This is a genomic window from Microbacterium sp. NPDC079356, from assembly GCF_049545465.1.
Lineage (GTDB): Bacteria > Actinomycetota > Actinomycetes > Actinomycetales > Microbacteriaceae > Microbacterium > Microbacterium gawkjiense.
The window spans coordinates 164,852-218,517 of record NZ_JBMWDN010000004.1 but is presented as its reverse complement, the minus strand read 5'-3'; the positions used below and the strand labels follow the sequence as shown (position 1 = coordinate 218,517).

58 protein-coding genes and 2 pseudogenes (1 of these 60 cut by a window edge) are annotated in these 53,666 nt (G+C 71.3%); 36 read left to right on the top strand and 24 right to left on the bottom strand.

Translation table 11 applies throughout. From position 1 onward, the window contains the following. Window positions 1–101 precede the first annotated feature (101 nt). The 5 genes and pseudogenes from ACPEH0_RS11580 to ACPEH0_RS11560 all read right to left on the bottom strand — a co-directional run bounded on the left by ACPEH0_RS11580 (window position 102) and on the right by ACPEH0_RS11560 (window position 4,236). Window positions 102–581 (bottom strand): GNAT family N-acetyltransferase, encoded by a 480-nt coding sequence (locus ACPEH0_RS11580; protein WP_366214623.1) that lies wholly within the window; start codon window positions 579–581, stop codon window positions 102–104. Window positions 582–744: 163 nt separating this feature from the next. Next, window positions 745–2,259 carry a phytoene desaturase family protein gene (locus ACPEH0_RS11575; protein WP_423719467.1) on the bottom strand — a complete coding sequence of 505 codons (1,515 nt, stop codon included), beginning with the start codon at window positions 2,257–2,259 and terminating at the stop codon, window positions 745–747. Further along, a pseudogene (locus ACPEH0_RS11570) lies at window positions 2,166–3,209 on the bottom strand (UbiA family prenyltransferase); the annotation flags it as partial. The gene ACPEH0_RS11575 and the pseudogene ACPEH0_RS11570, both read right to left, overlap by 94 nt. Further along, entirely contained in the window at window positions 3,110–3,685 is a 576-nt protein-coding gene (locus tag ACPEH0_RS11565) for a class I SAM-dependent methyltransferase (protein WP_366214622.1), read from the bottom strand. The pseudogene ACPEH0_RS11570 and the gene ACPEH0_RS11565, both read right to left, overlap by 100 nt. A 38-nt stretch (window positions 3,686–3,723) precedes the next feature. After that, the gene (locus ACPEH0_RS11560) at window positions 3,724–4,236 is read right to left on the bottom strand and encodes a gluconokinase (protein WP_366214621.1); all 513 of its coding nucleotides are present in this window, start codon (window positions 4,234–4,236) and stop codon (window positions 3,724–3,726) included. Window positions 4,237–4,466: 230 nt separating this feature from the next. Between ACPEH0_RS11560 and ACPEH0_RS11555 the strand changes: the two genes are divergently transcribed. The 7 genes and pseudogenes from ACPEH0_RS11555 (at window position 4,467) to ACPEH0_RS11525 (ending at window position 9,608) form a co-directional block, all read left to right on the top strand. Beyond that, entirely contained in the window at window positions 4,467–4,748 is a 282-nt protein-coding gene (locus ACPEH0_RS11555; RefSeq protein ID WP_064002763.1) for a metal-sensitive transcriptional regulator, read from the top strand. A 28-nt stretch (window positions 4,749–4,776) separates the two neighbouring features. Beyond that, a complete protein-coding gene (locus ACPEH0_RS11550) occupies window positions 4,777–5,064 on the top strand; it encodes a heavy-metal-associated domain-containing protein (protein ID WP_366214620.1) in 288 nt (95 codons plus the stop codon). Beyond that, window positions 5,061–7,245: pseudogene (locus ACPEH0_RS11545) on the top strand (heavy metal translocating P-type ATPase). The gene ACPEH0_RS11550 and the pseudogene ACPEH0_RS11545 overlap by 4 nt, the downstream one beginning before the upstream one ends. Window positions 7,246–7,469: 224 nt before the next feature. Beyond that, window positions 7,470–8,069: a hypothetical protein gene (locus ACPEH0_RS11540; protein WP_366214619.1), complete on the top strand. Its 600-nt coding sequence runs from the start codon at window positions 7,470–7,472 to the stop codon at window positions 8,067–8,069. Beyond that, window positions 8,066–8,608, top strand: coding sequence for an RNA polymerase sigma factor (locus tag ACPEH0_RS11535; RefSeq protein WP_366214618.1), 543 nt, complete (start codon window positions 8,066–8,068; stop codon window positions 8,606–8,608). The genes ACPEH0_RS11540 and ACPEH0_RS11535 overlap by 4 nt, the downstream gene beginning before the upstream one ends. Before the next feature lie 4 nt (window positions 8,609–8,612). Further along, window positions 8,613–9,041 (top strand): SRPBCC family protein, encoded by a 429-nt coding sequence (locus tag ACPEH0_RS11530; protein ID WP_366214617.1) that lies wholly within the window; start codon window positions 8,613–8,615, stop codon window positions 9,039–9,041. Between the two features lie 81 nt (window positions 9,042–9,122). After that, window positions 9,123–9,608 (top strand): hypothetical protein, encoded by a 486-nt coding sequence (locus tag ACPEH0_RS11525; protein WP_366214616.1) that lies wholly within the window; start codon window positions 9,123–9,125, stop codon window positions 9,606–9,608. Here the strand turns inward: ACPEH0_RS11525 and ACPEH0_RS11520 are convergent. Both ACPEH0_RS11520 and ACPEH0_RS11515 read right to left on the bottom strand, forming a co-directional pair. After that, entirely contained in the window at window positions 9,554–10,306 is a 753-nt protein-coding gene (locus ACPEH0_RS11520; RefSeq protein WP_366214615.1) for an SDR family NAD(P)-dependent oxidoreductase, read from the bottom strand. The genes ACPEH0_RS11525 and ACPEH0_RS11520 overlap by 55 nt on opposite strands. Window positions 10,307–10,329: 23 nt before the next feature. Beyond that, the gene (locus ACPEH0_RS11515; protein WP_366214614.1) at window positions 10,330–11,883 is read right to left on the bottom strand and encodes a cryptochrome/photolyase family protein; all 1,554 of its coding nucleotides are present in this window, start codon (window positions 11,881–11,883) and stop codon (window positions 10,330–10,332) included. A 94-nt stretch (window positions 11,884–11,977) separates the two neighbouring features. On the opposite strand from ACPEH0_RS11515, the gene ACPEH0_RS11510 reads away from it, so the two are divergent. Then, window positions 11,978–12,970 carry an alpha/beta fold hydrolase gene (locus ACPEH0_RS11510; protein WP_366214612.1) on the top strand — a complete coding sequence of 331 codons (993 nt, stop codon included), beginning with the start codon at window positions 11,978–11,980 and terminating at the stop codon, window positions 12,968–12,970. A 22-nt stretch (window positions 12,971–12,992) separates the two neighbouring features. Here the strand turns inward: ACPEH0_RS11510 and ACPEH0_RS11505 are convergent, their stop codons facing one another. Then, window positions 12,993–14,186 carry an ROK family protein gene (locus ACPEH0_RS11505; RefSeq protein WP_366214611.1) on the bottom strand — a complete coding sequence of 398 codons (1,194 nt, stop codon included), beginning with the start codon at window positions 14,184–14,186 and terminating at the stop codon, window positions 12,993–12,995. Window positions 14,187–14,313: 127 nt separating this feature from the next. Between ACPEH0_RS11505 and ACPEH0_RS11500 the strand changes: the two genes are divergently transcribed. The 7 genes from ACPEH0_RS11500 to ACPEH0_RS11470 all read left to right on the top strand — a co-directional run bounded on the left by ACPEH0_RS11500 (window position 14,314) and on the right by ACPEH0_RS11470 (window position 21,034). Then, window positions 14,314–15,618, top strand: a complete 1,305-nt coding sequence (locus tag ACPEH0_RS11500) for an ABC transporter substrate-binding protein (RefSeq protein WP_359918509.1) — start codon at window positions 14,314–14,316, stop codon at window positions 15,616–15,618. Further along, window positions 15,615–16,538, top strand: coding sequence for a carbohydrate ABC transporter permease (locus tag ACPEH0_RS11495; protein ID WP_366214610.1), 924 nt, complete (start codon window positions 15,615–15,617; stop codon window positions 16,536–16,538). Before ACPEH0_RS11500 ends, ACPEH0_RS11495 begins: the two co-directional genes overlap by 4 nt. After that, a complete protein-coding gene (locus ACPEH0_RS11490; RefSeq protein WP_253034655.1) occupies window positions 16,538–17,458 on the top strand; it encodes a carbohydrate ABC transporter permease in 921 nt (306 codons plus the stop codon). The genes ACPEH0_RS11495 and ACPEH0_RS11490 overlap by 1 nt, the downstream gene beginning before the upstream one ends. A gap of 29 nt (window positions 17,459–17,487) precedes the next feature. After that, window positions 17,488–19,182: a glycoside hydrolase family 13 protein gene (locus tag ACPEH0_RS11485; protein ID WP_423719466.1), complete on the top strand. Its 1,695-nt coding sequence runs from the start codon at window positions 17,488–17,490 to the stop codon at window positions 19,180–19,182. A gap of 170 nt (window positions 19,183–19,352) precedes the next feature. Next, complete coding sequence (locus ACPEH0_RS11480) at window positions 19,353–20,150, top strand: DNA-formamidopyrimidine glycosylase family protein (RefSeq protein ID WP_366214609.1); 798 nt, start codon at window positions 19,353–19,355, stop codon at window positions 20,148–20,150. Window positions 20,151–20,205: 55 nt separating this feature from the next. Continuing rightward, a complete protein-coding gene (locus ACPEH0_RS11475) occupies window positions 20,206–20,580 on the top strand; it encodes a DUF2256 and DUF3253 domain-containing protein (RefSeq protein WP_366214608.1) in 375 nt (124 codons plus the stop codon). 1 nt (window position 20,581) lies between these two features. Beyond that, the gene (locus ACPEH0_RS11470; RefSeq protein ID WP_366214607.1) at window positions 20,582–21,034 is read left to right on the top strand and encodes an MSMEG_6728 family protein; all 453 of its coding nucleotides are present in this window, start codon (window positions 20,582–20,584) and stop codon (window positions 21,032–21,034) included. Window position 21,035: 1 nt separating this feature from the next. On the opposite strand, the gene ACPEH0_RS11465 is transcribed toward ACPEH0_RS11470, so the two are convergent. Beyond that, entirely contained in the window at window positions 21,036–21,203 is a 168-nt protein-coding gene (locus ACPEH0_RS11465) for a hypothetical protein (RefSeq protein ID WP_366214606.1), read from the bottom strand. Window positions 21,204–21,307: 104 nt separating this feature from the next. Between ACPEH0_RS11465 and ACPEH0_RS11460 the strand changes: the two genes are divergently transcribed. The 4 genes from ACPEH0_RS11460 (at window position 21,308) to ACPEH0_RS11445 (ending at window position 23,651) form a co-directional block, all read left to right on the top strand. Next, the gene (locus ACPEH0_RS11460; protein ID WP_366214605.1) at window positions 21,308–21,760 is read left to right on the top strand and encodes a DUF805 domain-containing protein; all 453 of its coding nucleotides are present in this window, start codon (window positions 21,308–21,310) and stop codon (window positions 21,758–21,760) included. Window positions 21,761–21,804: 44 nt separating this feature from the next. Next, on the top strand, window positions 21,805–21,966 hold the full coding sequence (locus tag ACPEH0_RS11455; RefSeq protein WP_217528769.1) for a hypothetical protein: 162 nt from the start codon (window positions 21,805–21,807) through the stop codon (window positions 21,964–21,966). Window positions 21,967–22,029: 63 nt separating this feature from the next. Continuing rightward, a complete protein-coding gene (nhaA, locus tag ACPEH0_RS11450; RefSeq protein WP_366214604.1) occupies window positions 22,030–23,316 on the top strand; it encodes a Na+/H+ antiporter NhaA in 1,287 nt (428 codons plus the stop codon). Then, window positions 23,313–23,651 (top strand): DUF6804 family protein, encoded by a 339-nt coding sequence (locus tag ACPEH0_RS11445; RefSeq protein WP_217528765.1) that lies wholly within the window; start codon window positions 23,313–23,315, stop codon window positions 23,649–23,651. The genes nhaA and ACPEH0_RS11445 overlap by 4 nt, the downstream gene beginning before the upstream one ends. A gap of 1 nt (window position 23,652) precedes the next feature. Here the strand turns inward: ACPEH0_RS11445 and ACPEH0_RS11440 are convergent, their stop codons facing one another. The 6 genes from ACPEH0_RS11440 to ACPEH0_RS11415 all read right to left on the bottom strand — a co-directional run bounded on the left by ACPEH0_RS11440 (window position 23,653) and on the right by ACPEH0_RS11415 (window position 28,041). Next, window positions 23,653–24,042, bottom strand: a complete 390-nt coding sequence (locus tag ACPEH0_RS11440) for a barstar family protein (RefSeq protein WP_366214603.1) — start codon at window positions 24,040–24,042, stop codon at window positions 23,653–23,655. 5 nt (window positions 24,043–24,047) lie between these two features. Further along, window positions 24,048–24,983 carry an aldo/keto reductase gene (locus ACPEH0_RS11435; protein WP_366214601.1) on the bottom strand — a complete coding sequence of 312 codons (936 nt, stop codon included), beginning with the start codon at window positions 24,981–24,983 and terminating at the stop codon, window positions 24,048–24,050. Between the two features lie 79 nt (window positions 24,984–25,062). After that, a complete protein-coding gene (locus tag ACPEH0_RS11430; protein ID WP_366214600.1) occupies window positions 25,063–25,761 on the bottom strand; it encodes a GOLPH3/VPS74 family protein in 699 nt (232 codons plus the stop codon). 33 nt (window positions 25,762–25,794) lie between these two features. Further along, window positions 25,795–26,565, bottom strand: coding sequence for a MerR family transcriptional regulator (locus ACPEH0_RS11425; protein ID WP_366214599.1), 771 nt, complete (start codon window positions 26,563–26,565; stop codon window positions 25,795–25,797). Between the two features lie 45 nt (window positions 26,566–26,610). After that, the gene (locus tag ACPEH0_RS11420; RefSeq protein WP_366214598.1) at window positions 26,611–27,192 is read right to left on the bottom strand and encodes a small multidrug efflux protein; all 582 of its coding nucleotides are present in this window, start codon (window positions 27,190–27,192) and stop codon (window positions 26,611–26,613) included. A gap of 63 nt (window positions 27,193–27,255) precedes the next feature. After that, on the bottom strand, window positions 27,256–28,041 hold the full coding sequence (locus ACPEH0_RS11415; RefSeq protein ID WP_366214597.1) for an EI24 domain-containing protein: 786 nt from the start codon (window positions 28,039–28,041) through the stop codon (window positions 27,256–27,258). 93 nt (window positions 28,042–28,134) lie between these two features. Between ACPEH0_RS11415 and ACPEH0_RS11410 the strand changes: the two genes are divergently transcribed. The 3 genes from ACPEH0_RS11410 to ACPEH0_RS11400 are packed head-to-tail and all read left to right on the top strand — an operon-like array spanning window position 28,135 to window position 31,351. Next, window positions 28,135–28,623: a DUF2975 domain-containing protein gene (locus ACPEH0_RS11410; RefSeq protein WP_366214596.1), complete on the top strand. Its 489-nt coding sequence runs from the start codon at window positions 28,135–28,137 to the stop codon at window positions 28,621–28,623. Between the two features lie 39 nt (window positions 28,624–28,662). Continuing rightward, complete coding sequence (locus ACPEH0_RS11405) at window positions 28,663–30,042, top strand: APC family permease (protein ID WP_366214595.1); 1,380 nt, start codon at window positions 28,663–28,665, stop codon at window positions 30,040–30,042. Between the two features lie 58 nt (window positions 30,043–30,100). Then, the gene (locus ACPEH0_RS11400; RefSeq protein WP_366214594.1) at window positions 30,101–31,351 is read left to right on the top strand and encodes an FAD-binding protein; all 1,251 of its coding nucleotides are present in this window, start codon (window positions 30,101–30,103) and stop codon (window positions 31,349–31,351) included. 297 nt (window positions 31,352–31,648) lie between these two features. Here ACPEH0_RS11400 and ACPEH0_RS11395 read toward each other — a convergent pair whose 3' ends face one another. Both ACPEH0_RS11395 and ACPEH0_RS11390 read right to left on the bottom strand, forming a co-directional pair. After that, window positions 31,649–33,046 carry an HNH endonuclease signature motif containing protein gene (locus ACPEH0_RS11395; protein ID WP_366214593.1) on the bottom strand — a complete coding sequence of 466 codons (1,398 nt, stop codon included), beginning with the start codon at window positions 33,044–33,046 and terminating at the stop codon, window positions 31,649–31,651. A 259-nt stretch (window positions 33,047–33,305) separates the two neighbouring features. Then, the gene (locus tag ACPEH0_RS11390; RefSeq protein WP_366214592.1) at window positions 33,306–33,551 is read right to left on the bottom strand and encodes a hypothetical protein; all 246 of its coding nucleotides are present in this window, start codon (window positions 33,549–33,551) and stop codon (window positions 33,306–33,308) included. 199 nt (window positions 33,552–33,750) lie between these two features. Here ACPEH0_RS11390 and ACPEH0_RS11385 point away from each other — a divergent pair, with 199 nt between their 5' ends. The 4 genes from ACPEH0_RS11385 to ACPEH0_RS11370 all read left to right on the top strand — a co-directional run bounded on the left by ACPEH0_RS11385 (window position 33,751) and on the right by ACPEH0_RS11370 (window position 38,287). Continuing rightward, window positions 33,751–34,758: an SDR family oxidoreductase gene (locus tag ACPEH0_RS11385; protein WP_366214591.1), complete on the top strand. Its 1,008-nt coding sequence runs from the start codon at window positions 33,751–33,753 to the stop codon at window positions 34,756–34,758. A gap of 56 nt (window positions 34,759–34,814) precedes the next feature. Then, complete coding sequence (locus ACPEH0_RS11380) at window positions 34,815–35,609, top strand: thioesterase family protein (protein WP_311286427.1); 795 nt, start codon at window positions 34,815–34,817, stop codon at window positions 35,607–35,609. Beyond that, entirely contained in the window at window positions 35,606–36,466 is an 861-nt protein-coding gene (locus ACPEH0_RS11375) for an SDR family oxidoreductase (RefSeq protein ID WP_366214590.1), read from the top strand. The genes ACPEH0_RS11380 and ACPEH0_RS11375 overlap by 4 nt, the downstream gene beginning before the upstream one ends. 168 nt (window positions 36,467–36,634) lie before the next feature. After that, window positions 36,635–38,287 carry an FAD-binding dehydrogenase gene (locus ACPEH0_RS11370; RefSeq protein WP_366214589.1) on the top strand — a complete coding sequence of 551 codons (1,653 nt, stop codon included), beginning with the start codon at window positions 36,635–36,637 and terminating at the stop codon, window positions 38,285–38,287. Window positions 38,288–38,371: 84 nt separating this feature from the next. Here ACPEH0_RS11370 and ACPEH0_RS11365 read toward each other — a convergent pair whose 3' ends face one another. Further along, on the bottom strand, window positions 38,372–38,893 hold the full coding sequence (locus tag ACPEH0_RS11365) for a sigma factor-like helix-turn-helix DNA-binding protein (protein WP_366214588.1): 522 nt from the start codon (window positions 38,891–38,893) through the stop codon (window positions 38,372–38,374). A gap of 196 nt (window positions 38,894–39,089) precedes the next feature. On the opposite strand from ACPEH0_RS11365, the gene ACPEH0_RS11360 reads away from it, so the two are divergent. The 5 genes from ACPEH0_RS11360 (at window position 39,090) to ACPEH0_RS11340 (ending at window position 43,872) form a co-directional block, all read left to right on the top strand. Then, a complete protein-coding gene (locus ACPEH0_RS11360; protein WP_253034676.1) occupies window positions 39,090–39,920 on the top strand; it encodes an aldo/keto reductase in 831 nt (276 codons plus the stop codon). Between the two features lie 127 nt (window positions 39,921–40,047). Beyond that, complete coding sequence (locus ACPEH0_RS11355) at window positions 40,048–41,559, top strand: MATE family efflux transporter (RefSeq protein WP_366214587.1); 1,512 nt, start codon at window positions 40,048–40,050, stop codon at window positions 41,557–41,559. 143 nt (window positions 41,560–41,702) lie between these two features. After that, complete coding sequence (locus tag ACPEH0_RS11350; RefSeq protein WP_366214586.1) at window positions 41,703–42,500, top strand: alpha/beta fold hydrolase; 798 nt, start codon at window positions 41,703–41,705, stop codon at window positions 42,498–42,500. A gap of 96 nt (window positions 42,501–42,596) precedes the next feature. Next, window positions 42,597–43,292 (top strand): DUF2332 family protein, encoded by a 696-nt coding sequence (locus tag ACPEH0_RS11345; RefSeq protein WP_217528732.1) that lies wholly within the window; start codon window positions 42,597–42,599, stop codon window positions 43,290–43,292. A 127-nt stretch (window positions 43,293–43,419) separates the two neighbouring features. Further along, window positions 43,420–43,872, top strand: a complete 453-nt coding sequence (locus tag ACPEH0_RS11340; protein WP_217528730.1) for a hypothetical protein — start codon at window positions 43,420–43,422, stop codon at window positions 43,870–43,872. Here the strand turns inward: ACPEH0_RS11340 and ACPEH0_RS11335 are convergent. Further along, window positions 43,847–44,971, bottom strand: a complete 1,125-nt coding sequence (locus ACPEH0_RS11335) for a PQQ-dependent sugar dehydrogenase (RefSeq protein WP_366214585.1) — start codon at window positions 44,969–44,971, stop codon at window positions 43,847–43,849. The two genes, ACPEH0_RS11340 and ACPEH0_RS11335, sit on opposite strands and share 26 nt — an antisense overlap. A gap of 95 nt (window positions 44,972–45,066) precedes the next feature. On the opposite strand from ACPEH0_RS11335, the gene ACPEH0_RS11330 reads away from it, so the two are divergent. Together ACPEH0_RS11330 and ACPEH0_RS11325 are read left to right on the top strand one after the other, a co-directional pair. After that, on the top strand, window positions 45,067–45,708 hold the full coding sequence (locus ACPEH0_RS11330) for an acyl-CoA synthetase (protein ID WP_217528727.1): 642 nt from the start codon (window positions 45,067–45,069) through the stop codon (window positions 45,706–45,708). After that, a complete protein-coding gene (locus ACPEH0_RS11325; protein WP_217528725.1) occupies window positions 45,705–46,058 on the top strand; it encodes a hypothetical protein in 354 nt (117 codons plus the stop codon). The genes ACPEH0_RS11330 and ACPEH0_RS11325 overlap by 4 nt, the downstream gene beginning before the upstream one ends. 27 nt (window positions 46,059–46,085) lie before the next feature. On the opposite strand, the gene purB is transcribed toward ACPEH0_RS11325, so the two are convergent. Both purB and ACPEH0_RS11315 read right to left on the bottom strand, forming a co-directional pair. Beyond that, complete coding sequence (gene purB / locus ACPEH0_RS11320; protein WP_217529182.1) at window positions 46,086–47,468, bottom strand: adenylosuccinate lyase; 1,383 nt, start codon at window positions 47,466–47,468, stop codon at window positions 46,086–46,088. A gap of 26 nt (window positions 47,469–47,494) precedes the next feature. Then, complete coding sequence (locus ACPEH0_RS11315; RefSeq protein WP_064002909.1) at window positions 47,495–47,968, bottom strand: low molecular weight protein-tyrosine-phosphatase; 474 nt, start codon at window positions 47,966–47,968, stop codon at window positions 47,495–47,497. Between the two features lie 140 nt (window positions 47,969–48,108). Here ACPEH0_RS11315 and ACPEH0_RS11310 point away from each other — a divergent pair, with 140 nt between their 5' ends. Both ACPEH0_RS11310 and ACPEH0_RS11305 read left to right on the top strand, forming a co-directional pair. Next, window positions 48,109–48,402, top strand: a complete 294-nt coding sequence (locus ACPEH0_RS11310; RefSeq protein ID WP_366214584.1) for a hypothetical protein — start codon at window positions 48,109–48,111, stop codon at window positions 48,400–48,402. Continuing rightward, window positions 48,402–49,688 (top strand): hypothetical protein, encoded by a 1,287-nt coding sequence (locus ACPEH0_RS11305; protein WP_366214583.1) that lies wholly within the window; start codon window positions 48,402–48,404, stop codon window positions 49,686–49,688. Before ACPEH0_RS11310 ends, ACPEH0_RS11305 begins: the two co-directional genes overlap by 1 nt. Here ACPEH0_RS11305 and ACPEH0_RS11300 read toward each other — a convergent pair. Next, window positions 49,660–50,052: a phage holin family protein gene (locus tag ACPEH0_RS11300; protein ID WP_217528719.1), complete on the bottom strand. Its 393-nt coding sequence runs from the start codon at window positions 50,050–50,052 to the stop codon at window positions 49,660–49,662. The genes ACPEH0_RS11305 and ACPEH0_RS11300 overlap by 29 nt on opposite strands. Window positions 50,053–50,123: 71 nt before the next feature. Between ACPEH0_RS11300 and ACPEH0_RS11295 the strand changes: the two genes are divergently transcribed. Continuing rightward, complete coding sequence (locus tag ACPEH0_RS11295) at window positions 50,124–51,188, top strand: histidinol-phosphate transaminase (RefSeq protein WP_366214582.1); 1,065 nt, start codon at window positions 50,124–50,126, stop codon at window positions 51,186–51,188. 177 nt (window positions 51,189–51,365) lie between these two features. On the opposite strand, the gene ACPEH0_RS11290 is transcribed toward ACPEH0_RS11295, so the two are convergent. Together ACPEH0_RS11290 and ACPEH0_RS11285 are read right to left on the bottom strand one after the other, a co-directional pair. Next, the gene (locus tag ACPEH0_RS11290; RefSeq protein ID WP_217528715.1) at window positions 51,366–52,814 is read right to left on the bottom strand and encodes a sugar porter family MFS transporter; all 1,449 of its coding nucleotides are present in this window, start codon (window positions 52,812–52,814) and stop codon (window positions 51,366–51,368) included. Window positions 52,815–52,899: 85 nt separating this feature from the next. Then, window positions 52,900–53,666, bottom strand: partial view of a LacI family DNA-binding transcriptional regulator gene (locus tag ACPEH0_RS11285; RefSeq protein WP_366214581.1) — the 3' portion only. 283 nt of this gene lie beyond the right edge of the window; only the last 767 of its 1,050 coding nucleotides appear in the window; the start codon falls outside the window, past its right edge; the stop codon is at window positions 52,900–52,902.

The window sequence follows — 53,666 nt, the reverse complement described above, 5'->3', positions numbered from 1 at the left end:
CCGGTGGACATTTCGCGACGGATTGCCGCATCCCGCCGCGGAGTCCGCGGACATCTCTGAGCGGTTCCTACATGCCGGGTCGTCCCCCCGTCCTGCTCGGATCAGCGCGGCATCCGTCGTTCCAGGATCAGGTCGCGCGGCTCGCTGAAACCGAGTCGCCGGTAGAGCGCCTCGCCGTCCGCCGTCGCAGCGAGGCGCACGACGCGGACGGCCGTCTCGGCGTCGAACCACTGCAGCAGCGCTTCCACGCAGGTGCGGGCGAGCCCGCGGCGGCGGAACGCGGGGAACGTCACGACGTTCGCGATCTCGCCCCGCAGTCCGCTCGGGTTGCGGGGCGACGGCGCGTGGTCGTCGACCGTGCCCACGGCGCACGCGACGACGCCGTCGCCGGGGACCTCGGCGATGATCGCGGCGCACCGCATCGGCTCGGCGAGACGGGCGCGGTACCAGGCCGCGGCATCCGCTCGCCAGGACTCGTCGCCCGTGTCCGCACCCATGTCGCGCATCATCTGCGCGCGCAGGTCGACGAGCGCGGGAACGTCGGCGGCGCGGGCACGGCGGATCACAGCGTAGGTCGTCACACGCCGATGCTACGGGCGAGCGTTCCGGGGACGCGTTCGGTCGCTCCCGCGCGCGGCGGGCGACGAATCGCGTCCCCGGAGCCGCGGCCCGCGCTCCAGGGGCGCATCCTGTCGTTCACCGTCCGCGCACGCGACGAATCGCGTCCCCGGAACCCGACTCCGATCAGACCGGATGCCGCTGCAACAGCTTCGCGACGACCATCATCGCTCCGCCGAGCACGGCGGGGATCCCGCCGCCCGGGTGCACCGAGGCGCCGACGCGCCACAGCCAGGGTGTCCGCGGGTCGTGGTGCGCGGGGCGGTGCAGCGGGCCGCTCATCCACAGCGGTCGCGCGGCGCCGTACAGCGCGCCGTGGCGTTCGCCGAACGTGCCGAAGTAGCGCGGGTCGAGGACCGCGGCATCCGTCATCGTGTCGGTCAGCAGTTCATCGAGACCCATCGTCCGCGAGATCCGTTCGACCTCGCGGCGCACGAACGGATGCTCGAGGCTGTACCCCGACCCGTCGGCCGGAGCGGTCAGCAGCAGCGCGAGCGTGCTGCGGTCGTTCGGGTAGATCTCGCCCGCTCGGTACAGGTTCACGAACGCCATCGTGTCGGCGGGCTCGTCGCCCGCGGCGAGGCTGCGGAACAGCGCGTCGGGCTTGGTCGGGAGGATGACGCTGTGCGCCGCGATCCGCTCGGGCAGCGGCTCGCGCAGCGCCCCGTAGATCGCGACAGCCGAGCACGACAGCGCGCTCGCCCGCCGCGGTCGCCGGCCGAGCAGCGCGTCGACGCGGTCGGCGTCGAGGGCGCTCACGACGACGTCGGCGGCGAACGATCCGCTGGCCGTCGTGACGCGGCCGCGCTCGAGGCGCGTCACGGTCTCGCCGGTGCGGATGTCGACACCCGCGGCATCCGCCATCCGTTCCAGCGCGAGCGGGATCTCGTACACGCCGCCGCGCGGAACCCACACGCCGGATGCCGCCATGATCGCCGGCATGCTCGCGTAGAGCGCGGGCGTCTGCGACGGCGACACCCCGGCATTGAGGGTGTGGATCGCGATGATCTCGCGCAGCCCGTCGGGCATCCACGTGAGGCTGTCGAGGTAGGCCCGGGTGCTGAGCCGCGGGCCGTAGACGGCGAGCAGCCGGCGCAGCGCCGGCAGCGACCGCCGGTCGAGCGGGTCGGCGACGAGCAGCGCGGTCACGTCGTCGGCCAGCGGAGCGTGCAGGTCGCTGAACCGCTTCCACGCGGGGTACCAGCGGTGATCCGGCGGCACAGGGAGGGTGACCTCCTCGCCGTCGTAGTAGTACCGGCCGACCTCGGGCAGTCGCTCGAGCTGGAGCTCGTCGGCCGCACCGAGGCGCCGCCGCAGCTCGTCCCACACACCGGGGAAGGTCACGAGCGACGGCCCCGAGTCGATGCGCTCGCCGTCGACCTCGAGCCTGCGGCTCTTGCCGCCGACCCGGTCCGCCGCCTCGAGCAGAGTCACCTCGTGACCGGCACGGGCGAGAAGAGCGGATGCCGCCAGCCCCCCGAGTCCGGCACCGACCACCACGATGCGGCTCATCCGTACGCCTCGAAGAACATCTTCGTCAGCTGCAACCCGCTCGCCACCGACCCGGCGACGTACGGGAACGCGATCGACACCGGGTAGAGGCGGCGACCGGTCGCGGGAGTGGGGCGCACCAGCATCCACACGACGAGGACACCGGCGATGACGGCGTTGAGCGCGGCGACCGGGATGCTGACGAACGCGAACAGCACGCTCGAGACGAGCCACCAGAAGCCGCTCCAGAGCGCCGTGCCGCGCGGCCCGAGGAGGACGGCGGTCGTCCGGATGCCGGCCTCGCGGTCCTCGTCGATGTCCTGGACAGCGTCGTAGGCGTGCTTCGCGACGCTCCAGACGAGCAGCCCGGCCACGGCATGCCACAGCGGCGGAGCGCCGAGCGCGACGGGGACGATCAGCAGCGGGAGCCCGTAGGCCGCGTTGCTGAGCGAGTCGAGGAACGGTCGCTGCTTGAACCGCAGCGGCGGCGCCGAGTAGAACACGAACACCGCCGTGTAGAGCAGGATCAGCGCGTTCGCGGCGAGCGGGTAGGCGATCAGGAACCACGCGAGGAACGGCACGTTCGTGATCGCGACGGCCCAGACGATCGTCCGCACCTCGCGCGGCTCGATCCGGGCGCCCTCGATCGACCCCTTGCGCGGGTTCAGGGCGTCGGTCTCCTGGTCGAAGATGTCGTTCACGCCGTAGATCAGCAGGTTGAACGGCAGCGTCAGCCAGACGAGGAGCGGGATCGCCGCGGGATCCAGCAGCGCGCCGGTGAGCCACATCCCGAGCACGCCGGTGCCGATCGTGTTGATCCACAGCACGGGGCGCGAGATGTGGACCAGCCGGCCGACCGCGTGCCGCCAGGGCGCGGGCGCCGTGGCGGGTGCGCGGTGCTCGTCGATGGGCGGTCTCCTCGGGCTAGGGGCGTCTTCGGTGATTGTATGACGCGGGGATGCCGCCGGGCGCGCCCTTGCGGGCGAGGATGCCGCGGGGCTCAGCGGCGCCGGGCGATGATGTCGAAGACGTGCCAGTGCTTCGGGCCGCGCCCGGAGGGGCCGTCGCGCTCGACCTCGTCGAGGAGCAGGACGTGCCACCCCGCGAGGAGGTCGCGGACCTGCTCGGCCGTGTGCGTGCGCACGTCGTCGAGGTGGGCCCAGTCGTCCCGGTCGCCGAAGAGCTGCCCCGCGAACACGCCGCCGGGGACCAGCGCCGCGGTCAGCTGCGACCAGACGTGCGTGAACTCGGCCTCGGTCGCGAACGGCAGCGAGTAGCCGGCGAAGACCAGGTCCGCCGCCGGAAGGTCGTCGACGTCCGCGAAGGTCGTGTCGCGCGCATCGAGGCGCGGACCGGCGTCCAGGCCGATGCGCTCGCCGAGGCCGGGCGTCTTGTCGATCGCGACGACCCGCCACCCCTCGGCCAGGAGGAAGCGGGAGTCGACGCCGTCGCCCGCACCGAGATCGATCGCCGTTCCGGGGCGCTGCACGTGGCTGAGCGCCGCACGCAGGTGCGGCCGCGGCGCCCGCCCCGCTGCCGACGCGTAGTACCGCCGCCAATCGCTCGATTCGGCCATGCGGTCCATTCTGTCCGGGCGCGCCCTTGCGGGGGTGCTCAGGCGTCGAGGACGTCGACGGCGATGCGCGCCTGGCGGGCGACGTCGAGGATGCCGCCGACGTTCTCGACCGCCACGCCGGGCTCGTCGTCGCCGAGGTGCTCGAGGGTCGCGAGCTGCGAGGCGAGCAGGGCGGGCGGCATGAAGTGCTCGCGCGACCGCATCCGACGGTCCAGCTCCTCGGGTGAGACGACCAGCTCGACGAAACGGACGTCGGGGGCCGCGGCTCGGATCCGGTCGCGGTAGCGGCGGGCGAGCGCCGAGCACGCAATCACGAGGCCGGGCGCGTCGGCGAGGGCGGCGCCGACGAGATCGAGCCACGGCCCGCGGTCGTCGTCGTCGAGGGGTTCGCCCCGCTCCATCTTCTGCACGTTGGATGCCGGGTGCAGGTCGTCGGCGTCGACGAAATCGACACCGAAGTCGACGGCGAGAGCCGCGCCGACGGCGGTCTTGCCCGAGCCGCTCGGGCCCATGACGACGATGCGGGGAGCCGAGGGGATGCCGGGGGTCATGCCCCCACTTTCGCAGAGTCCGCCGGGCGCGGTGGGCCGCGGCATCCGCTCGCCTGTCACGAAGTGCGGCCCCGCGCGGCGTGTCGTGATAGGGGAAGCCGGGGGTGGCGACCCCTCCGACGCTCCCCTGTCACGAAGTGCGGCCGCGCGCGGCGCGTTGTGACAGGGGAAGGGATGCCGTGACCCCAGACGCCTTGACGCGAATACCCTAGGGGGGTACCGTATCCTGCGTGAACGGTTACGACGCGAACAAGGACGACCTGCAGAAGCGGCTGCGCCGCGTCGAGGGACAGGTGCGCGGCATCGCCCGCATGGTCGACGAGGACAAGTACTGCATCGACATCCTCACGCAGGTGTCCGCGGCGACGAAGGCCCTCGAAACCGTCGCGCTCTCGCTGCTCGCCGACCACCTCAGCCACTGCGTCGCCGAGGCGAGCGCCGAAGGCGGGCAGGTCGCCGCCGACAAGATCCGCGAGGCGAACGACGCGATCGCCCGTCTCGTCCGCTCCTGAACTCGCTCCTGAACCTGGAGGAAACACCATGACCGAACGCATCCAGCTGGGCGTCACCGACGTCTCCGCATCCGCGACGCCTGCCGCCCCGGCATCCGCCGTCACCGAGGAACTGCTCGTCACCGGTATGACCTGCGGCCACTGCGCCGCGAGCGTCCGCGAGGAGCTCTCCGAGATCGACGGCGTCGAGGCCGTGACCGTCGACCTCGTCGCCGGCGGCACCTCGCACGTCACCGTGCACAGCGCGACCCCCCTCGACGACGACGCCCTGACCGCCGCCATCGAGGAGGCCGGATACACCCGGGTGTCCGCGTGAGCACCACCGACGTCGAACTCGACATCTCCGGGATGACGTGCGCCTCGTGCGCCACCCGGATCGAGCGCAAGCTCAACAAGCTGCCCGGGGTCGAGGCATCCGTCAACTACGCCACCGAGAAGGCGCGCGTGCGTGCCGAGGGTATCGACACGGCGCAGCTCATCGCGACGGTCGAGGCCGCCGGGTACGCGGCGACGGTGCCCGCGCCCGAGCCCGAGCCCGAGACGACGGAGGCGGATGACGAGACGACGCCGCTTCGCAACCGTCTGCTGATAAGCGCCGCGCTGTCGCTGCCGGTGGCGCTGATGTCGATGATCCCGGCGCTGCAGTTCGAGTACTGGCAGTGGCTCGCGCTGACCCTCGCGGCTCCCGTCGCGGTGTGGGGCGCGTGGCCGTTCCACTGGGCCGCGGCCGTCAACCTGCGCCACGGCGCCGCGACGATGGACACCCTCATCAGTCTCGGCGTGATCGCCTCGTTCGGCTGGTCGCTCTACGCCCTGTTCCTCGGGCGGCGCGGGGATGCCCGGTATGACGATGTCCTTCACGCTCGTCGGGGCGCCGCGGGCGGGCGGGCACGAGATCTACCTCGAGGTCGCCGCGCTCGTCACCGTCTTCATCCTCGCCGGGCGCTACATCGAGGCCCGCGCGAAGCGGGCGTCGTCCGAGGCGCTGCGCGCGCTGCTCGAGCTCGGGGCCACGGATGCCGCGAAGCTGCAGAACGGTGTCGAGACGCGCGTGCCCGTCTCACAGCTCGTCGTCGGCGACACGGTCGTCGTGCGTCCGGGCGAGAAGATCCCCTCGGACGGTCTCGTCACGGCGGGGATGAGCAGCGTCGACGCGAGCATGCTCACGGGCGAGTCGATGCCCGTCGAGGTCGCGGAGGGGTCGCGCGTCGTCGGCGCGACGATCAACGTCGGCGGACGCCTCGAGGTGCAGATCACCCGGGTGGGTGCCGACACCGAGCTGGCGCGGATGCGGCGGCTCATGGAGGAGGCGCAGACGGGCAAGGCCGAGGTGCAGCGTCTCGCCGACCGGGTCTCGGCCGTCTTCGTCCCCGTCGTGATCGGCCTCGCGCTGGTCGCCCTCGTCGGCTGGACGATCGCCGGCGCGCCGTGGGAGCTCGCGTTCACCGCGGCGGTAGCGACGCTCATCATCGCCTGCCCGTGCGCGCTGGGTCTCGCGACCCCGACCGCCCTGCTGGTGGGAACCGGGCGCGGGTCGCAGCTCGGCATCCTGATCCGCGGACCTCAGGTGCTCGAGCAGACCCGGACCGTCGACACGATCGTCCTGGACAAGACCGGCACCGTCACGACGGGGCGGATGAGCGTGACCGAGGTGCTGCCCGCGGGCGTGTCGCGGGAGGAGTTGCTCGCCGTCGCGGCGGCGGTCGAGTCGGGGTCGGAGCACCCCGTCGCGCGGGCGATCGTGGCGGCTTCGACAGCGGGGGGTGTCGAGTCCTTCCAGTCGCACGCCGGATTCGGTGTGCAGGGTGTCGTCGACGGCGCGGCGGTCGTCGCGGGCCGGCCGTCGTGGCTCGCGGAGCAGTGGGCCGTCGCCGTACCTGCGGATCTGCCCGGGGGCACGGTCGTCGCCGTCGCCCGGGACGGGGAGTACCTCGGTGCGATCGTCGTCGCCGACACGGTGAAGCCCACGAGCGCCGCGGCGATCGCCCGCTTCCGCGAGCTCGGGCTCGAGCCGATCCTGCTGACCGGCGACACCGCCTCCTCGGCAGCGCGGGTCGCCGCCGAGGTCGGGATCTCCCGCGTCGAGGCCGGGGTGACGCCGGCGGGCAAGCTCGACGCGATCCGCCGGCTGCAGGGCGAAGGCCGAGTCGTCGCGATGGTCGGCGACGGTGTCAACGACGCCGCGGCGCTCGCCGCTGCCGACCTCGGGATCGCGATGGGTGGCGGGACGGATGCGGCGATCGCGGCATCCGACATCACCGTCGTCTCGGGCGATCCCCTCGTCGTTGCCGACGCGGTGCGCCTCGCGCGGCGGACCCTCGGGATCATCAAGGGCAACCTGTTCTGGGCGTTCGCGTACAACGTCGCAGCGATCCCGCTCGCGATGGCCGCGCTGCTCAACCCGCTTGTCGCCGCCGCCGCGATGGCGCTGTCGTCGGTGTTCGTGGTGACGAACAGCCTGCGCCTGCGCGGGTTCCAGGCGGTGGGGCGGGGCTGAGGCACGCGCCCGTGGCGTGTTCGCGGGCAGGGTGTTCACGGATGCAATGGATGCCGCGCGACACGCCGCGCCCCGGCATCCGTCCCCGGCGTGTCGCCTCGGATCTGTTGCATCGGTGAACGGCCGGAGCCGCGGCGCGCCGCGACGCCGTGGGAGAGTCTGCTGACGCGTGCAACGTTTCGGCCGCTGCCGGGAATGTCGGGGGAGAAGGCAGGAGGAGCCGAATGAATCCGACGGATCTCGACGACACGCTCACGACGATGGCGGTGCCGCTGTCGTCAGAACTTCGCACCGCCGCGCTCGGTGTGGTGGATGCGACGACGCCGCCCCGCGTACGCGAGGGGAGGAGACCTCGCGCACGGTGGGTCCTCCCCGTAGTCGTCGGCGGTGCCCTCGCGCTGACCGCGGGTGCCGGGACGGCCACCGTGGTCATGTCCCATTGGGCCGGCGTGGGGATGCCGCTCGAGAACGTCCGCAGCAACGAGCCCATCCCCGTCACGTGGACCACCGGAACAGGCCATGTCGAGCAGTGCCGGGCCTGGATCGAGTTGCGCAACCCCCAGGTGGGCGACCAGGCGACCCTCGATCGCGCGATCAGCCAGCACGGCTGGACGGGTCTGGGGCAGCGCCTGTACGACGCCGCACCCCCTCTCGCCGACGATGCGGACGGCGAGCGTCGCGTCGACGAGGCGTTGGAGCCGGTGCTGCGCTCCTTCGCGGGTGAGGCGTTCCCCGGTGTCGCATGGCTCGGCGAGACGCGCGATGCGTCCGCGCGCGCGGTCGACGCGTGGGGGATGACGTGTGTCCCCGAGGCGGAAGGATGAGGCGTTCCGACGATCGGGCGGCGCGGATGGAGGCGGCCGTGCGCGCGCACGCGCCCGATCTGCTGGCGTACTTCGCGCGCCGCGTCCGATCCGAGAGCGACGCCGCCGACCTGCTGGCCGACACGCTCCTCGCCCTCTGGCGCCGGGCCTCGTCGCTGCCCCCGGCCGACGACGAGGTGCGCCCGTGGATGTTCTCCTTCGCCCGCGGCACCCTGCTGCATCACTTCCGAGGTGTGACCCGGCGCCACGCCCTCGCCGACCGGTTGCGGGATGAGCTGGCCGGCACGGCGCACCCCGGGTTCGCGGACTCCGACGAGTACGACGACCTCCTTGGGGCCGTTCGGGCGCTCGACGTCGTGGACCGGGACATCATCGGTCTCGTGCACTGGGAGGGCTTCTCGCTCATCGAGGTGAGCCGGATCCTCGGGATGAAGGAGGGCACCGTCCGCAGCCGCTACCACCGGGCTAAAGCGCGTCTCCGAGAGGAGCTGGAAGATCGGGCCCACGCGTCGACCCCCATCGGATCCCACCTAGGGTGAGGACATGTTCACCGTCGCCGAGTCCGTCACGATCGACCGCCCGGTGGACGAGGTCTTCGCCTTCTTCACCGAGGGGCGCGCCCGCTGGGACGAGTCGGTCATCTCGGAGGAGTTGACCTCGCCTCCGCCCGTCGGCGTCGGGTCGACGCTGCACACCCGGATGCGGGCGGTCGGGCGCGAGTTCGCGTTCGACTGGCGTGTGACCGGGTACGAACCGGGCACCCGCATGGCGATCACCAGCACCAGCGGCGTCATGGCGACCTCGTCCGAGCTGACGTTCGCCGACGCGAACGGCGCGACCCTCGTGAGGGTGCGCATCGAGGCGGAACCGACCGGCGTCATGCGCCTCGCGCAGGCGATGATCGCCGGCGAGGTGCGCTCCACGCTCACGGCGTCGCTCGCGAAAGCCAAGCGCGTGCTGGAGCAGGACTGACGACCCGCGTCATCCTTCCGACGGACACGGATGCCTCGCGAGGCCGATGATCGCGGCGCGGCATCCCCGTAGACAGGAAGCATGAACCGCGCACTCGCCGCCCTGTCCCTCGCCCTCCTCGCCGCCGGCCTGACCACGGCGTGCGCGCCGACGTCGAGCGACATCGAGGAGCGTGTGCTCGGCACGGTCGCGGCGGGGTCGACCCTCACCGTGACCGACCTGCTCCCCGAGGAGGGGGCGAAGCGGTTCACGGTCGCCTGTCCGTACGAGACCCCAGCGGATGTCGCCGCCCGGCTCGACGTCGACACGAAGGCGGTTCCCGACCTCTCGGACCGCGACGACGCCCAGGCGCTCGTCGTCGTGACGGGACGGGATCGACGCGAGCGAGTTCCCGCGCGATCGGGTCGACTTCTGCTCGACGGGCGGCGCATGGCCGGTCTACCCGGGCGACGCCGACGACACGCTTGCCGTGACGCGGAACGACGACGACGTCTACGACGTGACCCGCTGACCTATTTCACGAGCGGACGGATGGTCGTGAACCCGCCGTCGACCGGGATCACCTGACCGGTGATGCGGGCGGCATCCGCCGACAACAGCCAGTCCATGACCGCCGCCACGTCGTCGGCGCTCTGCACCCCGCCCAGCGGGTACTGCTTCTCGGCGCCCTCCCGCTGCATCGGGACGCTCAGCATCCCGGCCGTCATGGGGGTGTCGGTCATGCCCGGAGCGACCGCGTTGACTCGGATGCCGCGGCTCGCATACGTCGCGGCAGCGCTGCGCACGAGCGCCTCGACACCGCCCTTCGCTGCGGCGATCGCCTCGTGGTTCGCGACGCCGATTCGCGCGACGACGGAGCTCGCGAACACCGCGGCACCGGGCTCCTTGCCGGTCGCCTCGAGCCAGGCCTGCAGGATCCAGATGCTGCTCTCGAGGTTCACCCGCAGGATGTTGCGCGCCGCGTCGGCCTTCGTGCGGTGCAGCGGCGTGATGAGCGTGCTGCCCACCGCGTGCGCGAGCCAGGCGGGCGCGTCACCCAGCTCGGACCGGCAACCTTCGAGTGCGGCGGCGGCACCCTCGGGCGTCGTCACGTCGGCCTCGATGTGCGCGTCCGCCTCGACGGCGGTGAGCGATGCGGCATCCCGCCCCACCGCGGCGACCCGCAGCCCGCGCGCCCGCAGCCCGCGCGCCCGCAGCCGGGCGACGAGGGCGCTGCCGACGCCGCCGCGGGCACCGGTGACGAGGGCGATGTCGGTCGAGGTCATGGTTTCTCCTTGCTCGGGTGGGGTCAGGCGTGGCTCGGAACGGGGACATCGCCGCGGCGGATCGCGTCGGCGCGTTCGCGGATGCCGGTGATCTCGTCGTCGTCCAGGCGCGAGACGTTCTTCACCTGCAGCGACATGCGGTGGTTGGCGGCGAGCTGCTCCTCGTGCCGGATGAGGTAGTCCCAGTACAGGGTCGTGAACGGGCACGCGTCGTCGCCGACCCGCTTCGCGGGATCGAACGGGCACGTCTTGCAGTACGGACTCATGCGATCGATGTACTTGCCGGTCGCGGCATACGGCTTGCTGCCCATCAGCCCGCCGTCCGCGTACTGGCTCATCCCGAGGGTGTTCGGCAGTTCCGCCCACTCGACCGCATCGACGTACACCGCGAGGTACCAGGCGTGGACTTCCTTCGGATCGACGCCGAGGAGCATCGCGTACAGACCCGTCACCATGAGGCGTTGGATGTGGTGCGCATACCCGTTCTCGAGCGTCGTGCCGATCGCGTCCTGCAGGCACGCCATCGCGGTGTCGCCGGTCCAGTAGAAGTCCGGTAGCGGCTCGAACGCCTCGAAGGCATTCCGTTCGAGGTATCCGGGCATCTGCGTCCAGTAGATCCCGCGGACGTACTCGCGCCAGCCGAGGATCTGGCGGATGAACCCTTCGACGGCCGCGAGCGGCGCCTTCTTCGCCCGGTACGCCGCCTCGGCCGCGGCGACGACCTCGCGCGGAGTCAGCATCTTGAGGTTCATCGACGACGACAGGTGCGCGTGCCACAGCCACGGCTCGCCCGGCCACATCGCGTCCTGTGTCTCGCCGAAGCCCGCCAGCCGCTCGGCAATGAACAGGTCGAGCGCCTCGAGCGCCTGAGCCCGGGTCACCGGCCACGCGAACGAGTCGAGCGAGCCGGGGTGGTCGCCGAACCGCTTCTCGACGAGGGCGATGACGTCGCCGGTGATGCCGTCGGGCTCGAATCGCGCGCGCGGCGGTACGAGCCCCGGGCCCTGCTTCGGAAATGCCTTTCGGTTGTCGGCGTCGTAGTTCCACTGGCCGCCGACGGGCTGGCCGCGCGTCGTCATCAGCACGTCGTGCTTCTTGCGCATCTCGCGGTAGAAGTACTCCATCCGCAGCGACTTACGGCCCTCAGCGTGCGCGGCGAACTCCGCGACGGTGCTGAAGAAGTGGCGATCCTCACGGATCTCCAGCGGGATGCCGGTGGTCTCGGCGACCTCGCGGAGCGCCTCCCGCACACGCCACTCCCCGGGCTCCGTCACGATAAGCGCCTCGGGCTTCAGCGTGGTCAGATCGGCGGCGAGCTGCTCGGCGAGCGAGCCCCGGGTCCCGCGGGCGTCGAGCTTCGCGTAGTGGAGGGGGCGCCCGGCATCCGTCAGTTCGGCGGCGAAGTGGCGCATGGCGGCGAGGAAGACGGCAGTGCGCTGCTTCGTGCTCCACACGTGCTCGGATTCCTCGGCGACCTCCGCCATCCAGACCGCATCGTGAGCCGCGTCGAAGTCGTCGAACGCGCTCGACTCGTGGTCGAGCTGGTCGCCCAGCACGATGACGAGGTGGCGCAGCATGGCGCCAGCGTAGGAATGCCGCGGACCGATCCCCAGCGCTTGTGCGCGGTGCGGCCCTGCGCTAGCGGTGCGCGCGACCTGGCATCCTGGGGGCATGCCCGCGACAGAGGACGCCCCCGACGTCGACGTCGAGCACGTCGGCCACGGCGATCGCCGCACGCGGGTCACGCGGGTCGAGACCACCGCGGGCGACGGCGGCCGCCCGTTCGTGCTGGTCGCGGGGGTCGGGGTCGCGGCGACCTACTTCGAGTTCCTCGCCCCGTCGCTCGCCGAGCACGGCGACGTCTTCGCCCTCGACCTTCCGGGCTTTGCGGGGATGCCGCGCCCCGGCGACCAGCCCACGGCCGAGTTCTTCGCCGATCGGGTCGAGGAGGTGCTCGACCACTACGGGCTCGACGACCCCGTGATCATCGGCCACTCGATGGGCACGCAGATCGTCACCGAGGTGCTCATCCGCCGGTCGCAGCTGCGTCACGCCGTGCTCGTGAGCCCCGTGGTCAACGACCAGGAGTCGTCGCTCCCGATCGTCGCGCTCCGCTTCGCGCAGTCCGCCACCCGCGAGACGTTCCACCTCGCCATGACGGCGCTGTCGGCGTACGTCCTCTGCGGCTTCGTCTACTTCGTGCAGGTGCTCCCGCATCTGCTGCGGTACCGGCTGATCGAGCGGATGCCGCTCGTCGAGGCATCCGTCCTGTTGATCCGCGGCGAGTACGACGCGACGTCCCCGCGCCGGTTCCACTCCCGGCTCGTCGCCGTGGCCCGGCGCGCGCGCCGCTGGGAGATCCGGGGAGCGGCGCACTCGATCATCAACGCGCACGCCGTGGGTGCCGCCGACCTCATCGTGAAGCACGCGAACGACTCACTCGCCCCGAAGGGACGGATGCCGGCCGAGAAGGCGGTCGTCCCCCCGCCGCCGCACGCGGGACTCGACATCGTGCTCAGCGCGATGCGCGAGCGCTTCGCCGAGTGGTGGTCCGCCGCCCGCGGCGACGAGGCGGGCGTGGAGCGCGCGAAGGAGCGCCACGCGCGCATCCTCTGGCGCGCCTACACCCGCTCGGGCCAGGACCCCCGCCGCGGCGCACGCTGACAGAACCCGCGCCGCGCGCTGCTCAGCCGGCGGCGCCCCACACGTCGAGCACCCGCTCGCGGGCCGATGCGACGGCGGCGGCGACCGCACCGGTCACGACGACCTCGCCGCCGAGCGTCGAGGCGACGAGCTCGGGCGCGGGCAGGTCGAGGTCGGTCGGCAGCGAGCGCCGGGCGGCGGCGACCACCTCGGCCACGCCGTCGGCGATCGCGCCCGAGACCACCACCCGCTCGGGGTCGAACATGCTGCCCAACACGCTGACGATGCGGGCGAGCGCGAGGCCCACCCGGTCGACGATGCGGAGGGCATCGGCATCCCCCTGCGCGGCCATCGCGAGCACCGTCCGCGCGTCGAGCGATTCCGGCGCGACGTCGCGGAACCCCGCCGTCGCCTCACCGGACTGCGCGAGTTCGGCCGCCCACGCGGCCACGCGATGGCCGAGGCCCTCGGCCCCGTGCACGCCGTCGACGTGGTCGAACGCGACCATCTCGCCGACACCGCCGTGGCTGCCGCGCAGCAGGCGACCGTCGACGACGACGCCGGCGCCCAGGCGTGATCCGGCCAGCAGCGCGATGTAGTCCTGGCATCCCTTCGCGGCGCCGACCGACCCTTCGGCGATGGCCGCGAGCGAGGCGTCGTTCTCGATGCGCACGATCGGCGCCCACGACAGCACGTCGGCGAGGTCGGGGTTCATCCGCTCCCAGAAGCGGGTGGGATGCCGCGGCGACCGGCCCGTGCGATCGACGGGCGCGGGCACGCCCGCGCACACGGCCAGCACGTCGGTCCGCGTGACGTCGGCGGCGGCGAGGGCGCTGTCGATCGTTTCCGCGACGATAGCCGCGCGTGCGGGACCGTCGTCGCGGTCCAGGACGAGGCGGGTGTCGGCATCCGCGATCCGCGTTCCGCGCAGGTCGGAGACCGTCACTGACACGTGCTCGTGGCCGGCGTCGACACCGACGACGACAGCGGCGTCCTCGCGCAGGACGAAGCGCCGGGCGGGTCGTCCCTTGCGGTAATCGCCGGCGAGGCGGGCGTTCGGCAGCTCGCGCAGCAGGCCGCGTGCGACGAGCGCGTCGGTCGCTTCGATCGTGGTCGACCGCGTCAACCCCGTGGACTGCAGGGCCTCTGTCGCGGTGAACTCCGAGGAGTCCCACGCGAAAGCGAGCACGGCGTCGTGGCTGGCAGGCCGTGCCGGGGAGGAGGCGAGTGTCGACATCGGGGTCTTGACCTTTCGGGACGCGCCCTGCAATATTGCCTGCATCACATTGATTTGGCGACTAAATATAATCGCCGCATCACCTCGTGAGTGAGAACTTCGTCCGCAACGACGCGATCGGATACACATGTCATCGACCACTCCCCGCCGCCGACGGGCGGCCGCCGCGCTGGCCGTCGCCGCCCTCGGCGCCGCGACCCTGGCCGGCTGTTCCGCCGACGGCCGCGAGACCATCCGCTTCACCTTCAGCAAACGCGAGGCGCTGACCTTCATGCAGGACGTCGTGAAGGACTACAACGCCTCGCAGGACGCCGTCACGGTCGAGATGGACACGTCGGGCGTCGACGTCGTCTCGGCGAGCTTCGTGCGCGGCAACCCGCCCGACATCATGCTGGCCAACTACAACTACGAGGTCGCCCGCTTCGTCCAGCGGTGCGCGCTCAGCGATCTCGGTGACACGGATGCCGCGGCCACCGTGCGCGAGGACCTGCAGCCGCTCATGGAGCAGTACGGCACCTGCGAGGGCCGCACGAGCGCCCTGCCGTACTCGGTGATGGCCTCGTCGGTGATCTACAACACGCAGATCTTCGAGGAGAACGGGCTCGAGGTCCCCACGACGTGGGACGAGCTGATCGCCGTGTGCGACGCGCTCGAAGCCGCCGGCGTCACGCCGTTCTACGGCACGTTCAAGGACGACTGGACGGTCGCGCAGGGCTGGTACGACTACGCGATCGGCGGCTCCATCGACGTCATCGACTTCTTCGACAGGCTGGCCGCCGAGGGCGCCGACGTCGACGGGTCCTCGGACGTCTCGTTCGAGAAGGACTTCACGGAGCCGGCCGAGAAGATGCTGCAGCTGGCCACCGAGTACACCAATGAGGATGCCGACAGCCGGGCCTACGGCGACGGCAACCTCGCGTTCGGCGAGGGCCAGGCGGCGATGTACCTGCAGGGGCCCTGGGCCTTCAGCGAGATCGCGAAGACCGCGCCCGACGCGCCCCTCGGCACCTTCCCGCTGCCGATGACCGACGACCCCGACGACCGCGCGATCCGCGTGAACATGGACCTCGCGGCCATGATCCCCGACGCCTCCACGAAGAAGGACGCGGCGCGGGACTTCCTCGAGTACCTGTACCAGCCCGAGATCATCGAGGCGTACAACGAGTCCCAGCTCGGCTTCGCTCCGACGACGGATGCCGCTCCGCCCGACGACCCGCGGGTCCAGGGCATGCAGGAGTTCTACGACGCCGGCGCCATCTACCAGGGCCCGTCCGTCCTCGTGCCGAAGACGATCCCCGTCTTCGCCTACGCGCAGGCGCTGGTGTTCGGGCAGGACCCGGCGCAGACGTTCGCCACCATGGACAGCGACTGGTCGCGGCTCGCGTTCCGCCAGCCCGTCCTCACCGACGAGGCTGAGGAGGCCACGCGATGACCACCACCACCGGGTCGACGACGACCCTCCTGACGCAGGGCGACCGCACGCGTCGGCGCAGCAGCAAACGCGTCGAACCGATCTACTACCTGTTCCTGCTGCCCACCGTGCTGCTGTTCACCCTGGCGATCAGCGTCCCCGGGATCATCGGCATCTTCTTCAGCCTGACCGACTCGATCGGGCTGGGGGAGTGGAACTTCATCGGGTTCACGAACTACATCGCCCTGTTCAGCGATCCCGCGATCCTGCAGAGCTACCTGTTCACGGCCGGCTTCGCGGTGGCGACGGTCATCGTGGTCAACATCGCGGCGTTCCTGCTGGCCGTGGGCCTGACCTCCCGCATCCGCTTCAAGACGGGCCTCCGGACGATCTTCGTGATCCCGATGGTCATCTCGGGCATCATCATCGCCTACGTCTTCAACTTCCTGTTCTCGAACTCGCTGCCCTCGGCGGGTTCGGCGCTCGGAGTCCCGTGGCTGCAGGAGAGCCTGCTCGCGAACCCCGACCTCGCCTGGATCGCGATCGTCATCGTCACCGCGTGGCAGGCGATCCCGGGCACGCTCCTCATCTACATCGCAGGGCTGCTGTCGGTGCCGGGCGACGTGTACGAGGCGGCCGACATCGACGGGGCCTCCAAGCGGCAGCAGCTGCTGCGCATCACCATCCCGCTCGTCGCCGGGTACGTCGTCATCAACGTGATCCTCGGCTTCAAGGGCTTCCTCAACGCATACGACATCATCGTCGGCCTCACCGGCGGCGGTCCCGGGACCGCGACGCGCAGCGTCGCGATGACGATCATCGCGGGCTTCAACGGCGGCGACTACGCCTACCAGATGGCCAACGCGACGATCTTCTTCATCGTCGCGGTCCTCATCTCTCTCCTCCAGCTCTCGCTCACGCGGGGAAGGAACAAGGTCTGATGTCCACCACGCAGCCCGCGCTCGCCTTCGAACAGGCCGACGCTGTCACCGCCCCCGACCGCCCCACCGAACCGCCGCGCCGTCGGCGCAAGACGGGCGCCGAGCGCCCCAACTGGTCGGGCACCGTCATCCTCTTCCTCTGCTCGGTCACCGTGCTCCTGCCGCTGTACGTCACCATCTCGATGTCGCTCAAGACGACGGGGCAGGCCGTCGACGGCAACGCGTTCTCGCTGCCGGCCCCGTTCAGCTTCGACGGGTTCGTGCAGGCGTGGAACCTCACGCAGTTCCCCGTCGGTGCCGCGATCTCGTTCTTCGTCACGGCGGGGACGGTGGTCGCGACGATCATCCTGGCCGCGTTCGCCTCGTACGCGATCGTCCGCAACTGGGACCGCAAGCTCTTCCGCTACTCGTTCTTCTACCTGCTGGCGGCGATGTTCATCCCGTTCCCCGTCGTCGCGCTGCCGCAGATCCAGCTGACCGGACGCCTCGGCCTCGACAACCCCGTGGGTGTCATCCTGCTCGCGACGATGTTCCAGCTGAGCTTCAGCGTGCTGCTGTTCACGGCGTTCCTGCGCTCGATCCCCCTCGAACTCGAGGAGAGCGCGCGCATCGACGGCGCGACGACGTGGCAGACGTTCTGGAAGCTGATCTTCCCGCTGCTCGCCCCGATGAGCGCGACGGTGGGCATCTTCGCCTTCCTCTACGCGTGGAACGACTTCATGCTGCCGTCGCTCATCATCTCGGACCCGTCGATGCAGACGCTCCCGGTGCGGCAGAACCTGTTCCAGACGCAGTTCAGCAACAACTACAACGTCGCGTTCGCGTCGTACCTGATGGCCATGGCCCCCGCGATCCTCGCGTACCTCTTCACCCAGCGCTGGGTCATGGAGGGCGTGACGCAGGGCGCCGTCAAGGGCTGATCGACCACCGCAACCTCGAAAGGACCCTCGTGACCTCCGACGTGCAGACCGCACCCGAGACCGCCGACCTCACCGACGCCGAGCTGCCCGAATGGTGGCGGCAGGCGGTCGTCTACCAGGTGTATCCCCGCAGCTTTGCGGATGCCGACGGTGACGGCATCGGCGACCTTCGCGGCATCCGCTCCCGGGTGTCCTATCTGAAGGAACTCGGCGTCGATGCGATCTGGATGAGCCCGTTCTACCCGTCGGACCTCGCCGACGGCGGCTACGACGTGGCGGACTACCGCGACGTGGACCCGCGGCTGGGGACGCTCGACGACGCGGACGCGCTCATCGCCGCCCTCCACGAGGCGGGTATCAAGGTCGTCATCGACATCGTGCCGAACCACACCTCCGACCGGCACGCCTGGTTCCAGGAGGCGCTCGCCGCCGGGCGCGGCTCGGCGGCGCGCGCGCGGTACATCTTCCGCGACGGCAAGGGTGAGAACGGCGAGGAGCCGCCCGCGGACTGGACGTCGGCCTTCGGCGGCCCGGCGTGGGAGCGCGTCGAGGACGGTCAGTGGTATCTCCACAACTTCGCCGTGGAGCAGCCCGACCTCGACTGGTCGAACCCCGAGGTGCGGGCCGACTTCGTGCGGACGCTGCGCTTCTGGTCCGACCGGGGCGTCGACGGGTTCCGCATCGACGTCGCCCACATGCTGACGAAGGACCTGCCCGAGGAGCTTCCCACGCAGGCCGAGCTCGACGCGATGCCGCGCGACGGGCAGCATCCGATGATGGACCGCGACGACGTGCACGAGGTCTACGCCGAGTGGCGTCGGGTGTTCAACTCCTACGACCCGCCGCGCACCGCCGTCGCCGAGGCGTGGGTCGACCCGTCGCGCGTGCCGCTGTACGCGAGCGCCGAGAGCCTCGGCCAGGCGTTCAACTTCGATCTGCTCGAGGCCGACTTCGACGCCGGCCAGTTCCGGCGGATCGTCGCCGACAACCTCGCGCTCGCCGCCTCGTCGGGGTCGTCGACGACGTGGGTCCTCTCGAACCACGACGTCGTCCGGCACGCGACGCGGTACGGGCTGCCGCATCCGGAGCGGGATGCCTCGGGCCGCCCGTCGCGCAAGCACGGCAACGAGTGGCTGCTCTCGGGCGGCGCCGAGCCTGCGCTCGACGCCGAGGCCGGCCTGCGGCGCGCCCGCGCGGCGAGCACGTTCGTGCTGGGGCTGCCGGGCTCGGCCTACGTCTACCAGGGCGAGGAGCTCGGGCTGCAGGAGGTCGCCGACATCGCCGATGACCAGCGGCAGGACCCGACGTTCTTCCGCAGCCCCGGCGAGGACAAGGGGCGGGACGGATGCCGGGTGCCGATCCCCTGGACCGTGTCCGGGTCGTCGTTCGGCTTCGGCTCGGGCGGATCGCACCTGCCGCAGCCGGAGTGGTTCGGCGGGATGTCGGTCGAGGCGCAGGAGGACGACCCCGCGTCGACCCTGAACCTCTACCGCCGTGCGCTGGAGCTACGGCACGAGCTGCAGACGGCGGAGGAGCTGACCTGGCTCGAGACGGGACGCGATGACGTGCTCGCGTTCTCGCGTCCGAACGGGTGGACCGTGGTCACGAACTTCGGCGACGAGCCGGCCGATCTGCCCGCGGGTGAAGTGCTGCTCGCGAGCGCCGAGCTCGCGGGCGACCGCCTGCCCGGCGCGACGACGGTCTGGCTGCGCGCCGCCGGCTGAAACCCGGACGGCCCGTCTCGCACGTGCCGACGTGCTCGTGCGCGACTCCGCAGCGCCGAGTCACCACTCAACGGCCGAATCACCACCGGAATGCATGACGATGGGTGGTGATTCGGCACGCGGGTGGTGACTCGTAGTTCGGCTGGAGCGACACGGGGATGAGGAGACGGATGCCGGAGGGCGACAGCGTGTTCCGGTTGCGGCAGCGGCTGGCCGCGGCATCCGTCGGGCACACGATCGCCTCGGGTGAGCTGCGCTCGGGTGGCGCGGCGGGCACGCCGCTCACCGGCGCACGGATCGTCGCGTACGACACCCACGGCAAGCACCTGCTGACCCGGTTCGACACGGGGCACACGCTGCACACGCACCTGCGGATGCAGGGGAGCTGGACAGTCACGCGGCCGGGTCGCCGCATCCCGTCCCGCGAGGAGCACCGGGTGCGCGTGCGGATGCGCCTCGACGCCGGTTCGACGCTGTGGGGGATTGACCTGCCCGTCGTCGAACTCGTCGCCACGGCGGGCGAGGACGCGGTGCTCGGGTACCTCGGTCCTGATCCGCTGCGCGAGGACTGGGATGCCGCCGAGGCGGTGCGCCGGCTCGCATCGCGGCCCGATCGAACGGTCGTCGCGGCGCTCCTCGACCAGCGCAACCTGGCGGGTCTCGGCAACCTGTGGGTCAACGAGACCGCGTTCCTCTCCGGCGCGCATCCCTTCGCACCGATCGGGTCGGTCGATCTCGTGTCGCTCGTCGAGAGGGCGACACGGATGCTGCGGGTCTCGGCGACCGCGCCCGGGATGTACCAGGTGACCACCGGTTCGACCCGCAAGGGGGAGTCGCACTGGGTCGTCGGGCGCGCGGGACGCCCGTGCCTGCGGTGCGGCACCCGCATCCTCGTCCGCAACGAGGTCTCGAACGACCCCGAGCGTCGCCGCACCTGGTGGTGCCCGCGCTGCCAGCCCGAGGTGTGAGGTGCCCGCCCGCAACCCCTTCGCCCGTGTCGGCTCTCCGACGTAGCGTCGCGGCATGGCTTCCACCCCGGCACCCAAGTCCTGCGCCTCGTGCGGGCGCGAGATCCAGTGGCGCAAGAAGTGGGAGAAGACCTGGGACGACGTGAAGTACTGCTCCGACGCGTGCCGGAAGCGCGGCATCCGTCCCGTCGACGAGAAGCTCACGCGAACGATCGTCGAGCTGCTGGATGCGCGGGCCGCGTCGGCGACGATCTGCCCGTCCGAGGCGGCGAAAGCGGTCGGCGGCGACGACTGGCGCGACCTCATGGAACCCGCCCGTCGCGCCGCGCGGCGACTCGTCGCGGCCGGCGAGGTCGAGATCACCCAGCGCGGGCAGGTCGTCGACCCGTCCACCGCGAAGGGAGCCATCCGCATCCGTAAGGTCCGCTGACGTGCAGACCTTCGTCCCGTACGCCGACCTCGCCCGCGGCATGGCCGCGCTCGACACGAAGCGCCTCGGCAAGCAGCGCGTCGAGACCCTGCAGGTGATGCGCGCGCTGACGATCCCGGACTACGGCTGGCGCCACCACCCGGCGGTCGCCATGTGGCGCGGGCACCGCGCGGCGCTCATGGTCTACCAGGACCTCACGGTCGACGAGTGGGTGCGGCGCGGCTTCGCCGACACGACGCGGGCCTCGACCCTGGCGACGCTCGACGAGATCCCCGAGGACGGTGCCGAGTACCGGTCGGGGACGGTTCGGATGCCGCCCTGGTTCGACCGCGAGGACGTCCATCGCTCGCACCGCTCGAACCTGCTCCGCAAGGATCTCGCGTACTACCGCGCGCAGGGCTTCGACGATCCCGACGACCTGCCGTACGTCTGGCCGAAGGCCGAGGTCGACTGAGTCAGGCGGATGCCGCCCACGCCCGCACCCGCGCGATCAGATCCGCCTTGCGGGCGGCATCCGCGAACGACGCGGTGATCGAGTTCTCGGCGAGCTGGGCGAGTTCGGCCGCGTCGAAGCCGAGCGCCGCGACGGCGGCGTAGGTGTCATGCCGGGGGCGATTCGTCACAAAAAAGTCGCCGCATCCGCCACGATGGACGCACGCCCCGACCGTCCCCGGAGGAACCGATGTCCTACGCACCGCCCCCGCCGCCCTCGCCCTACGGTCGACCGATGCCTCCCGCCGCGGGTCCGGGGCAGCCGCCGCTCGAGTGGCCCCTCTACGGCGCGTCGTTCACGCAGGCCTTCGTCCGGTACTGGAAGAAGTACGCGACCTTCACCGGTCGCGCCAGCCTCAGCGAGTTCTGGTGGATGCGCCTCGCGTACTTCCTGATCGGGATGGTGCTCGTCGTGATCATGATCGGCGGCGCACTCGTCGGCGTCTCGTACGACCCGGTGACCGGGCAGAGCCGGCCCGGTCCGCTCATCGCGGTCGGCGCCATCCTGCTGGTCCTCTTCCTGCTCGCGACGATCATCCCGGACGCCGCTCTCACCTGGCGGCGGCTGCAGGACGCGAACCTGCCGGGACCGCTGTTCTTCCTCGCCTTCATCCCGAGCCTCGGCTCCCTCGTCCTCCTGGTCCTGACCCTGCTGCCGACCAACCCGGCCGGGCGCCGCTTCGGCTGAGCAAGTCCCGGGCCGCGTCCGGGCCGCCTCGGTACGATGGGGGTATGACGATCACCGCGCGCTACCGCCTCGAGCGCGCGCTGCCGTCGGCGATCGGGATCCGCGCCCTCACCGCACCGCAGCATCCGGGAACCAACGGATGGGTCAGCGAATGGGGCACCAACGCGCACGGCGAGATCGCCGGCTGCCCGCCGTCGGGGGCCTGACGCGCACCGCTCGTCGGTGCGTCCTCAGCGACCCCTGATCACCGACGCGGAAAGCGATCCGTCATGTCCACTTCCCCCTCCTCCCGCACGGCGCCGCACGAGATCTGGCGCAGCATCCGTCAGACCGTGCAGACCGACACCTTCGGCGGCATCCTGCTGCTGGCTGCGACCGTCGCGGCCCTCGTCCTCGCCAACTCGCCCGCCGCGCCCTGGTACACCGGTCTGCGCGAGACGTCGTTCGGACCCGAGGCGCTCGACCTCCACTTGACTGTCGCGCAATGGGCGGCCGACGGACTGCTCGCGATCTTCTTCTTCGTCGTGGGTCTCGAACTCAAAGAGGAGATCGTCGCGGGGCGGCTGCGCTCGCCGCGCATCGCCGCGGTCCCCGTGATCGGCGCGCTCGGCGGTGTCATCGTCCCGGCGCTCATCTTCACGGCGTTCACGGTGACCGCGCCCGGTGACGCGGTGCGGGGCTGGGCGATCCCGACGGCGACCGACATCGCCTTCGCCATCGCGGTGTTCGCCGTCGTCGCGAAGGGGCTGCCGCCCGCGCTCCGTGTCTTCCTGCTGACTCTCGCCGTCGTCGACGACCTCTTCGCCATCACGATCATCGCCACCGTTTACACCGACGACCTGCAGCCGGTGTGGCTCGCGGCGGCGATCGTCCCGCTCGTCCTGTTCGGGCTGGCGGTGCGGCGCGGCATCCGTCACTGGTGGGTGCTGATGCCGCTCGCGATCGTCACCTGGGCGCTCGTCCACGCGTCGGGCGTGCACGCGACGATCGCCGGCGTGCTGCTGGCCTTCACCGTCCCCGCGACGGTGACGCCGCGAGCGCGGGTGCAGGTGGGGACGGATGCCGACGGCAGCCCCATCCACGATGCGTTCACCGCGCACTTCGCCGACCGCTTCGGTCCGATCTCGACGCTGGTCGCTATCCCCGTCTTCGCGTTCTTCTCCGCCGGGGTGACCGTCGGCGGCTGGGACGGGCTGGTCTCGGCCTTCGGCGATCCGGTGACCCTCGGCATCCTGGTGGGGCTCGTCGTGGGCAAGCCGGTCGGCATTCTGCTCGCGGTGTTCCTGCTCACGCGGGTGCCGTCGGTGCGGCGGACGTTCGAACTGCGATGGGGCGACATGCTCGGCGTGGGCCTGCTCGCCGGCATCGGGTTCACGGTCGCGCTGCTCGTGGGCGAGTTGTCGTACGGCGTCGGATCGCTCGAGGACGACCACGCGAAGATCGGCATCCTCAGCGGGTCGGTCATCGCTGCGATCGTCGGTGGCGCCGTGCTCGCCGGGCGCGCGCGACGCGTGCGGCAGACTGAGAGCGCGTCCCCGTCCCCAGGAGCCTCATGAGCCGCACGCAGCCGACACCCGCGATGTACCAGCGCAACGCGCTCGCGCCGAGCCTGCTGGCGGCGGCCGTGCTGTTCGTCGCGCCTGCGCTGCTCGAGAGCGACTGGTTCCTCACCGTCCGGTTCGTCGCCACGATCCTCGCCCTCATCATCGGCTGGTTCGCCGTGCAGGCGAGGCACTGGTGGTGGGTGCCGATCATGCTCGCTGTCGCGGTGATCTGGAACCCGATCTTCCCCTTCGCGTTCTCGGGTGCGATCTGGAGCGCTGCCCAGGTCGCGGCCGCGTTCGTCTTCCTCGCCGCCGGCGCGACGATCAAGATCCGCCGCCAGACCTGACTCAGCGGAGGTCGAGCGTGACCTGCGGGTGGTCGGCGAACACGTCGAGCACCCGTTCGAAATAGGTCAGGCCGGTCCCCGCGCGCAGGTCGTCGAGCTGACGCTGGATCGTGTCGGACTGGAATGTGCCCGGCTGTGCCAGCTTCTCGCGCAGCCATCGCTCCGTCTCGGCGACGCCGAGGGCCTGCCGGCTGCGCGCCGAGTCGCGCCAGACGACCCGCGCGGAGTGGTCCTCGGCCAGCGCCCCGTACCCGCCGTGGAGTAGGTCGTCGAGCGCGTCGAGGCTGGTGCCCAATCGCCAGTCCTCCCCGGTCATGAACAGACGGTTCAGCTGGGCGTACAGATCAGGGATGCCGGCGATCCGCGCCCCGTCGATGACGTAGTCGGCCATCCGGGTCAGGGCACCTTGTGGCCCGCCGCCGAGATGAGGCCGTACCACTCGGCGCGGGTGAGGGGGATGTCGGAGCCGGCCGCGGCATCCGTCACGCGCTGCGGCGTGGTCGTCCCGAGCACGACCTGCATGTGGGCGGGATGCCGTGTGATCCAGGCCGTGGCGATCGCGATCGGCGTCACGTCGTACTTCGTGGCGAGGCGGTCCAGCAAGGCGTTCAGCTCGGGGTACTCCGGAGCGTCGAAGATCACGCCGTCGAAGAACCCCTTCTGGAACGGCGACCACGCCTGCAGGGTGATCCCGTTGATGCGGGCGTGGTCGACGAGCCCGCCGCCGTCGCGGGTGATCGAGTCGTCCTCGCCCGCCATGTTGGCCGCGAGCCCCTGCGCGACGAGCGTCGAGTGGGTGATCGACAGCTGCACCTGGTTGGCGACGATGGGCTGCGTCACGGCGGTCTTCAGCAGGTCGATCTGGCGCGGCGTGTGGTTCGAGACGCCGAAGGCTCGGACCTTGCCCGAGGACTCGAGGTGATCGAAGGCGCGGGCGACCTCGTCGGGTTCGACGAGCGCATCGGGGCGATGCAGCAGGAGCACGTCGATGCGGTCGGTGCCGAGGGCCTCGAGCGACTCCTCCGCAGAGGTGACGATGTGCTCGTACGAGTGGTCGAAGTGCCAGTCGCCCGGCACGATGCCCGTCTTGGTCTGCAGCGTGATCTCGTCCCGCTCCGAGGCGCTCAGACCGAGCGCCTCGGAGAACCGTCGCTCGCAGCCGTGCCGCGTGCTGCCGTACAGGTCGGCGTGGTCGAAGAAGTCGACGCCCGCCGCGCGGCACGCGTCGTAGAGCTCGCGGATCGCCTCATCGGACATCTCCTCGATGCGCATCATCCCCGCGACGACGTTGGGGACGCGGTGGTCGGTGGGCCCGAGGGGGACGAGGCGCATGGTGCTCCGTTCTGCGCCGATGCGGCGCGATCGAGCTCCCAGCATGACCGAACCCGATGCGGGTCTGTCAACGGGCTGGCTACGCGCGACCGGCGACCGCAGCGGCGACCACGACGTTGTTCACGATCGTGGCGGCGACCGTGCGTGCGACGGCCTGCGCCGCGGCATCCGCTCCCCAGTTGCCCTGCTCGAGCTCCTTCGCTCGAGTGATGACGGCGCTGTTCCAGCCGATCTCGCGGTCGAACTGCGGGAGCGTCCCACTGCCGGACAGCAGTGCGGCCAGCGCGGCGGTGCGGGCGTCGGGCTGCGCGCCGTCGACGAGCACCGCGCGGACGCCGGCCATCAGCTCGTCGCGCCGGCCGCTCGGGCCGGGTGCGAGCGAGGTGGTGTCGATCAGGCCGAGGAGCTTCCGGGAGGTGCGGGCGATGTCGCCGCGGTCCTCGAGGCGCTCGAGGACGGGCGAGCGGAGTGCGGGCCCGACGGCGGCGAGCACGGTCTGGACGCCGCGCGGCTTGTCGGTGACGTAGTCCCAGGCTGGGCGGAGGAGCGGGTCGCCGGGTGGGTGGTCGGCGACGGCGCGGATGCGGAGTGTGCCGGTGGCGCCGGCGGTGTCGGTCTCGACGTTGCCGTCGAGGCCGAGCTCGGCGAGGACGGCGCCGGCGAGGACGTAGAAGAGGGTGCCTTCGCCGGCGATCGTGCCGTGGCGCGGCTGGAAGAGGAGGAGGAGCAGGTCCTCGGCGAGCGTGGGTGCGCCGGGATCGGTGTTCGTCGTCATCATGTGCTCAGTCGACACCCTGTTCCCGGAACAGGGTCAAGCGCCGGAGGCGGTCTCGTCTGGGGTGGACGCCTGCGCGGCGGCGATCTGCTCGGTCGCGAGGTGGCTCGCCAGTGCGAGCACGCGGATCTGTGCGGGGTTGTACAGCTCCTGCAGCGCCTCGACGAAGGTCTCCTGGCTCACCCGCTCGCCTCGGGGGAGATGGTCGCCCGGATCGCTCAGCCACGGGTAGTCGCGCAGGCTCTGCTCGATCGAGGGAGCCAGCGCGCGTGCGAGGCGGAGCACGGTCTCGTCGCCGGCGTCCGCCGCGAGGGCGTCGATCTCGGCGCGGACCTCGGGCGGGCTCGTGTCCTCGCCGACCATCTTCCGGACGTCGGCCATCGCCTCGTCGTCGTACAGGCGGCCGAAGACGTGGATCAGTGAGCTGTCCGCATCCGAGAGTGTGTCGGCGTACGGCTCGAAGCCCGACGGGCCCGACGCGGGCGCATGCCCGTGTCGGATGGCGGCGAGGTCTGCGCGGGCGCGCTGCAGTCGTTCGATGCCGGCCTGCAGCTCGGCATCGAGATCGTCGAGCTCGCGCTCACCTGCGGTGCCACCGTCGATGAGGTCGGGGACCCGCGAGAGCGGGACACCCAGGTCGACCAGACGCCGGATCCGCAGCAGGCGCACGAGGTCGGCCGCCGTGTACTGCTTGTAGCCGTTGTACCGCCGGTCCGGCTCGGCCATGAGGCCGAGCCGGTGGTAGTGGCGGACCGTGTTGACCGTCGTGCCGGCGAGCTCAGCCAGTTCCCGCGTGCTCCACGCCATGCGCTCCTCCTCGCCGCGTCACTGTATCCATGGGATGCCGCGATGTCACCATCCGAGGACGGTGACGAGCCCTGTGGCGGCCGCGGCGACGGCACCGGTCCACAGCACGATGGCGATGACCTGCCAGAGCATGACCCAGCCCTTGCGCACGCCCGAGGCGACGAAGAACGCGGCGGTCAGCTGGGTCGGCAGGGCGAGCGGGGCGAGCAGGCTCGCTCCGGGGACGCCGAAACGCACGAGCCAGCGGCGGAGCTTCGTCTGCCCCTTCGCACGGCGGGTGGGCTTGTCGTCCGTGGTGGCCTCCTCGTCGACGGTCGCGACCGTCAGTGCTCCGGTCGAGGCGCCGGCGCGGGCGGGCGCGGCGGTCTGCGTCGCTGCGGCGCGGCGCGCGACGACGGATTCGCGGACGCGCGAGCCGAGCAGCACGACGAGCAGGACCGAGAGGATGTTGCCCGTCGCGCCGGCGATCGCGGCGATGATGGGGTTGATGCCCACGATGATGCCGAGGGTCGCGGAGCCCTCGCCCTCGACGTAGGGGATGGCGCCGGCGAGGGCCACCATCAGGGGCTGGACGAGTTCGGGAAGGCCGGCGACGACATCCTGGAGGCCTTCGTAGGGGCTGGACATGGGGTGCTCACGCTCCGTTTCGATGGGTGAGCACCCATCACAGACCGTGTTCTCACCACAGGGTCAAGCGGTCGTGTCAGCCGTGTCGGCGGCGGTCGTGTCGAGCATCCTCCGGGCGAGCAGCGTCGAGCCTGCGACGGCTGCGGGCATGGCGACGACGGCGCCGAGCGGGATGAGGAAGCAGAGCTGCGTGGCCACGCCGAACCCCAGCACCCGCGCGCGGTGTCCGCGGCGCAGGTCGCGGCGGGCCGCGGCATCCAGCCCCCGCGCTGACAGCGCGCGCGAGGTGAGTTCGTCGGCGAGCAGCCAGCCGGTGAGGAAGGCGGCGACGACCGCACCCAGGGCGGTGCCGACCAGCGGAATGAGCCCGACGAGTCCGGCGACGATCGCCGCGAGGAGCCCGCGGAGGATGAGCCCGACGCTGTCGCGGATCGACCGCCAGAACCCGTAGTCCGACTCGGGCGGCGCGTCACCGAGGTGCTGCTCGACCGAGCGCCAGATCCGCTCGTAGAACGGGTCGCCGACGAGCAGCGTGAGCGCGGTGAACGAGACGACCGCAAGGACGATCGCGCCGCCGAGCAGGGCCGCGCCGATGCCGAGCCGGAGGAGGGATGCCGCGACCTCGGCCCAGTCTTCGGCGAACGGGGTGAGCGCGTCGACGACGTCGCGCAGGAAGACGACGAGGGTGATGATCCCCGCGAGCAGCAGGATGCCGACGATCGCCGCCGGGATGAGGCCGAGCGCCATCCGGCCGGGCAAGCGCCCCCAGAACGCGAAGCCGCGACCGAGGTCGCCGACCCCGCGGAAGAACGAGGCGACCGGGCGCGGTGCGGGCGGGGGAGTCGTCATGCCCCCATCCTGCCCGGTCGCCGTTCTCGAACGCTCGACAAGGCGAGCTGTTTGTCGATATAAAGGTATCGAAAGTCGATAGATGAGGAATCCGTGATCGCACTCGCCAAGGCCGGGATCGGCATCTTCCTGGTCGCTCTCCTCGCCCTGCAGCTGTGGGTCGTGCCCGAGGTGGCGGCGGGGTTCGCGCAGCTCGCTCCCGAGTTCGCCGGACTGCGGATGCCGGGGGTCGTCCTCAGCGGCATCCTGCTCCTCTGCGTGCAACTCGCGCTGCTGTGCGCGTGGCGTCTGCTCGCACGCTTCGGCGCCGGGCGTCTCTTCGAGGACGGCGCTTTCCGCTGGGTCGATGCGATGATCGGCCTGACCGTGGCGGGAATGGCGGTGGTCGCCGCGGGATGCGGGGTGATCGGCGCGGCCGGCGCGGGGAGCCCCTTCGTCCTGATCCTCACCTTCCTCGCGCTCGCCGCGGGCGCGGCGATCGCCCTCCTGCTGGGGGCGCTGCGCGAGGTGCTCAGACAGGCGGTTCTGCTGCAGGATCAGGTCGTCGGGGTCACGCACGCACAGGAGAACCCGCCGCGATAGGGGTTGCATCCCACGCGCGGTTTCGGTTGAAGTGGTGCGATGACAAACGACACGTCGGCTCCCCTCGCCCAGGAGAAGCCCGGTCTGAAGCGCGCCGTCGGCACCTGGCTGCTCTTCGCGTTCATCGTCGGTGACACCCTCGGCGCGGGCATTTACACGCTCGTCGGCACGATGGCGACCGACGTGGGCGGTGTCATCTGGCTGCCGCTCCTCATCGCGCTCGTCGTCGCGCTGCTCACGGCCGGCACCTACGCCGAGCTGATCACCAAGTACCCCCACGCCGGCGGCGCAGCACGCTACGTCGACAAGGCGTTCGGCATCCCGTTCCTGTCGTTCCTCGTCGGCTTCCTGATGATGGCCTCGGGCATCACGACGGCAGCGGCCCTCGCCAACGCGTTCGCGGGCGATTACTTCAGCGCCCTGTTCGACATCCCGCCGATCCCGGTGGCGATCGGCTTCATCCTCGTGCTGACCCTCATCAACCTGCGCGGCGTGAAGGAGTCGCTCGCGACGAACATGGTCGCGTCGATGATCGAGGTCTCGGGACTCATCCTCGTGATCGTCATCGCGGCCGTCGTCTTCGGCAGCGGCGGCGGCGAGCCGTCGCGCATCTTCGAGTTCGCGCCCGACGTCGCACCCCTGCAGGGCGCGTTCGCGGCATCCATCATCGCGTTCTTCTCCTTCCTCGGTTTCGAGGCGGCGGCGAACATGGCCGAGGAAGTCAAGAACCCGTCGCGGTCGTACCCGCGAGCACTGTTCGGCGCGATCCTCACGGCCGCCGTCGTGTACCTGCTGATCGCGATCGGCGCGGTCATCGTCGTCGAACCGTCGACGCTCGCGACCTCCTCCGGTCCGCTGCTCGAGGTCGTGACCGCGAGCGGCCTCGCGGTGCCGGGATGGCTGTTCAGCCTCATCGCGCTCGTCGCGATCGCCAACGGCGCGCTGCTGTTCATGGTGATGGCGAGCCGCGTCGCCTACGGGCTGGCGGAGTCCGGCCTCATGCCGCACGCCTTCGGCAAGGTGCTGCCGAAGCGACGGACGCCGTGGGTCTCGATCGTCGTCGTCGCCGGGGTGACGATGCTCCTCACGGTGGTCGGCGACATCTCGACGCTCGCCGAGACGACCGTGCTCCTGCTGCTCCTCGTCTTCCTCGCCGCGAACGTGAGCGTGCTCGTGCTGAAGAAGGACAAGGTCGAGCACGAGCACTTCTCGGTGCCGCGCATCGTCCCGATCCTCGCCATCATCGCCAGCATCGTGCTGCTCACCCAGCAGACCGGCCTGGTCTGGCTCGCCACCGCCGGATACGTCGTCGTTGGAGCGATCCTGTTCTTCGTCGCGCGGTTCAGCCGTCGCCGCGGCGACCGCAAGATCGCCGCGCGCACCGGCGCGATCCCGACCGTGAAGGGGTTCCGCGACTGAGTGCATGGATCCGCGGATGCAGGGCTGACCCCGTCCGGGCGCGCCTAGGCTGGCACGCATGAGCGACGACGCCGGCCTCAACTGGTCCCGCAACATCCGCTACTCGGCAGAGCGCATCGTCGCCCCGACGACGGTCGACGAGCTGCGCGAGGTGGTCGCGGCATCCGCGTCCCTGAAGGCCCTGGGGTCGCGGCACTCGTTCACCCGCATCGCCGATACGACGGGCACGCTCGTGTCGACCGCCGAGCTCGACCTGCCGATCCAGGTGGATGCCGCGCAGCGCCGGGTGCGCGTCGGCGGCGGCGTCCGCTACGGCGAGCTCGCGCAGGAGCTCGACCGGCAGGGGTGGGCGCTCGCGAACCTGGCTTCGCTGCCGCACATCTCGGTCGCCGGCGCGGTGAGCACGGGCACGCACGGCTCGGGTGTCGCGAATCGGTCGTTGGCCGCGGCGGTCACGGGGCTCGAGCTCGTCACCTCGACCGGCGACCTCGTCCGGCTCAACGAGACCGACGAGACGTTCTACGGCGCCGTTGTGGGGCTCGGCGCGCTCGGCATCGTCACGACGGTGGAACTCGCGATCGAGCCGACCTTCGAGGTCGCCCAGACGGTCTACGAGAACGTGCCCGTCGAGGCGGTCCGCAAGGCGTTCGACGTCATCGCCGGGTCGGCGTACAGCGTCTCGCTCTTCACGACGTTCCGTGAGGAGGCCTACGTCGACCAGGTGTGGCGCAAGGAGCGCACGGATGCCGCGGCGACACCGATCCCCGCCGCGCTGCGCGATCGCGAGGCGGGCGGGGCGCGGCATCCGCTACCCGGGGTGTCCGCGGCGTCGTGCACCGTGCAGGGCGGTAAGGCGGGGCGCTGGCTCGACCGGCTGCCACACTTCCGCCTGGAGTTCACCCCGTCGAACGGCGAGGAGCTGCAGTCCGAGTTCCTGCTGCCGGTCGCCGACGCGGTCGCCGCGTTCGACGCGGTGCGCGGGCTCGCCGATCGGCTGAAGCCCGTGCTGCAGGTGTGCGAGGTGCGCACGATCGCCGGCGACGAGTTGTGGCTGTCGCCGAGCTCGGGCCGCGATTCGGTCGCGTTCCACTTCACGTGGACCGCCGACGAGGCCGGCGTCGCCGAGGTGCTGCCCGAGCTCGAAGCGGCGCTCGCGCCGTTCGACGCGCGACCGCACTGGGGCAAGGTCTTCACCCCGCGCGACCCCGCCGAGCTCTACCCGCGCTGGGCGGACTTCGTCGCTCTGCAGCGCGAGCTCGACCCGCGCGGCGCGTTCGTGAACGACTACATGCGCGCGCTCGGGGTGTAGTCCGTCCGGGCTGCACGGTTGCGCGGTTGCGCGGGCTGGCGGTCGGAGTCGGGTCGCCGGTTGCGCGGTGCCGCGTCGGGCCTGATGGTTTTGCGGTGCCGAGTCGGTCCTGATGGTTGTGCGGGGTCGAGTCGGGCTCGAGGTTGCGCGATGTCGAGTCGGGCTCGAGGTTGCGCGGGGCCGAGGTCCCGAGGGTTGGGGGTCGGCCCGGCGAGAGCGCGGACCCACGCGGTCACCCAGACCGCGTGGTGACGGCCGGCGGCTGGCGGCAGTTCGGTCGTCGAACCGTCGTCGACATCAGAAGGGTGCGGGTTCCGCTGGTGCGGTCGGCGGTGGTGGTGGTGCGGCAGGGGTGAAGGCGACGGCCGGGGTGGGTGCGTCTTCTCTGTAGGTCCTGCCGAGGGGTGAGGTCCATTCCAGGACGCCACCCTTGAGTTGTCGCACTCTCCAGGCGGTGAACTGCTTCATCGAGTGATGCCGCTGGCACAGGTGGGCGAGGTTCGACAGTTCGGTTCGTCCGCCGAGGGCGTGATCGCGGGTGTGATCGACTTCGCAGCGGATGGCGGCGACGCGGCATCCGGGGAACCGGCAGTGCTGGTCCCGGGCTTGCAGGAACCTGCGCATCCCGGACGGGACTCGGTACGAGTCGGTCGCGACGGTGACCCCGGTGGTCGGGTCGTGGAACAGACGTTCCCAGATCTGAGTATCGCCGGCGAGTGTGCGGGCGGTGGCGGGGTCGATCGGGGAGCGCCCCGCGAGGTCGCTCGGTCCGTCGTCCTGGCCAGTGAGTGTCGTCGCGGGGACGAGGATCTGCACGCGGGCGCGGATCGCACCGAGCGGACCGGCGGTGGTGTCGCGGGTGTCGTCGAGGGCGGGTGTCCCGGCGAGGAGGAGGTCGGCGAACACGTCGGCCCGGACTTGATCGGTGGACCGGTTGTCGGTGGCGACGATGGCTGCGGCGTCCTCGCTGTCGCTGTCGCCATGCGTCGCGGCGGCGTTCCCAAACGCGAGACCAGCGCCACGCGCAGCGATGCGTTCGTCGCGGGTGTCGATGATCGCCCGCGCCTGCTGAGTGAGTCGGTCGTGGATGCCCTCGGCGATCACCGTCGGGACGGTTGCGACCACGTCGCTCATCCCGTCTCGGCCCGGCACGATCCGCACGCACCGCCCAGCGGTTGCTTCCTCGTGGCGTTCCGCGAATGAGCGCGGGTGCATCCGGTGGGCGAGGATCTCGAGCTCTCCTCGCACCCGGTTCGGGGTATCCCGTTCGCACCGGCTGATCGCGACCTGTTCGAACTCCGCCCACATCTCGGCCGGCAGGCTCGTCCCGGTCTCCACGATCGCGATCGCGTGCCCGCGGACGATGCGGCCCTGCTCCCATGCCTCGACGGTCGCGGGGAACCCTTCGATCAACGTCCGCGCCTCGCCGATGCGCCGTTGCACGGTCCGGTCGGTGACGCGCATCACGCCCCCGACCTCCGCGGCGATCGATCGCAGGGCCATGTCGTGCACCTGCACCCGTGCGTTGCGTTGCGCGGTTTGCGCTTCGGCCAACCGGCCCGCTGCGGCCAGCGCGCGCAGTTCCTCGATCTGCGCGGCGGCGATCCGCCGGGCCGCGGAATCGACGTCCGCAACGACCCCCGCCAAGGTCGCGAGATAGTCCTCGCCACCGGGGATTTCCGCCGCATCCGTCATACCTGCACTCTGCCACTGGCCACCGACACCCACTCCGGAAAAACAGACCCAGAACCTGCGTTGTGCACACCCCAAAGATGAGATTCCTCTCATCCCCGTCAACCGGCTACGAACGGCTGTTGCAGCACCTTGGGCACTCGCGCGAGATCGCGACGACCGCGGCGACATCGAGCGCGACGCGACGCCGCGGGACGTCGCATCATCCGAGAACTCGGGCTATCAGCCCGCCGCGCGCCCCCCACCGCTCGCGCCGGCAGAGTCACCCCTCGTCGGTCTCGATCTCGCCGTTCGCGATCGCGTCGGCGTAGGTGCGGATGTCGGGGCCGGGCTCCCAGTCGATGAACTCGTCCTTCAGCCTGCCGGTGAGCGCGGCGTACGCCTCGTCCGAGGACATCCCGTCACCGGAGCGGGCCAGGTGGACGACCGCCTCCCGCAGCACCCGGTCGGCGTCGTCGAGGATCTTGCCGCGTGCTTCGTCGTTCCAACGGATCTCTGAGCTCTTCATGCCGCGACGCTAGCCCGGCGGGCGGATGCCGCATCCCGGCTTGCTTTCTCGGCCTCGATGCGCTTGCCCTGTACCTCATCGCCGCGACCCTGGCAACGGCATCCCGACCCTCCACGGCAGACCGAAGGATGGAGGCAGCGGCAGAGGCCCGCCTCACACGGGTCCCCCGCCCGGTCGGGCCCCCGCGGAGGAGCCGGTCGTGAGCAGCACCACATCCCGAGGCGTCGCCGTCGTCACCGGCGGCAGCGCCGGACTCGGCCGCGCGATCGTGCGCGAACTCGCCGCCCGCGGCTGGGACGTCGCCGTCCTCGCCCGAGGATTCGAGGGAGTGGATGCCGCGGCCACCGAGGTGCGCGCCAAGGGCCGCCGCGCGCACGGCATCACCGTCGACGTCGCCGATCACGCTGCCCTCGAGCTCGCGGCGGCCGAGGTCGAGGCGGAGCTCGGCGAGATCGACCTGTGGGTGAACAACGTCATGTCCGGCTCGATCGCCCCCTTCCTCGACACGACCCCGGAGGACTACGAGCGCGCGACGCAGGTCACCTACCTCGGCACCGTCAACGGTACGCGCTCCGCGCTGCGACGGATGCGGGGGCGCGACCGCGGCCACATCATCCAGATCGGCTCGGCCCTCGCCCACCGCGGCATCCCGCTGCAGGCGGCGTACTGCGGGTCGAAGCACGCGATCCACGGCTTCACCGACTCGGTCGTGTCCGAGCTCACGCACGAGGGGAGCGCCGTCGCGGTCTCGATCGTCGACATGCCGGCGCTCAACACGACGCAGTTCGGTTGGGTGAAGTCGCCGTTCTCGAAGCACCCGCAGCCGGTGCCGCCGATCTACCAGCCCGAGGTGGGCGCCCGCGCGGTCGCCGACGTCGCCGACAAGCCGCGCCGCCGCACCTGGGTGGGCGAGTCGACCGTCGGCCTCGTCCTCGGCACGCGGGTGGCGGGCCGGTTCATGGACTGGTACCTCGCCAAGAACGCGTGGGAGGGTCAGTTCGCCGACGACAAGGGTTCGTCGACCACCCCGCCGAACCTCTACGAGCCGGTCACCGGCGACCACGGTGCGCACGGCGCGTTCGACGACCGCGCGCGCGGCGAGAGCCTGCAGACGCGCGCGCTGCGCCACCGGCGCGGGCTCTACACCGCGGCATCCGTCGTCGGGGCCGCCGCGGTCGCCGGCGCGGTGAAGCTCCTGCGACGCTGAACCCCGCCCCCCAGACCCCTGACCCCGGAGGTCGGCCGCGGGTAGCATCCCATCTCGTGCCCGCCTACTTCGAACGCCTCGCTTCCGAAGGTGTGAACGAGACCCGGTTCCAGCCCACCGCCTTCACCGGCGGCGCGTGGAACGTCACCGAGCAGCACGTCGCCCCGCCGATCGGCCTGCTCGCGCACGCCATCGAGGTCGACCATGCGGCGCGCAGCCCGCAGCCCATGCAGCTCTCGCGCCTATCGGTCGACATCCTCGGGGTCATCCCGATCGACGAGGTCGAGGTGACGTGTCGCGTGCTGCGGCCGGGTCGCAGCATCGAGCTCGTCGAGGCGACGCTCGCGCAGGGCGGTCGTCCCGCGCTCTCGGCACGGGCGTGGCTCCTGCACACGCGCGACACCGAGGCGCTCGCCGGCTCCGCGCACCCGGCGATGCCGCCCCGCGACGCGATCGAGCGCGTCGACCCGTCGTCGGCGTGGCCCGGCGAGTTCATCGCGACGGTCGGCGAGGTGCGCCGCCGGCAGGAGGCGCCCGGTCGCGCCTGGACCTGGATCCTGCCCGCCGTGCCGCTGCTCGAGGGCGAGCCGGTCTCGACGACGGCGCGCCTCGTGTCGCTCATCGACATCGCGAACGGCGTGACCCCGCGCGTCGATCCGCGCGAGGTCGCGTTCCCGAACCTCGACCTGACCCTCCACCTCGTCCGCGCCCCCGAGGACGGCTGGATCGGCTTCGACACGACCGTCACGTTCGGCGCGACGGGGCTCGGGATGACGCACACCGTCCTGCACGACGAGCGCGGCGTCGTCGGCTCGGTCGTGCAGTCCCTCACCGTGAGGCCGCACCGATGACCGCGCCCCTCGCCGGGAGGACCGCCCTCGTCACCGGCGTCTCGCGCCGGCGCGGGATCGGGTACGCCGTGGCGACGCGGCTCGCGCAGCTCGGCGCGAGCGTGTTCATCCAGCACTGGCGCCCCCACGACCTCGACCGGCCGTGGGGTGGCGACGATCTCGACGCGGTGCGCACCGGCATCCGCTCGGCCCTCGTCGGCGACGCGACCTTCGGGGACGTCGAGACGGATCTGACGGATGCCGCGGCGATCCCGGGTCTCATCGACGCCGCGGCCGCGCTCACCGGACGCCTCGACATCTTCGTCTGCAACCACGCGAAGAGCGGCGACGACGGCAGCATCCTCGACATGACCGCCGACCGGCTCGACGCGTTCTGGGACACCAACACCCGGTCGACGCTGCTGCTGACCGCGGAGTTCGCCCGTCGCCTCGCGCCGCCGCAGTCCGGTCAGCGTCGCCCGGGCGACGCGGTCGAGGGTTCGAAGCCCTACGCCGAGCCGACCGGTCGCGTCTTCTGGATGACGTCCGGGCAGGGTCACGGCGCGATGCGCGGCGAGGTCGCCTACGCGACGAGCAAGGCGGCACTCGCGGGGGTCACCCGCACCGTCGCGGCGGACCTCCTCGATCTCGGCATCGTCCTCAACACGATCAACCCGGGACCCGTGAACACCGGGTACATGGACCCCGACAGCGCCGACCGCGACACTTCGGGCCTCGACGAATGGCTGCGCACGACCGCGTTCGGCCGCGTCGGCGTGCCCAGCGACCCCGCGGCCCTCATCGGCTGGCTGTCGACCGCCGAGGGCGCCTGGATCGTCGGGCAGGTGCTCACGAGCGACGGCGGGTTCAGCCTGTAACGAGACATCCGCACGATCGGTGGGGCAGGCGTCGCCTCGCCGCGACGCGCACGCCGCACCGGCACCGCCGGTCGTGCATTCATGCGCGACGCGCCGAGCGCGCCGCATCCGCTTAGAGTCGCTTCAGCACCCGTCGGCGCCGACGGGATCGTCGAAGGGGACGTACGCATGACAACGGATGCCGCAGACGCGATCGTCGTCGGAGCGGGGCTCGCCGGGCTGGTCGCCGCATCCGAGCTGCTCGACGCGGGCAGGCGCGTGCTGATCGTCGAGCAGGAGCCCGAGGCGAGCTTCGGCGGACAGGCGTGGTGGTCGTTCGGCGGACTCTTCCTCGTCGACTCGCCCGAGCAGCGCCGTCTCGGGGTGAAGGACTCGCTCGAGCTCGCGCGGCAGGACTGGTTCGGCTCGGCCGGGTTCGACCGGCCCGAGGATCGCTGGCCGCGCGCGTGGGCCGAGGCGTACCTGCAGTTCGCCGCCGGTGAGAAACGGGCGTGGCTGCGGGAGCGCGGCATCCGCTTCTTCCCCATCGTGGGCTGGGCCGAGCGCGGTGGCGACCGGGCGACCTCGCACGGCAACTCGGTGCCGCGGTTCCACATCACGTGGGGCACCGGTCCGGGCGTGCTCGAGCCCTTCGTGCGCCGCGTGCTCGAGGGGGTCGCGGCCGGCCGGGCGCGTGTCGCGTTTCGTCACCGCGTCGACCGTCTCGAGGTCGAGGGCGGCGCGGTCGTGGGTGTCAGCGGCGCCGTGCTCGCGCCCGACGACGCCGAGCGCGGCGCCCCGAGCAACCGCGACGAGACCGGCGGGTTCTCGTTCCGCGCCGGGGCCGTGCTCGTCTCGAGCGGCGGCATCGGCGGCAATCACGACCTCGTCCGCGCGCAGTGGCCCGCGCGAATGGGACGCCCGCCCGAGACGATGCTCTCGGGCGTCCCCGCGCACGTCGACGGACGGATGCTGGGGGTCGCCGCCGAGGCGGGCGCGCACCTCATCAACGGCGACCGGATGTGGCACTACGTCGAGGGCATCCAGAACCACAGCCCCGTGTGGCCGAGCCACGGCATCCGGATCCTGCCGGGGCCCTCGTCGCTGTGGCTGGATGCCACCGGTCACCGTCTGCCCACGCCGCTGTTCCCGGGGTTCGACACGATCGGCACGCTCGAGCACATCGTGCGCGGCGGTCACGATCACAGCTGGTTCGTGCTCAACCAGGCGATCCTGAAGAAGGAGTTCGCGCTGTCCGGCAGCGAGCAGAACCCCGACCTCACCGGCAAGGACGTGAAGCTGCTCGCGCAGCGGCTGAAGCGCGGCCGGGCGACCGCGTCGGTCGAGGCGTTCACCGAGCGCGGGGCGGACTTCATCGTCGCCGACACGGTTCCGCAGTTGCTCGAGCGGATGCGGGCGGCATCCGCTCTGCTCGACATCGACCGCGTGCGGCTCGAGCTCGAGGCGCGCGACCGCGAGATGACGAACCCGTTCACGAAGGACGCGCAGGTCACGGCCGTGCGGCAGGCGCGGCGCTACCGCGGCGACAAGCTACTGCGCGTCGCGACGCCCGGTCCGATCGCCGATCCCCGGGCCGGTCGCCTCATCGCCGTCAAGCTGCACATCATCACGCGCAAGAGTCTCGGCGGCATCGAGACCGACCTGTCGGGCCGCGCGCTCGCCGCCTCGGGCGAGCCGATCCCCGGGCTCTACGCCGCCGGTGAGGCGAGCGGCTTCGGTGGCGGCGGCGTGCACGGCTACCGCGCGCTCGAGGGCACCTTCCTCGGCGGCTGCATCTTCTCGGGCCGCATCGCGGGCCGCGCGATGGCCGCCGCGGTGTGACACCGCGTGCGTTCCCCTGTCACAACACGCCGCCCCACGCCGCAGTTCGTGACAGGCAAGCGCTGGGTCGGGGCCCTGGCGCCGCTACGCGACGGCGCCGGAGACGCGCGGCAGCGTGATGGGCGAGGTCACGACGCGCGCCGCGGCCTGCAGCTGGTCGAGGGCGCCACGGGTGAGGGAGCGCACGGCGCTGAGGGTCTCTCCCGTGAGCGCGGCGATCTCGGTCTGGCTATAGCCGCCGAAGTAGGCGAGCGCGATGACCCGCTGCTGCTCGAGGCTCATGTCGCCCAGTCGCGCCCGCGACAGGGCCTCCGCCTGCGCATCGAGGGTGCGCCGGTGCGCGATCGCGTGACGGTGGGTGAGCAGCAGGACCCAGGCCCGCGGATGCCGCGCCTCGGCCTCCGCCGCGTGTTCCCACACGTGCACGTAGACCTCCCGCAGCACGCGCTGCGCCGGCTGCTCGTTCCGCAGGATGTGGGTCGCGAGCGTGTAGGCGCTCGCGCAGGTCGCGTCGTAGAGCCGCGCGAAGGCGTCCGCGTCACCGGTGGCCGTGCGGGCCAGCAGATTCGACAGCTCGGTGTCCGTCAGCGGAAGGGGGTGCGACATGACCTCATCGTGCGCCTCCCGAGCCGTTCATTCGAGCCGTTGCCCCCGTCGGGAGTCGGTGCTAGCCGACATCCAGTCATCTGAATGGACGAATCGCCCGCGTGCGCGACCCGCGAACGCACGGAGCGGATGCCGCATCCGCAACGTTTCGTCAACCGGTGCCGATGACGTACCCGGCGGTGGAAAAGTTGAGCCCATGACCGTTCCCACTCTCACACTCAACGACGGACACACCATCCCCCAGCTGGGCTTCGGCGTCTTCCAGGTCGATCCCGCCGAGGCCGAACGCATCGTCAGCGTCGCCCTCGAAGCCGGCTACCGCCACATCGACACGGCGGCGGTGTACGGCAACGAAGAGGGTGTCGGTCGCGCGATCGCGGCCTCCGGCATCCCCCGCGACGAGCTGTTCATCACCACGAAGCTGTGGAACTCCGAGCAGGGCCGCGACACCGCGCGTCCCGCGATCGAGGCGAGCCTCCAGAAGCTCGGGCTCGACTACGTCGACCTGTACCTGATCCACTGGCCGCGCCCCGACAAGGACCGCTACGTCGAGACGTGGCAGCAGTTCGAGACCTTCCAGGCCGACGGCCTGACCCGCTCCATCGGCGTCTCGAACTTCCACCAGCCGCACCTGCAGCGCCTTTTCGACGAGACCGACACCGTGCCGGCGGTCAACCAGATCGAGCTCCACCCGGCGTTCGCGCAGCGCGAGCTCCGCGCGTTCCAGGAACCGAAGGGCATCCACACCGAGTCGTGGGGCCCGCTGGGCCAGGGCAAGTACGACCTGTTCGGCGAGAAGGCGGTGGCGGATGCCGCCGAGGCCCACGGTGTGAGCCCGGCGCAGGTCGTCATCCGCTGGCACCTGCAGGAGGGCCTCATCGTCTTCCCGAAGTCGTCGACGCCCGAGCGCATCCGCACGAACTTCGACGTGTTCGGCTTCGAGCTGACGTCGGAGCAGGTCGAGGCCATCAACGCGCTCGACCGCGGCCAGCGCGTCGGCGCCGACCCGGACACCGCCACGTTCTGACCCGTTCACCGAGGAGGGGCGCCGAGGAATCGGCGCCCCTTTTTTCGTGGACCCCCCTTACGTCTCCCAGGGAGGGCTCGATACAATCGATCGACCTCGAATCGATTCGAACCCCCTGAAAGCCCCCATGGCCACCTCCCTCACGACGGGCCGCCCTTGGCGCGTCATCCTGCTGTTCACCCTGCCGCTCATGATCGGCAACGTGGTGCAGCAGCTGTACCACTTCGCCGACACGATCGTCGTGGGTCGGCTGCTCGGCGTCGACGCGCTCGCCGCCGTGGGAGCGACCGGCAGCCTGCTCTTCCTGCTGCTCGGTTTCGCGTGGGGTCTCACGTCCGGGTTCGCGATCCCGACCGCGCAGGCCTACGGAGCGATGGATGCCGCCGGTGTCCGCCGCTCCGTCGCCACCGGCGCCGTCCTCAGCGGCATCACGACGGTCATCCTGACCGTCGGCGCGCCGCTGCTCGCCGAGCCCGCACTCGTGGCGCTGCAGACGCCGCCCGAGCTGCTCGCGGACGCGACCGTCTTCGCCCAGGTGAGCTTCCTCGGCGCCGGGGCGCTCATGTTCTTCAACTTCCTGTCCGCCGTCATCCGTGCGATCGGCGACTCCCGGACCCCGCTCGTCTTCCTCATCGTCGCGTGCGCCCTGAACGTCGTGCTCGTGATCGCCGCGATCGCGTGGCTCGGCCTCGGTGTCGCCGGCGCGGCTCTCGCGACCGTCGTCGCCCAGGGTGTCTCGGTACTCCTGTGCCTCGAGTTCGTGCGCCGCCGCATCCCCGAACTGCACCTGAAGCGCGAGGACTGGCGCATCACCCGCGCCGACATCGTCGCGCACCTGCGTCTCGGTCTGCCGATGGGCTTCCAGGCGTCGATCATCGCGATCGGTGCGCTGACCGTGCAGGTCGCGCTCAACACGCTCGGCGGCGAGGCGATCGCGGCCTACACTGCGGCATCCCGTGTCGACGGCCTCGCCGTCGCCCTGCTGCAGTCGATGTCGCTCGCGGTCTCGATGTACGTCGCCCAGAACTACGGCGCCGGCCGTCCCGACCGCATCCGACGCGGCGTCGTGCAGGCGACGTGGATCGCCGTCGGAGCGGCGGTGGCCCTCGGCATCCTGCTCATCTCCCTCGGCGGCCCGATCGTCCGCATCTTCGTCGGAGACGGCGCGGACGACGTCGTGCACCTCGCGGTCTCGATGCTCGTCATCAACGGTTTCAGTTACACCGCCCTCGGCATCCTGTTCGTCACGCGCGGTGCGCTGCAGGGGCTCGGCAACGCCGTCATTCCGACGGTGACGGGTGTCGTCGAGCTCGTCGCGCGGGCGGTGGCGGCGATCCTGCTGGGAGCCCTGTTCGGGTTCATCGGCGTGGCGTGGTCGAACCCGCTGGCGTGGATCTCGGCGGCGATCATCCTGATCCCGGCGTACATCCGCGCGCACCGGATGCTCGCGACGATGCCGATGGCGCCGATGACCATCACCCCGACCACGCCGATCGCCGTCATCGGACCGGTCGACGGCTCGATGACGGTCGAGACGGTCGTGACGCAGCCGGTCCCGCTGCCGAAGCCCACCTCGCGGATGCGCCGCGCCCTGCGTCGCCGCGCCGGCACGTCGCGCCGCCTCGCCCGCAAGCGCTGAGGCCGAGGTCCCGATCCGGCCGGGACGGTCCTCGTCGAACCGCTGCTGCTCGCACTGCGCCGTGTCGCGGAGGAGCTCGTCTCGGGCGAACGCTTCGGCGCAACCGATACCTGAGCGAAACCTGTGGGGTGCATGATCGTGGGGTGACCACCGTGTTCCCCGCGCTGACCGAGACCCCCGACCCGCAGTTCGTGATGGTGGGGGACGGCTACCGCATCGCGACGTACGAGTGGGGACCGGCGGATGCCCCGACGGTCATCCTCGTGCACGGTTTCGCCTCGAGCGCCCGCGACAACTGGGTGAACACGGGCTGGGTGCGCGACCTGCTGCGCGCGGGGTACCGCGTGCTCGCCGTCGACCAGCGCGGACACGGCGCGAGCGACAAGCCGCATGAGTCGCGTGCCTACGCGCTGCGGACGATGGTGACCGACCTCGAGGCCGTGCTCGACACCTACCTCGTCGACGAGGCGCTGTACGTCGGGTACTCGCTCGGCGCCCGCGTCGGGTGGGAGGTCGCCCGCGACCTGGAGCCCCGCATCCCGCGCGTCGTCCTCGGCGGCGTCCCCGACGGGGTGCCGCTCGGTCGTCTCGATCTCGACCAGGTGCAGGCGTACGTCGACGAGGGAGAGCCGGTGACGGATGCCGTGACCCACGACTACATCACCCTCACCGAGCGGGTGCCCGGCAACGACCTGCGGGCGCTGCTCGCGATCGCCCGCGGCATGCGCGCAACGGGCACGGTCGACCCCGACCCCGGCAAGGCACCCGCCCAGCCGGTGCTCTTCGCGACGGGCACGAAGGACGGCATCATCGAGGGCTCGAAGTCGCTCGCCGCCGCGACCCCGCAGGGCCGGTTCGTCGAGATCCCCGACCGTCACCACTTCAACGCACCGGGTTCCCGCGTCTTCCGAGAGGCGGCGCTGGCCTTCCTCGCCGAGTAGGCCGCGCCGCGGCATCCGTCGACGTCCCATTCCGGCTGGGAAAGGTCGCGACATACCCGGCCCGATCGGGACCTCGCCGCGCGCTACGCTCGCGCCATGACCGACCTTCCCTCGTGGGGCGTCGCAGCGGATTCGCCGACGGCCGAGCACTACCGCACCTTCGGCGCGCGCGAAGCGGCCGGATCATCGGCGACGTACGAGGACTGGGCGCTCGGGATCGCGGACGACGGCGACATGCTCGCGCTGATCGACGAGCTCCCCCGCGCCAAGCGGCAGGCGAACCTCGTCTTCGCCGACTGCCGCATCGAGAGCGCTACGCCCCCGACCCGCCTGCCCGAGGTGGTGTGGCGCGGTGGTATCGACCTGAACCCGCTCGATCCGGCCGACCCCGACACCCTCGCCTGGCTCGACGCGCTCGTGTGGCCCGAGCACGACGACCGCCGCGCCCGCCTCGCCGCCGCGGCGCGCATCGCGGCATCCGATCCCGCGCCGATCCGCGCCGGCGACCTGAACGACCTGATCGCGGATGCCGCGGCATCCGCCCCTCGCGATGCGACCCTCGTCGTCTTCCACACGGCGGTGCTCGCGTACCTGACCCCCGAGGACCGCGACCGGTTCCGGCGGACGATGGCCGATACGGATGCCGTGTGGCTCTCGAACGAGGGGCTCGGCGTCTTCCCTGAGTTCGAGCGGGTGGTGCCGCCCGGTGAGCGGCACCGGTTCGTGCTGGCGGTCGACGGCGAGCCCGTCGCACTCACGCATCCGCACGGGCGAAGCTACCGCGCGCTCTGACCCCGCTCCGGGGACGCGACCCGTCGCCGCGCGGCATCCCACCCGACGAAACGCGTCCCCGGAACCGCCCCCTCGCCCCACGAGCGCGCGAGTGGCAACATCGACTCCACAGCAGGAGGGAACCACCATGGCAGGCAAGACCAGCGGGGGAGCCGGCTTCAGCGACGCCGAGAAGGCCGCGATGAAGCAGCGGGCCGATGAGCTCAAGGCGATGAAGGGCCTGAAGGGCCTCGCCAAGATCGAGAAGGAGAACCAGGCCTGCCTCGACGCGATCGAGGCGCTCGAGGGCACCGATCGCATCATCGCCGAGCGGGTGCACGTCATCGTCCTTGAAGAGGCGCCCCACCTCAACCCGAAGACGTTCTACGGCTTCCCGGCCTATGCGAAGGACGGCAAGGTCGTCGTCTTCTGGCAGCCGGCATCCAAGTTCAACACCCGTTACGGCACGGTCAGCTTCGACGAGCCCGCGCAGCTCGACGACGGTCCGATGTGGCCGGTCTCATTCGCGGTGATCGAGATGACGGATGCCGTGGAGCAGCGCATCCGCGAACTCGTCAGGGCTGCGGCACCGCGAGACTGACGATCCGGTCGTCGCCCTCGCGGGGCGACCCCCGCCCGTCGGTGTTGTTGGTGAGCACGAACAGCGTGCCGTCGGGGCCGATGGTCACGTCGCGGAGCCGGCCGTACTCGGAGGTGAGGTCGGTCGACGTCGACGGATCCGCGACGGGAACGGCGCGGAGCACGCGGCCGCGCAGGTTCGCGATGACGATCGTGTCGTTCACGACGGCGATGCCGCTGGGGCTGGCGGCATCCGTCGGCCACGTCTGCACCGGGTCGATGAACCCGTCCGCCTCGCCGCCGGTCCCCTCAACGTACGGCCAGCCGTAGTTGCCGCCGGGCTCGATGATGTTGAGCTCGTCGCGGTAGTTGCGACCGAACTCGCTCGCGAACATCGTGCCGTCCTCGGCCCACGCGAAGCCCTGCACGTTGCGGTGACCGAGGCTGTAGACGGGGGAGTCGGGGTCGGGATTGTCCGACGGGATGCTGCCGTCGGGCGCGATCCGCAGGATCTTGCCCGCGAGCGAACCGGGGTCCTGCGAGGCGGGTTCGTCGCTCGTGTCGCCGTTCGCGATGTAGAGCATCCCGTCGGGACCGAACGCGATGCGCCCACCGTTGTGGTGGGTGCCCGCCGGCATCCCGTCGATGACCGACTCCGGTTCGCCGAGCCCGAAAGAACCCGCAGAGCCTGTGATCGGGTAGCGCTGCACCCGGTTGCCGTCGCGGGCGGTCGAGTAGACGAACAGGTCGTCGCCGTCGATCGCGAGACCCAGCAGACCGCCCTCGTCGCTGTGCACCACGCCCTCGACCGTCGCGACGACACGCGTCGCACCGTCCGCCGCGACCTCGAGGATGCGGGCCCTGTCGCGTTCGCTCACGAACACGGTGTCCCCGTGCACGGCCATCGACCACGGGGCCTCGAGCCCCGTCGCGACGGTGCGCGGCGTCACCGGGGTGGGCGTCGGGGTGGGCGTGGCCGTGGGGGTGACGGTCGGCGTCGGCGACGCGGCAGTCGGCTGCTCGACGGTCGGCTGCCCGGGCGCCGCGCACCCCGCGAGAGCGAGGGCCGCGGCGAGGCCGAGCCCGGCGGACGAGGCGGCGGAGCGGCGGCGCGGGGACATACGCTCAGTCAACCGCATCCTGTCGCGCCGGAGGCCGGAACCGGGCGGACGACCTAAACTGGGGGCATCCCGTCCCCGTCCCCGAGAGACAGCCTGTGCCTGACGCCGCCCCCCGTACCTTCGAGGTGCGCCACCTGCAGATGGGGCGCGCCCTCTTCGCGGCGATCGCGGCGGTCATGATCACGTTCTCGGTCGACCACTCCGCGCAGGTCGGCGGAGCCGTCTTCAGCGGGTTCGCCGTGGCCACCGCACTCATCCTGATCCTGTCGGCGTGGCTCGTGTTCCGCGCGGGTGAGCGCTGGCAGGCGGTGCTCCTCGGCATCCTGACCCTCGTCGCGGGCATGATCGCGACCCTGCCCGTCGCGCGCACCGTCGACGGATACTTCACGGTCGTCCTCGTCTGGGCGCTCGCGGCCGGCGTCGCGGAGCTCGTGATCGGCATCGTCGGCCGCCGCCGGGGCGCACCCGCCGCGCGCGAGTCCGTCTTCGTCGGCGCCCTCACGATCGTGCTGGGTGTCGCGCTGGTGTTCATCCCGCGCGAGTACATGCTCGAGTACTACATCGACGAGGCGCGTCGCTCCTTCACCCTCACCGGCATCACGATCGGCGTCGGTGTGTTCGGCGGCTACGCGGCGATCGTCGCGGTGTACCTGGGGATCGCCGCATTCTCACCTCGTCCCGCTGCGGTCCCCGCGGTGGAGACGGCCGACACGGATGCCGCTGGAGGCCGCTCATGACCGACAAGAACCCGACCCGCCGCGACCTGATGCGCCCGGTCCAGCTGCTCGGCTTCGCGCTGCTCGCGGCCCTGTTCGCCGGGATCGTGACCCTCGTCTCGATGGGGGTGCTGCAGGATCAGCGTCCGACCAGCGACGTCGACCAGCACCTGCGTGCCTGGGGCGTCGCCGCGATCGTCGCCGGGGTCACCTTCATCGCGACGCTCGTGATCATGGCGCTGTCGCTGCTGGTCGTCGACCCCGCGCAGGTCAGCAAGCAGGTCGACCGCGGCCTGCTCCTCGACCCGGAGGACGACGCCGCTCCGGACGCCCCCGGCGACGCCGGCCGCGGCCCGCGCTCCCCGCACTGACCCGCGCGCCCGCGCAGCGCCCCGCGCTCAGCGCAGCAGGTCGACGAGCCGGTCGGCGAGACCCGCGTAGCCGGCGGGGGTGAGCGCGAGCAGGCGCTGTTTCGCGGCATCCCCGATGTCGAGGCCGTTCACGAACTCGGCGAGTTCGGGCGCCCCGACGCGGCGGCCGCGGGTGAGGTCCTTCAGCAGGGCGTACGGGTCGGTGATCTGCGAGCGGCCCGCGACGATCTCGGCGCGGACGACGGTCTGGATCGCCTCGGCGAGGACCTCCCAGTTGGCGTCGAGGTCGGCCAGCAGCACGTCGCGCGACAGCGAGATCTCGGTGAGCCCGCGCTGCAGGTTGTCGAGCGCGAGCAGCGAGTGGCCGAAGGCGACGCCGATGTTGCGCTGCGTCGTCGAGTCGGTGAGGTCGCGCTGCTGGCGCGACGTGACGAGCGTCTGCGCGAGCGTTCCGAACAGCCCGCCCGAGATCTCGAGGTTCGCCTCGGCGTTCTCGAACCGGATGGGGTTGATCTTGTGCGGCATCGTCGACGAGCCGGTCGCACCCGCGACGGGGATCTGCGCGAAGAAGCCCATGGAGATGTAGGTCCATACGTCGGTGGCGAGGTTGTGCAGGATGCCGCCTGCGTGGCGCACGCGGTCGTACAGCTCGACCTGCCAGTCGTGCGACTCGATCTGGGTCGTCAGCTCGTTGAACCCGATGCCGAGGCCCTCGATGAAGCCGCGCGAGAGGGCGGGCCAGTCGACGTCGGGCTCGGCGGCGAGGTGCGCCGACCAGGTTCCGGTCGCCCCCGAGAACTTCGCGAGGTACTCGCCGCCTTCGATCTGGCCGGCGACCCGCTGCAGGCGCCACGCGAAGACGGCGAGCTCCTTGCCCATGGTCGAGGGCGTCGCGGGCTGACCGTGCGTGCGCGAGAGCATGACGGCATCCCGGTGCTCTTCGGCCAGCTGCGTCAGCGAGGCGATGACCGCGCGCAGCTTGGGCAGCCAGACCCGCTCGACGGCGCGCTGGACGGTGAGGGCGTACGAGGCGGAGTTGATGTCCTCGCTCGTGCACGCGAAGTGGGTGAGCTCGGCGATGGCGTCGAGCCCGAGCGACGACAGGCGGTCGCGGACGAGGTACTCGATCGCCTTCACGTCGTGCCGGGTGACGGCCTCCTTCTCGGCGAGCCAGGCGATGTCGTCGTCGCCGAAGTCGCGGTAGAGGCTGCGCAGCGACTCCTTCTGCTCATCGGTGAGCGCGGACGATCCGAACAGGCCGCGGTCGGTCAGCGTGATGATCCACTCGACCTCGACCTCGACGCGGGCCCGGTTGAGACCCGCCTCCGAGAGGTACTCGGCCAGCGGGGCGACCGCGGCGGCGTAACGACCGTCGAGCGGGCTGAGGGACATCGAGGGCAGGGAGGACACGCGACTCCGTTCGGTGGGGGGTGCGCTCACCGGCGAAGCGCGGGTTCGAGCTGCCGGAACAACGCCCGGCTGGCGCTCTCGATCATACCGAGCACCTCATCGAACATCGTGGGGCCGCCGTAGTAGGGGTCGGGCACGTCGAGGGCCCCGTCCGCCCGCGCATCGAAGCTGAGCAGCAGCGCGAGCTTGTCGACGTCGGCGGGGCTGCGCGCCCACTCCGACAGGATCCGCTCGTGCGAGCGGTCCAGCGCGATCACGAGGTCGTTGCGGTCGAAGTCCTCGCGGGAGAACTGCCGCGCGCGGTGCCGGGTGCCGTCGTACCCGCGGCGCTCCAGGGCCTCGAGCGTGCGGCTGTCGGCTCGTTCGCCGACGTGCCATTCCCCCGTGCCGGCGCTCGTCGAGACGACACGGTCGCCGAGGCCCGCCTGATCGGCGAACCACCGGAACACGACCTCCGCCATCGGGGACCGGCAGATGTTGCCCGTGCACACGAACAGCACACGGAAAGCATCATCGGGCTCGGGCACCCCTCCATTGTGCTGATCGTCGGGCCTTCTGCACAGAGCGGGTCCGCTGCGCGGCATCCACCGTCCGTTCCCGACGCCCTCCGAAGAGCGGATGCCGGGGGCACAGTCGACGCATGTCCGATGTTCTCGCGCCGTCCCCGTACCTGTGGGGCGCTCCCGTGGGGGAGCGTCTCGCCGCCCTCGACGACGGGATCGCTCTGCTGCGACAGGCCGACGATCAGGTGCTCGAGTTGCTCGCCGATGTCCGGCGGATCGCGCACCTCGTCGACTGGCGCGCCGAGGCCGCCGACGCGTTCCGTGAGGCGGTGGGCGCGTGGGAGGGCGAGGTCGCCCGGTTGTCGACGTCGATCGAGGGGGCGATCGACCAGGCGTACGGCGACCGCACCTGGGTCGAGGCGACGGGCTGATGGCGGAGATCGAGATCCGCGGCGGCCGCGTCGTCGCCGTCGACACCGAGACCCTGCGCAACGCGGCGGCGCAGACCGAGCTCGCGGTCGCCGACGCCGACACCGTCCGTGCCGGACTGACGCTGGCCGACCGCCTCCTCGGGTCCGCGACGATCGGCGGGGGCGCCGCGTACCTCGCCACTGCCGCGGGCGCGGTCGTCGAGCGGGGTCAGGAGCTCGCGCGCGCACTCCGTGACACGGCGACCGCGTACGAGATCGTCGAGCTGCAGGCGCGTGCGGCGATCGCCTGGCACGGGGACGCGCGCGATCGCGGCGACGTGGTGGACCTCGCCCGGAAGGTGGCGGAGCTCGAGGCATCCTCTCCCGCTGCGGCCGAGGCGGCGCGGCAGGCCGTCGCCGACGCGCCCGATCCCTTCGCGACGGTCGCGCGCGAGCTGTGGTGGACGACCCTCGCCTCCGGCCTCGCGCCCGTCGCAGTGGGCGCGCTCCGCTGGGGCGCGGCGGAGATCCGCGACCGCGGCACGGGAACGCTTCCCGAGGGGAGCCGTCTGCTCGGGAAGCCGGCCCGTCCCACCGTCGAGCTGGCGCGGTCCCAGCCGGGATCGGCGCCCGCGACGGTCGCCGACGTGGCGCGCCGCGTGCCCGGCGGCGGGCCGGGCGCCATCCGGGTCGAGCGGTACACGATGCCGGACGGGGGACGGCGGTTCGCGCTGTACCTTTCGGGCACACGGTTCGGAGAGGACCCCGGGACGTTCGACTGGTCGTCGAACGTCGCCCTGTACGACGGGATGAGGTCGTCGTCCTATGAAGCGAGCCGCATCGCGCTCGAGAAGGCCGGAGCGAAGCCCGGCGATTCGGTGATGGTCAGCGGGCACTCCCAAGGCGCCATGGTCGCCAGCCGGATCGCGCTCGAGAAGGAGTACGAGGTGCCGATGATCGTCGGGTTCGGCAACCCCGTCCAAGCCGACGTGGGGCCCGACACCCTCCAGGTCGACTTCCGGCACCGCGACGACGTGGTGCCGCTCTTGGCGGGCGGAGGCCACGACGCCGAGATCGGCGCCCCCGGGAGCATGGTCGTCGAGCGCACCGTCGACCCGCTTCCGTGGTTGAACTCCCACCAGATGGACGAGTACACCGCGACGTCCGAGCTGCTCGACGTCTCGACCGACCCGCGGATGGATGCCGTGCGCGACCGCCTCGCCGAGCTCGGCACGGCGGAATCGGTGGAGGTGTTCGTCTACGACACCGCCGAGGGCGTCAGCGCTTCGTCTGCGGACGCAGGATGATCCCGAAGACGAAGTTGATGAGCGAGATGATCAGGGCCGCGACGACGCCGAGCCAGAACGACTCGACCGACAGACCCCAGCCCCACCACTCGGTGAACCACCCCGTCAGCCAGAACAGGAAACCGTTGATCACCAGGGAGATGAGGCCGAGCGTCAGGATGTAGAGCGGGAACGCGACGATCTTCAGGATCGTCCCGATGACGGTGTTGACGATCGCGAAGACCGCCGCGACGGCGAGCAACGACAGCACGAGCTGCAGCGTCTCGCCGGGCTCGAATGGGGTCACCTCGACGCGCAGCGGCTCGATGAGGGTGACGACCCAGATCGCGAAGGCGTTGATCACGACGCGGACGATGAAGCGCATGCCCGCAGTCTCCCACGCCGTGCGTCCGCGGGCGAGGGACGGGCTGGCGCTCCCGCTCGTAGACTCGTCGCGTGACCGACATCCCCGTCCGGGTTCGTCCCGAGATCGCCGCGCTGCCCGCCTACAAGCAGGGCAAGCAGGCCGGCGCCACCGCCTACAAGCTCTCCAGCAACGAGAACCCGTTCGACCCGCTCCCCGGCGTCGTCGCCGCGGTGCGCGACGCGGTCGCCTTCAACCGCTACCCCGATGCGCTCGCCGCCCGGCTCCGCGCGCGCCTGGCGGAGCGGTTCGGGGTCACCGACGACCGCATCCACATCGCCGCCGGCTCGGTCTCGATCCTGTACCAGCTCGCGCAGGCCGTCGCCTCCGTCGGGGACGAGATCGTCCTGCCGTGGCGTTCCTTCGAGGCGTACCCGGGCATCGTGACCGTCACCGGCGCCACCCCCGTGATGGTCCCGCTGACGGATGCCGCTGCGGTCGACCTTCCCGCCCTCGCCGCCGCCGTCACCGACCGCACGCGCGCCGTCTTCGTCTGCACGCCGAACAACCCGACCGGCGCGGTCGTGACGCAGGCAGACTTCGACGCGTTCGTCGCCGCCGTCCCGGAGGACGTGCTGATCGTCCTCGACGAGGCGTACGTCGAGTTCGTGACGGATGCCGCAGCGGTCAATGGCGAGCGGGTCATCGCCGCTGGGCACGACAACGTCGTGGTCCTCCGCACCTTCTCGAAGGCCTATGGGCTCGCGGGCCTGCGCATCGGCTACGCCGTCGGGCACCCCCGCATCCTCGACGCCGCCCGCAGCGCCGGCATCCCCCTCTCCGTCACGGCGCAGGCCGAGGCCGCCGCGCTCGCGAGCCTCGACGCCGAGGACGACCTGCGCGAGCGCGTCGCCGTGGTGGCGCGGCGGCGTGACCTTCTGGTCGACCGCCTGCGCGAGATCGGATGGGACGTACCGACCGCGCAGGGCAACTTCGTCTGGCTCCCGGCCGGCGACCGATCGCTCGAGGTCGCGGCGGCCTTCGAGGCCGCCGACCTCGTGGTCCGGCCCCTCGCCGGCGACGGCGTGCGTGTGTCGGTGGGCGAGGAGGAGTCGATCGACCGCGTGGTCGAGGCCGCGGCATCCGTTCGCCCCTGACGGCGACCCATCTGCGAGCAGGCCGTCGCGCGGCACCCCGCCCGCGCTCCCCTGTCACGACACGCCGCGCGGCTCCGCACGTCGTGACAGGCGAGCGCCCGGCGCTGCGGCATCCTCGCGTTCCCCTGTCACGACACGCCGCGGGGCGCCGCACGTTGTGACAGGGGAGCGCGCGGGTCAGCCCTTCGCCTTGCGGACGAACAGCGTCTCGGTCTGCTCGAGCTCCATGCCCTTCGTCTCGGGCACGCGCCAGGCGACGTAGACGAACGACAGCGCCGCGAACAGCGCGTACATGCCGTAGGTGAGGGGCAGCGACCAGCTCGACATCGCGGGGAACGACACCGTGATGAGGAAATTCGCGATCCACTGCGCGCCGGCGGCGACGCCGAGGGCCTTGCCGCGGATGCGGCTGGGGAAGATCTCACCGAGCAGCACCCACACGAGCGGACCCCACGAGGCGCCGAATCCGACGACGAACAGGTTCGCCGCGATGAGCGCGACCGGCCCCCACGCGCCGGGCAGCGAGACCTCGCCGTCGACGGTGACCGCGAAGGCGAACGCGAGCGCCATGGTCGCGAGCGACAGGGTCATGAGCACCGAACCGGTCAGCAGGATCGGCTTGCGGCCGACACGGTCGACGAGCCAGATCGCGATGAGGGTCACGACGACGTTGGTGACCGAGGTGATCACGCTGATGAGCAGCGAGTTGCTCTCGTCGAAGCCGACCGCCTTCCAGAGGGTGGTCGAGTAGTAGAAGATCACGTTGATGCCGACGAACTGCTGGAACGTCGACAGGATGATGCCGACCCAGACGATGCCCTGCAGGCCGAGGACCGGGCCGCGCAGCGAGGCGCCCTTGGTCTTGCGGTCCTCGTCGATGGCGTTGCGGATCTCGTTGACGGACTTGTCGAGGTCGGCTTCGGGCACGAGTCGCGCGAAGATCTCGCGGGCCTCGTCGTTGCGTCCCTTCGCGAGCAGATAGCGGGGCGACTCGGGCATGGTGAAGGCCAGGATGCCGTAGACCGCCGCCGGGACGATGCCGACGAGGAACATCCAGCGCCACGCCTCGAGGCCGAGCCACAGCTGCTCCGACGCGCCGCCGGCGGTGTTCGCGAGGACGGCGTCGGAGAGGAGCGCGGCGAAGATGCCGAGCGTGATCGCGAGCTGCTGCAGCGACGCGAGGCTGCCGCGGATCTGCCGCGGCGCGATCTCGGCGATGTAGGCGGGGGCGACGACCGAGGCGATGCCGATGCCGATGCCGCCGATCACACGCCAGACGATCAGGTCGGGGACGCTGAAGGTCAGGCCCGATCCGATGGACGACACCAGGAACATGACGGCGCCGAGCATCATCGTCTTCAGGCGGCCCCAGCGGTCGGAGAGGCCGCCCGCGAGCACCGCGCCGACGGCGCAGCCGAGCAGGGCGACGGCGACGACGAAGCCGGTGAGGACGCTGTTCAGGTCGAAGTTCGACTCGATGGAGTCGACCGCGCCGTTGATGACGGACGAGTCGAATCCGAAGAGGAAGCCGCCGACCGCGGCGGCCACCGATAGGCCGATCGCTCGTCGGCCGTAGGGGCTCTTGATCGAGAAGGCGTCCGCAGGAATGGTCCCGGTAGTGCTCATGAGGTTCGAGGGTACGCCGGTGCGCGTCGGTCCTGCCCGCCCTTGCGCGCGCGACGAAAACCGATACGGGTGGGCGGCCCGGGTCTCAGTCGGTGATCGCCTCGGGGTCGGCTGCGCACCCGCACGACTCGCGGATCACGAGCCGGGTCGGCAGCACCGTGCGCGGGTCGAGGGTCTCGCCGAGGGCGCCGGCGGCGGCGCGCGCGCCGAGCTCGGCGACCGGCTGGTGCACGGTGGTCAACCGGGGCGAGGCGATCTCGGCGAGCGACTGGTCGTCGAAGCCCGTGATCGCGACGTCCTGCGGGATGCGGTGGCCGAGGCCGGGCAGCGTCGCGAGCAGACCGATCGCGAGCTCGTCGTTCGCGCAGACGAGCGCGTCGGGCAGTGCGCTCTCGTGCACCTGCCGGGCGGCGAGGGCGCCGCTGCGGACGTCGAGTCCGTAGCGCAGCGGCTCGCCGGCCTCGTCGAGCCCCGCCTCGCGCAGGGCGTCCCGGAAGCCTTCGTAGCGCAGCGTGGTGTCGGGCGATCCGGCCGGCTCGCCGACGAACGAGAGCCGGCGATGGCCGTGAACCTCGATGAGGTGGCGGGTGAGCTCCGCGGCGGCGCTGCGTCCGTCGGTCAGCACCGCCGGAGCGTCGTCGCTCTCGCCGGCGACCACGACGACGCGGCCGGCCGCGGCGAGTCGGGCGATCTCGGCATCCGGCACCGTCCCGCCGGCGATGATGAGTCCGTCGGTGCGCTCGGCGAGCTGGCGGACGGAGGCCACGGCGTCGGGGCGCAGGTGGGTGCCGAGGACGTTGATCGCGACGCCGCGCTCGACGGCGACCGACTCCGCGCCCTCGATGAGGGCGG

What these genes read in the sequence shown, in the direction of transcription:
- ACPEH0_RS11375 (WP_366214590.1), top strand. Translation starts at nt 35,606, where the DNA reads ATGACCGCGCCCCTCGCCGGGAGGACCGCCCTCGTCACCGGCGTCTCG.
- ACPEH0_RS11540 (WP_366214619.1), top strand. Translation starts at nt 7,470, where the DNA reads ATGAATCCGACGGATCTCGACGACACGCTCACGACGATGGCGGTGCCG.
- ACPEH0_RS11440 (WP_366214603.1), bottom strand. Translation starts at nt 24,042, where the DNA reads ATGGCCGACTACGTCATCGACGGGGCGCGGATCGCCGGCATCCCTGAT.
- ACPEH0_RS11365 (WP_366214588.1), bottom strand. Translation starts at nt 38,893, where the DNA reads ATGTCGCACCCCCTTCCGCTGACGGACACCGAGCTGTCGAATCTGCTG.
- ACPEH0_RS11525 (WP_366214616.1), top strand. Translation starts at nt 9,123, where the DNA reads ATGAACCGCGCACTCGCCGCCCTGTCCCTCGCCCTCCTCGCCGCCGGC.
- ACPEH0_RS11530 (WP_366214617.1), top strand. Translation starts at nt 8,613, where the DNA reads ATGTTCACCGTCGCCGAGTCCGTCACGATCGACCGCCCGGTGGACGAG.
- ACPEH0_RS11340 (WP_217528730.1), top strand. Translation starts at nt 43,420, where the DNA reads ATGGCAGGCAAGACCAGCGGGGGAGCCGGCTTCAGCGACGCCGAGAAG.
- ACPEH0_RS11495 (WP_366214610.1), top strand. Translation starts at nt 15,615, where the DNA reads ATGACCACCACCACCGGGTCGACGACGACCCTCCTGACGCAGGGCGAC.
- ACPEH0_RS11425 (WP_366214599.1), bottom strand. Translation starts at nt 26,565, where the DNA reads ATGGCGTGGAGCACGCGGGAACTGGCTGAGCTCGCCGGCACGACGGTC.
- ACPEH0_RS11345 (WP_217528732.1), top strand. Translation starts at nt 42,597, where the DNA reads ATGACCGACCTTCCCTCGTGGGGCGTCGCAGCGGATTCGCCGACGGCC.
- ACPEH0_RS11355 (WP_366214587.1), top strand. Translation starts at nt 40,048, where the DNA reads ATGGCCACCTCCCTCACGACGGGCCGCCCTTGGCGCGTCATCCTGCTG.
- ACPEH0_RS11535 (WP_366214618.1), top strand. Translation starts at nt 8,066, where the DNA reads ATGAGGCGTTCCGACGATCGGGCGGCGCGGATGGAGGCGGCCGTGCGC.
- ACPEH0_RS11520 (WP_366214615.1), bottom strand. Translation starts at nt 10,306, where the DNA reads ATGACCTCGACCGACATCGCCCTCGTCACCGGTGCCCGCGGCGGCGTC.
- ACPEH0_RS11370 (WP_366214589.1), top strand. Translation starts at nt 36,635, where the DNA reads ATGACAACGGATGCCGCAGACGCGATCGTCGTCGGAGCGGGGCTCGCC.
- ACPEH0_RS11430 (WP_366214600.1), bottom strand. Translation starts at nt 25,761, where the DNA reads ATGATGACGACGAACACCGATCCCGGCGCACCCACGCTCGCCGAGGAC.
- ACPEH0_RS11445 (WP_217528765.1), top strand. Translation starts at nt 23,313, where the DNA reads ATGAGCCGCACGCAGCCGACACCCGCGATGTACCAGCGCAACGCGCTC.
- ACPEH0_RS11360 (WP_253034676.1), top strand. Translation starts at nt 39,090, where the DNA reads ATGACCGTTCCCACTCTCACACTCAACGACGGACACACCATCCCCCAG.
- ACPEH0_RS11565 (WP_366214622.1), bottom strand. Translation starts at nt 3,685, where the DNA reads ATGGCCGAATCGAGCGATTGGCGGCGGTACTACGCGTCGGCAGCGGGG.
- ACPEH0_RS11505 (WP_366214611.1), bottom strand. Translation starts at nt 14,186, where the DNA reads ATGTCGACACTCGCCTCCTCCCCGGCACGGCCTGCCAGCCACGACGCC.
- ACPEH0_RS11560 (WP_366214621.1), bottom strand. Translation starts at nt 4,236, where the DNA reads ATGACCCCCGGCATCCCCTCGGCTCCCCGCATCGTCGTCATGGGCCCG.
- ACPEH0_RS11390 (WP_366214592.1), bottom strand. Translation starts at nt 33,551, where the DNA reads ATGAAGAGCTCAGAGATCCGTTGGAACGACGAAGCACGCGGCAAGATC.
- ACPEH0_RS11510 (WP_366214612.1), top strand. Translation starts at nt 11,978, where the DNA reads ATGCCCGCGACAGAGGACGCCCCCGACGTCGACGTCGAGCACGTCGGC.
- ACPEH0_RS11490 (WP_253034655.1), top strand. Translation starts at nt 16,538, where the DNA reads ATGTCCACCACGCAGCCCGCGCTCGCCTTCGAACAGGCCGACGCTGTC.
- ACPEH0_RS11420 (WP_366214598.1), bottom strand. Translation starts at nt 27,192, where the DNA reads ATGTCCAGCCCCTACGAAGGCCTCCAGGATGTCGTCGCCGGCCTTCCC.
- ACPEH0_RS11335 (WP_366214585.1), bottom strand. Translation starts at nt 44,971, where the DNA reads ATGTCCCCGCGCCGCCGCTCCGCCGCCTCGTCCGCCGGGCTCGGCCTC.
- ACPEH0_RS11475 (WP_366214608.1), top strand. Translation starts at nt 20,206, where the DNA reads ATGGCTTCCACCCCGGCACCCAAGTCCTGCGCCTCGTGCGGGCGCGAG.
- ACPEH0_RS11550 (WP_366214620.1), top strand. Translation starts at nt 4,777, where the DNA reads ATGACCGAACGCATCCAGCTGGGCGTCACCGACGTCTCCGCATCCGCG.
- ACPEH0_RS11325 (WP_217528725.1), top strand. Translation starts at nt 45,705, where the DNA reads ATGACCGACAAGAACCCGACCCGCCGCGACCTGATGCGCCCGGTCCAG.
- ACPEH0_RS11480 (WP_366214609.1), top strand. Translation starts at nt 19,353, where the DNA reads ATGCCGGAGGGCGACAGCGTGTTCCGGTTGCGGCAGCGGCTGGCCGCG.
- ACPEH0_RS11290 (WP_217528715.1), bottom strand. Translation starts at nt 52,814, where the DNA reads ATGAGCACTACCGGGACCATTCCTGCGGACGCCTTCTCGATCAAGAGC.
- ACPEH0_RS11415 (WP_366214597.1), bottom strand. Translation starts at nt 28,041, where the DNA reads ATGACGACTCCCCCGCCCGCACCGCGCCCGGTCGCCTCGTTCTTCCGC.
- ACPEH0_RS11435 (WP_366214601.1), bottom strand. Translation starts at nt 24,983, where the DNA reads ATGCGCCTCGTCCCCCTCGGGCCCACCGACCACCGCGTCCCCAACGTC.
- ACPEH0_RS11300 (WP_217528719.1), bottom strand. Translation starts at nt 50,052, where the DNA reads ATGCGCTTCATCGTCCGCGTCGTGATCAACGCCTTCGCGATCTGGGTC.
- ACPEH0_RS11405 (WP_366214595.1), top strand. Translation starts at nt 28,663, where the DNA reads ATGACAAACGACACGTCGGCTCCCCTCGCCCAGGAGAAGCCCGGTCTG.
- ACPEH0_RS11305 (WP_366214583.1), top strand. Translation starts at nt 48,402, where the DNA reads ATGGCGGAGATCGAGATCCGCGGCGGCCGCGTCGTCGCCGTCGACACC.
- ACPEH0_RS11395 (WP_366214593.1), bottom strand. Translation starts at nt 33,046, where the DNA reads ATGACGGATGCGGCGGAAATCCCCGGTGGCGAGGACTATCTCGCGACC.
- ACPEH0_RS11400 (WP_366214594.1), top strand. Translation starts at nt 30,101, where the DNA reads ATGAGCGACGACGCCGGCCTCAACTGGTCCCGCAACATCCGCTACTCG.
- ACPEH0_RS11460 (WP_366214605.1), top strand. Translation starts at nt 21,308, where the DNA reads ATGCCTCCCGCCGCGGGTCCGGGGCAGCCGCCGCTCGAGTGGCCCCTC.
- ACPEH0_RS11500 (WP_359918509.1), top strand. Translation starts at nt 14,314, where the DNA reads ATGTCATCGACCACTCCCCGCCGCCGACGGGCGGCCGCCGCGCTGGCC.
- ACPEH0_RS11455 (WP_217528769.1), top strand. Translation starts at nt 21,805, where the DNA reads ATGACGATCACCGCGCGCTACCGCCTCGAGCGCGCGCTGCCGTCGGCG.
- ACPEH0_RS11515 (WP_366214614.1), bottom strand. Translation starts at nt 11,883, where the DNA reads ATGCTGCGCCACCTCGTCATCGTGCTGGGCGACCAGCTCGACCACGAG.
- nhaA (WP_366214604.1), top strand. Translation starts at nt 22,030, where the DNA reads ATGTCCACTTCCCCCTCCTCCCGCACGGCGCCGCACGAGATCTGGCGC.
- ACPEH0_RS11310 (WP_366214584.1), top strand. Translation starts at nt 48,109, where the DNA reads ATGTCCGATGTTCTCGCGCCGTCCCCGTACCTGTGGGGCGCTCCCGTG.